This is a genomic window from Aromatoleum sp. (assembly GCF_032027225.1).
Lineage (GTDB): Bacteria > Pseudomonadota > Gammaproteobacteria > Burkholderiales > Rhodocyclaceae > Aromatoleum.
Window position 1 is genome coordinate 171,820 of sequence record NZ_JAVSMM010000001.1, and the last position, 56,881, is coordinate 228,700.

Annotated in this window: 49 protein-coding genes, 1 other RNA gene and 1 pseudogene; 31 read left to right on the plus strand and 20 right to left on the minus strand. The window is 67.0% G+C overall.

Translation table 11 applies throughout. The features are described 5' to 3' along the window. Positions 1 to 12: 12 nt before the first annotated feature. Positions 13 to 1,014: a class 1 fructose-bisphosphatase gene (locus tag ROZ37_RS00770; protein ID WP_312656700.1), complete on the minus strand. Its 1,002-nt coding sequence runs from the start codon at positions 1,012 to 1,014 to the stop codon at positions 13 to 15. 436 nt (positions 1,015 to 1,450) lie between these two features. Between ROZ37_RS00770 and ROZ37_RS00775 the strand changes: the two genes are divergently transcribed. Beyond that, on the plus strand, positions 1,451 to 2,716 hold the full coding sequence (locus ROZ37_RS00775; protein ID WP_312656701.1) for a D-amino acid dehydrogenase: 1,266 nt from the start codon (positions 1,451 to 1,453) through the stop codon (positions 2,714 to 2,716). A gap of 70 nt (positions 2,717 to 2,786) precedes the next feature. On the opposite strand, the gene ROZ37_RS00780 is transcribed toward ROZ37_RS00775, so the two are convergent. The 8 genes from ROZ37_RS00780 to dnaX form a co-directional block, all read right to left on the minus strand. Continuing rightward, on the minus strand, positions 2,787 to 3,236 hold the full coding sequence (locus ROZ37_RS00780; RefSeq protein WP_312656702.1) for a ClpXP protease specificity-enhancing factor: 450 nt from the start codon (positions 3,234 to 3,236) through the stop codon (positions 2,787 to 2,789). Positions 3,237 to 3,280: 44 nt separating this feature from the next. Next, on the minus strand, positions 3,281 to 3,877 hold the full coding sequence (locus tag ROZ37_RS00785; RefSeq protein ID WP_312656704.1) for a glutathione S-transferase N-terminal domain-containing protein: 597 nt from the start codon (positions 3,875 to 3,877) through the stop codon (positions 3,281 to 3,283). A 96-nt stretch (positions 3,878 to 3,973) separates the two neighbouring features. After that, positions 3,974 to 4,729 carry a cytochrome c1 gene (locus ROZ37_RS00790; protein WP_312656706.1) on the minus strand — a complete coding sequence of 252 codons (756 nt, stop codon included), beginning with the start codon at positions 4,727 to 4,729 and terminating at the stop codon, positions 3,974 to 3,976. Continuing rightward, positions 4,726 to 5,994, minus strand: a complete 1,269-nt coding sequence (locus ROZ37_RS00795) for a cytochrome bc complex cytochrome b subunit (RefSeq protein WP_312656708.1) — start codon at positions 5,992 to 5,994, stop codon at positions 4,726 to 4,728. Before ROZ37_RS00795 ends, ROZ37_RS00790 begins: the two co-directional genes overlap by 4 nt. A gap of 3 nt (positions 5,995 to 5,997) precedes the next feature. Next, complete coding sequence (petA, locus tag ROZ37_RS00800) at positions 5,998 to 6,591, minus strand: ubiquinol-cytochrome c reductase iron-sulfur subunit (protein WP_312656710.1); 594 nt, start codon at positions 6,589 to 6,591, stop codon at positions 5,998 to 6,000. A gap of 207 nt (positions 6,592 to 6,798) precedes the next feature. Then, a complete protein-coding gene (recR, locus tag ROZ37_RS00805; protein WP_312656712.1) occupies positions 6,799 to 7,392 on the minus strand; it encodes a recombination mediator RecR in 594 nt (197 codons plus the stop codon). Then, complete coding sequence (locus ROZ37_RS00810) at positions 7,393 to 7,716, minus strand: YbaB/EbfC family nucleoid-associated protein (protein ID WP_312656714.1); 324 nt, start codon at positions 7,714 to 7,716, stop codon at positions 7,393 to 7,395. 24 nt (positions 7,717 to 7,740) lie between these two features. After that, positions 7,741 to 9,828 carry a DNA polymerase III subunit gamma/tau gene (gene dnaX / locus ROZ37_RS00815; protein WP_312656716.1) on the minus strand — a complete coding sequence of 696 codons (2,088 nt, stop codon included), beginning with the start codon at positions 9,826 to 9,828 and terminating at the stop codon, positions 7,741 to 7,743. Positions 9,829 to 10,134: 306 nt separating this feature from the next. Between dnaX and cfa the strand changes: the two genes are divergently transcribed. After that, positions 10,135 to 11,316, plus strand: a complete 1,182-nt coding sequence (gene cfa, locus ROZ37_RS00820; protein ID WP_312656718.1) for a cyclopropane fatty acyl phospholipid synthase — start codon at positions 10,135 to 10,137, stop codon at positions 11,314 to 11,316. A gap of 425 nt (positions 11,317 to 11,741) precedes the next feature. Beyond that, positions 11,742 to 12,065: a ZIP family metal transporter gene (locus ROZ37_RS00825; protein ID WP_312656720.1), complete on the plus strand. Its 324-nt coding sequence runs from the start codon at positions 11,742 to 11,744 to the stop codon at positions 12,063 to 12,065. Positions 12,066 to 12,454: 389 nt separating this feature from the next. Here the strand turns inward: ROZ37_RS00825 and ffs are convergent. Next, positions 12,455 to 12,553, minus strand: an RNA gene (gene ffs, locus ROZ37_RS00830) — signal recognition particle sRNA small type. Positions 12,554 to 12,929: 376 nt separating this feature from the next. Continuing rightward, positions 12,930 to 14,621, minus strand: coding sequence for an AMP-binding protein (locus tag ROZ37_RS00835; protein ID WP_312656722.1), 1,692 nt, complete (start codon positions 14,619 to 14,621; stop codon positions 12,930 to 12,932). Positions 14,622 to 15,239: 618 nt separating this feature from the next. Between ROZ37_RS00835 and ROZ37_RS00840 the strand changes: the two genes are divergently transcribed. The 8 genes from ROZ37_RS00840 (at position 15,240) to lpdA (ending at position 26,148) form a co-directional block, all read left to right on the plus strand. Continuing rightward, positions 15,240 to 16,655, plus strand: a complete 1,416-nt coding sequence (locus ROZ37_RS00840; RefSeq protein WP_312656724.1) for an MFS transporter — start codon at positions 15,240 to 15,242, stop codon at positions 16,653 to 16,655. Positions 16,656 to 16,877: 222 nt separating this feature from the next. Beyond that, positions 16,878 to 17,882, plus strand: a complete 1,005-nt coding sequence (eutB, locus tag ROZ37_RS00845; RefSeq protein ID WP_312656726.1) for a hydroxyectoine utilization dehydratase EutB — start codon at positions 16,878 to 16,880, stop codon at positions 17,880 to 17,882. After that, positions 17,882 to 19,348, plus strand: a complete 1,467-nt coding sequence (locus ROZ37_RS00850) for a PLP-dependent aminotransferase family protein (protein WP_312656728.1) — start codon at positions 17,882 to 17,884, stop codon at positions 19,346 to 19,348. The genes eutB and ROZ37_RS00850 overlap by 1 nt, the downstream gene beginning before the upstream one ends. Before the next feature lie 332 nt (positions 19,349 to 19,680). Then, positions 19,681 to 20,673, plus strand: coding sequence for a cyclodeaminase (locus ROZ37_RS00855; protein ID WP_312656730.1), 993 nt, complete (start codon positions 19,681 to 19,683; stop codon positions 20,671 to 20,673). A gap of 24 nt (positions 20,674 to 20,697) precedes the next feature. Then, positions 20,698 to 21,885, plus strand: a complete 1,188-nt coding sequence (gene doeA / locus ROZ37_RS00860) for an ectoine hydrolase DoeA (protein WP_312656732.1) — start codon at positions 20,698 to 20,700, stop codon at positions 21,883 to 21,885. A gap of 4 nt (positions 21,886 to 21,889) precedes the next feature. Then, complete coding sequence (doeB, locus tag ROZ37_RS00865; protein ID WP_312656734.1) at positions 21,890 to 22,891, plus strand: N(2)-acetyl-L-2,4-diaminobutanoate deacetylase DoeB; 1,002 nt, start codon at positions 21,890 to 21,892, stop codon at positions 22,889 to 22,891. Positions 22,892 to 22,935: 44 nt separating this feature from the next. Beyond that, on the plus strand, positions 22,936 to 24,117 hold the full coding sequence (locus ROZ37_RS00870; RefSeq protein WP_312656735.1) for a cystathionine gamma-synthase family protein: 1,182 nt from the start codon (positions 22,936 to 22,938) through the stop codon (positions 24,115 to 24,117). 210 nt (positions 24,118 to 24,327) lie between these two features. Beyond that, positions 24,328 to 26,148, plus strand: coding sequence for a dihydrolipoyl dehydrogenase (gene lpdA, locus ROZ37_RS00875; RefSeq protein WP_312656737.1), 1,821 nt, complete (start codon positions 24,328 to 24,330; stop codon positions 26,146 to 26,148). Between the two features lie 129 nt (positions 26,149 to 26,277). Here the strand turns inward: lpdA and ROZ37_RS00880 are convergent, their stop codons facing one another. Beyond that, complete coding sequence (locus tag ROZ37_RS00880) at positions 26,278 to 26,694, minus strand: CBS domain-containing protein (protein WP_312656739.1); 417 nt, start codon at positions 26,692 to 26,694, stop codon at positions 26,278 to 26,280. A 516-nt stretch (positions 26,695 to 27,210) separates the two neighbouring features. On the opposite strand from ROZ37_RS00880, the gene ROZ37_RS00885 reads away from it, so the two are divergent. Further along, positions 27,211 to 27,375, plus strand: coding sequence for a hypothetical protein (locus tag ROZ37_RS00885; protein WP_312656741.1), 165 nt, complete (start codon positions 27,211 to 27,213; stop codon positions 27,373 to 27,375). A 45-nt stretch (positions 27,376 to 27,420) separates the two neighbouring features. Here ROZ37_RS00885 and ROZ37_RS00890 read toward each other — a convergent pair whose 3' ends face one another. Together ROZ37_RS00890 and ROZ37_RS00895 are read right to left on the minus strand one after the other, a co-directional pair. Continuing rightward, positions 27,421 to 28,806, minus strand: coding sequence for a DUF3482 domain-containing protein (locus tag ROZ37_RS00890; RefSeq protein WP_312656743.1), 1,386 nt, complete (start codon positions 28,804 to 28,806; stop codon positions 27,421 to 27,423). Beyond that, on the minus strand, positions 28,799 to 30,217 hold the full coding sequence (locus tag ROZ37_RS00895) for a DUF2868 domain-containing protein (protein WP_312656745.1): 1,419 nt from the start codon (positions 30,215 to 30,217) through the stop codon (positions 28,799 to 28,801). The genes ROZ37_RS00890 and ROZ37_RS00895 overlap by 8 nt, the downstream gene beginning before the upstream one ends. A gap of 225 nt (positions 30,218 to 30,442) precedes the next feature. Here ROZ37_RS00895 and ROZ37_RS00900 point away from each other — a divergent pair, with 225 nt between their 5' ends. The 9 genes from ROZ37_RS00900 to ROZ37_RS00940 all read left to right on the plus strand — a co-directional run bounded on the left by ROZ37_RS00900 (position 30,443) and on the right by ROZ37_RS00940 (position 38,729). Continuing rightward, positions 30,443 to 32,251, plus strand: coding sequence for a GGDEF domain-containing protein (locus tag ROZ37_RS00900; protein WP_312656747.1), 1,809 nt, complete (start codon positions 30,443 to 30,445; stop codon positions 32,249 to 32,251). A 423-nt stretch (positions 32,252 to 32,674) separates the two neighbouring features. Then, the gene (locus ROZ37_RS00905) at positions 32,675 to 33,529 is read left to right on the plus strand and encodes a flagellin (RefSeq protein ID WP_312656749.1); all 855 of its coding nucleotides are present in this window, start codon (positions 32,675 to 32,677) and stop codon (positions 33,527 to 33,529) included. 77 nt (positions 33,530 to 33,606) lie between these two features. After that, on the plus strand, positions 33,607 to 33,987 hold the full coding sequence (locus ROZ37_RS00910; protein ID WP_312656752.1) for a flagellar protein FlaG: 381 nt from the start codon (positions 33,607 to 33,609) through the stop codon (positions 33,985 to 33,987). A 19-nt stretch (positions 33,988 to 34,006) separates the two neighbouring features. After that, entirely contained in the window at positions 34,007 to 35,395 is a 1,389-nt protein-coding gene (gene fliD / locus ROZ37_RS00915; RefSeq protein WP_312656754.1) for a flagellar filament capping protein FliD, read from the plus strand. Between the two features lie 14 nt (positions 35,396 to 35,409). Beyond that, positions 35,410 to 35,826, plus strand: a complete 417-nt coding sequence (fliS, locus tag ROZ37_RS00920; RefSeq protein ID WP_312656755.1) for a flagellar export chaperone FliS — start codon at positions 35,410 to 35,412, stop codon at positions 35,824 to 35,826. Between the two features lie 9 nt (positions 35,827 to 35,835). Further along, the gene (locus ROZ37_RS00925) at positions 35,836 to 36,162 is read left to right on the plus strand and encodes a flagellar protein FliT (protein WP_312656757.1); all 327 of its coding nucleotides are present in this window, start codon (positions 35,836 to 35,838) and stop codon (positions 36,160 to 36,162) included. Between the two features lie 62 nt (positions 36,163 to 36,224). Continuing rightward, complete coding sequence (locus tag ROZ37_RS00930) at positions 36,225 to 37,403, plus strand: flagellar hook-length control protein FliK (protein WP_312656759.1); 1,179 nt, start codon at positions 36,225 to 36,227, stop codon at positions 37,401 to 37,403. Positions 37,404 to 37,589: 186 nt separating this feature from the next. Then, positions 37,590 to 37,916, plus strand: coding sequence for an EscU/YscU/HrcU family type III secretion system export apparatus switch protein (locus tag ROZ37_RS00935; RefSeq protein WP_312656760.1), 327 nt, complete (start codon positions 37,590 to 37,592; stop codon positions 37,914 to 37,916). A 27-nt stretch (positions 37,917 to 37,943) separates the two neighbouring features. After that, on the plus strand, positions 37,944 to 38,729 hold the full coding sequence (locus ROZ37_RS00940) for a flagellar brake protein (RefSeq protein WP_312656761.1): 786 nt from the start codon (positions 37,944 to 37,946) through the stop codon (positions 38,727 to 38,729). 3 nt (positions 38,730 to 38,732) lie between these two features. On the opposite strand, the gene ROZ37_RS00945 is transcribed toward ROZ37_RS00940, so the two are convergent. Together ROZ37_RS00945 and ROZ37_RS00950 are read right to left on the minus strand one after the other, a co-directional pair. After that, the gene (locus tag ROZ37_RS00945) at positions 38,733 to 40,145 is read right to left on the minus strand and encodes a heavy metal sensor histidine kinase (RefSeq protein ID WP_312656763.1); all 1,413 of its coding nucleotides are present in this window, start codon (positions 40,143 to 40,145) and stop codon (positions 38,733 to 38,735) included. Next, positions 40,142 to 40,822: a heavy metal response regulator transcription factor gene (locus ROZ37_RS00950; protein ID WP_312656765.1), complete on the minus strand. Its 681-nt coding sequence runs from the start codon at positions 40,820 to 40,822 to the stop codon at positions 40,142 to 40,144. Before ROZ37_RS00950 ends, ROZ37_RS00945 begins: the two co-directional genes overlap by 4 nt. A gap of 195 nt (positions 40,823 to 41,017) precedes the next feature. Between ROZ37_RS00950 and ROZ37_RS00955 the strand changes: the two genes are divergently transcribed. The 10 genes and pseudogenes from ROZ37_RS00955 to ROZ37_RS01000 all read left to right on the plus strand — a co-directional run bounded on the left by ROZ37_RS00955 (position 41,018) and on the right by ROZ37_RS01000 (position 53,445). Then, on the plus strand, positions 41,018 to 41,641 hold the full coding sequence (locus ROZ37_RS00955; RefSeq protein WP_312656766.1) for a hypothetical protein: 624 nt from the start codon (positions 41,018 to 41,020) through the stop codon (positions 41,639 to 41,641). A gap of 232 nt (positions 41,642 to 41,873) precedes the next feature. After that, the gene (locus ROZ37_RS00960) at positions 41,874 to 42,380 is read left to right on the plus strand and encodes a cupredoxin family protein (RefSeq protein WP_312656767.1); all 507 of its coding nucleotides are present in this window, start codon (positions 41,874 to 41,876) and stop codon (positions 42,378 to 42,380) included. Between the two features lie 102 nt (positions 42,381 to 42,482). Beyond that, positions 42,483 to 42,848, plus strand: a complete 366-nt coding sequence (locus tag ROZ37_RS00965; RefSeq protein ID WP_312656768.1) for a copper-binding protein — start codon at positions 42,483 to 42,485, stop codon at positions 42,846 to 42,848. Between the two features lie 133 nt (positions 42,849 to 42,981). Next, the gene (locus ROZ37_RS00970) at positions 42,982 to 44,289 is read left to right on the plus strand and encodes a TolC family protein (protein WP_312656769.1); all 1,308 of its coding nucleotides are present in this window, start codon (positions 42,982 to 42,984) and stop codon (positions 44,287 to 44,289) included. Continuing rightward, on the plus strand, positions 44,286 to 45,824 hold the full coding sequence (locus ROZ37_RS00975; protein WP_312656770.1) for an efflux RND transporter periplasmic adaptor subunit: 1,539 nt from the start codon (positions 44,286 to 44,288) through the stop codon (positions 45,822 to 45,824). The genes ROZ37_RS00970 and ROZ37_RS00975 overlap by 4 nt, the downstream gene beginning before the upstream one ends. Position 45,825: 1 nt before the next feature. Further along, entirely contained in the window at positions 45,826 to 48,993 is a 3,168-nt protein-coding gene (locus ROZ37_RS00980) for a CusA/CzcA family heavy metal efflux RND transporter (protein WP_312656772.1), read from the plus strand. A 119-nt stretch (positions 48,994 to 49,112) separates the two neighbouring features. Then, the gene (locus ROZ37_RS00985) at positions 49,113 to 51,608 is read left to right on the plus strand and encodes a heavy metal translocating P-type ATPase (RefSeq protein WP_312656773.1); all 2,496 of its coding nucleotides are present in this window, start codon (positions 49,113 to 49,115) and stop codon (positions 51,606 to 51,608) included. Positions 51,609 to 51,705: 97 nt separating this feature from the next. Then, positions 51,706 to 51,996 (plus strand): DUF2933 domain-containing protein, encoded by a 291-nt coding sequence (locus ROZ37_RS00990; RefSeq protein ID WP_312657480.1) that lies wholly within the window; start codon positions 51,706 to 51,708, stop codon positions 51,994 to 51,996. Then, positions 51,993 to 52,613, plus strand: a pseudogene (locus ROZ37_RS00995) (methyltransferase family protein); the annotation flags it as partial. The gene ROZ37_RS00990 and the pseudogene ROZ37_RS00995, both read left to right, overlap by 4 nt. Further along, positions 52,516 to 53,445, plus strand: coding sequence for an HD domain-containing phosphohydrolase (locus ROZ37_RS01000; protein ID WP_312656774.1), 930 nt, complete (start codon positions 52,516 to 52,518; stop codon positions 53,443 to 53,445). The pseudogene ROZ37_RS00995 and the gene ROZ37_RS01000, both read left to right, overlap by 98 nt. A 173-nt stretch (positions 53,446 to 53,618) precedes the next feature. Here the strand turns inward: ROZ37_RS01000 and ROZ37_RS01005 are convergent, their stop codons facing one another. The 4 genes from ROZ37_RS01005 to fliE all read right to left on the minus strand — a co-directional run bounded on the left by ROZ37_RS01005 (position 53,619) and on the right by fliE (position 56,865). Continuing rightward, positions 53,619 to 53,954, minus strand: a complete 336-nt coding sequence (locus ROZ37_RS01005; RefSeq protein WP_312656775.1) for a four-helix bundle copper-binding protein — start codon at positions 53,952 to 53,954, stop codon at positions 53,619 to 53,621. A 197-nt stretch (positions 53,955 to 54,151) separates the two neighbouring features. Next, the gene (locus ROZ37_RS01010; RefSeq protein WP_312656776.1) at positions 54,152 to 54,460 is read right to left on the minus strand and encodes a CopK family periplasmic copper-binding protein; all 309 of its coding nucleotides are present in this window, start codon (positions 54,458 to 54,460) and stop codon (positions 54,152 to 54,154) included. Between the two features lie 389 nt (positions 54,461 to 54,849). Then, positions 54,850 to 55,821, minus strand: coding sequence for a PEP-CTERM sorting domain-containing protein (locus tag ROZ37_RS01015; RefSeq protein ID WP_312656778.1), 972 nt, complete (start codon positions 55,819 to 55,821; stop codon positions 54,850 to 54,852). A 723-nt stretch (positions 55,822 to 56,544) separates the two neighbouring features. Continuing rightward, complete coding sequence (gene fliE / locus ROZ37_RS01020; protein WP_312656779.1) at positions 56,545 to 56,865, minus strand: flagellar hook-basal body complex protein FliE; 321 nt, start codon at positions 56,863 to 56,865, stop codon at positions 56,545 to 56,547. Positions 56,866 to 56,881 lie beyond the last annotated feature (16 nt).

The window sequence follows — 56,881 nt, forward strand, 5'->3', positions numbered from 1 at the left end:
GGCACTATCGGCTCAGCCTTCCTGGTGATAGCGCGTCACGCGCTCGACTTCGTTCGTCGAGCCGAGGATCACCGGCACGCGCTGGTGCAACTTCTCGGGTTGCACGTCGAGAATACGCTGTCGCCCGGTCGTCGCCGCACCGCCCGCCTGCTCGATGATCATCGCCATCGGGTTCGCCTCGTACATCAGCCGCAGCTTGCCGCCCTTGTCGCGGCACTTCTCGTCCATCGGGTACATGAAAATGCCGCCGCGCGTGAGGATGCGATGCACGTCGGCGACCATCGACGCGACCCAGCGCATGTTGAAGTCCTTCCCGCGCGGGCCGGTCTTGCCTTCCTGCAACTCGGTGACGTAGCGCTGCACCGGCGGTTCCCAGAAGCGCGCGTTCGATGCGTTGATCGCGAATTCCTGCGTGTCGACCGGGACCGTCATGAACGGATGCGTATAGACGAAGCTGCCCATCTCGCGGTCGAGCGTGAAGCCGTGGACGCCGTTGCCGACCGTCAGGACGAGCAGCGTCGACGGACCGTACAGCGCATAGCCGGCCGCGACCTGCTCGGTCCCGGGCTGCAGGAAGCACTCTTCGTCCGGCTCCTTGACACCTTCCGGAAAGCGCAGCACCGAAAAGATCGTCCCGACCGAGATATTGACGTCGATGTTCGACGATCCGTCGAGCGGATCGAACAGCAGCAGGTAGCCGCCCTTCGGGTAGTCGAACGGAATCTGATGCACTTCCTCGACCTCTTCCGACGCCATCGCCGCGAGGTGACCGCCCCATTCGTTGGCCTGCAGCAGGATCTCGTTCGCGATGACGTCGAGCTTCTTCTGGGCCTCGCCCTGGACGTTGTCGGTGCCGGCCTCGCCGAGCACGCCGGCGAGCGCCCCTTTCGACACGTTGACGCCGATCGCCTTGATTGCACGCGCGACGACCTCGATCAGCAGGCGCAAGTCCGGGTTGGTGCGGCCGGCGCGCTGCTGCTCGATCAGGAACTGGGTTAGCGTGACACGTCGCATGTAATGACTCCTTGTTGGTCCGGCTGCGCCGGACTTCTGCGTGATTCGTGATGACTGAAGCGGCTAGCAAAGATCGTTCGAGCCTTCGCCTGCTGCGAAAGACTCGTCGAAGTCCTGCCGCCGCCCTGCGACGGACTGGGGCGAACATTTGTAATCGAATGCCGATTCAATTGCCCGAGCGTAACCGCTCCCGATCACGGTTCAACCGGACCCACCGCAGCGGCCGCGCGTCAGGCGCGCCCGGCAGGACCTTTCGTGTTCGAGAACGGCCTCGGAATACCGTCGCAAGCTTCGATACGGATTATCCCGCGGAAGACCGGATGCTGCACCTGCACTTTCGCTTGAAGCCGGTTATGATCGGCCGACACCGCGTGACTTCTTCCCACGAACATACCGGTCCGCTCGCGTCAGCGACCATCGGACCACTCGACCATCTATGCATGTCATCGTTTTAGGCGCCGGAATCACCGGCGTCACGACGGCCTGGTACCTCACGCAGGCCGGCTTCGACGTCAGCGTCATCGACCGCGAACCCGAAGCGGCGCTCGAAACGAGCTTCGCGAACGGCGGCCAGATTTCGGTCAGCCACCCTGAGCCGTGGGCGAATCCTGCCGCGCCGCTGACCGCGCTGCGCTGGCTCGGTCGCGAAGACGCGCCCTTGCTGTTGCGCCCGCAGCTCGACGCCGCACAATGGCGCTGGGTGCTCGCGTTCCTGCACGAATGCCTGCCGCATCGCAGCCGGCGCAATACCGACGCAATCGCAAGCCTCGCGGTACACAGTGCGGAGCGTCTGCGCGCGCTGCGCGCCGCCACCGGGATCACCTACGACCACCTCGAGCGGGGAATCCTGCATCTGTTCTTCTCGGCGAAGGAATTCGGGCACGCGCGCGAACGCCTCGGAGTGCTCGCATCACATGGCATTCGCGCCGAGACCTGCGGCCCCGCGGATTGCATCCGGATCGAGCCCGCGCTCGCGGGTCTGAGCGCCGCGCTTGTCGGCGGCCTCTACGCGCCCGACGACGAATCGGGCGACGCTCACCGTTTCACCCAGGCGCTCGCCGAGCGAGCGCGGGAAGCGGGCGTCCGCTTCCACTTCCGCACCACGGTCAGCCGGATCGCTCGCCTCGGCGGGCGTGTCGACGGCATCGAAGTCACCGACGAAGCCGGGCGGCCGGGCATCCTCAAGGCGGACGCCTACGTGCTTTGCTTCGGCAGCTACGGCGCGAGGCTCGTCGCACCGCTCGGTGAACGCTTGCCGATCTACCCGGTAAAGGGCTATTCCGTGACCGTCCCGGTCGCCGACCCAAGCCGCGCGCCCTGCGTCAGCCTGACGGACGAATCGCGCCGGATCGTCTGCTCGCGGCTCGGCGACCGACTGCGAGTTGCCGGAACCGCCGAGCTCAGCGGCTTCGACACGGCGCTGCACCCCGAGCGCTGCCGCTCGATCCTCAACTGGCTCGATTCACGTTTTCCCGGCGCGGGCGACACTGAGAAAGCGCAGATGTGGGCGGGGTTGCGCCCTGCGACGCCGAGCAACCTGCCGCTGATCGGCCGCAGCCGCCTGCCCAATCTCTGGTACAACACCGGGCACGGCACGCTCGGCTGGACGCTCGCCTGCGGCTCGGCCGATTCGCTCGCCGATCTGATGTCGGGCCGCCGCCCGAAGGTCGCAGCGTTTCCCTTCCTCGCCAGCGACAACTGAAGGCCCACGACGGCGAAGGACGTGCCGCTGCGCGTTCCGGCGCCACACGAGGACGTGCAGGCCGGGCGTCCTACTTGACGACCTTGAGGTGGCCCCGCCCCCCCGCCGGGCGTGCGCCGCCCGACGACGGGGACTCCGGGCCGGGCTGCTCGGGCTCGTCGTCATCTTCGGCTTCGATCAGCGCCGCATGCTCGCCCTCCGCCGTCGCCGCGTCGGGCTCGAACGCCATGCCGTGGCCATTCTCGCGCGCGTACACGGCGAGAACGTTCGACACCGGAATCGACAGCGCATGGGCCGCGCCGCCGAAACGCGCCTGGAAGGTGATCAGTTCGTTGCCCATCAGCAGCTGATTCGTCGCGTCGGGGCCGAGGTTCAGCACGATCTGGCCGTCGCGGGCGTAACCGGGCGGCACGACGGTGCGTTCATCGACGAGCACCGCGATGTGCGGCGTGAACCCCTGGTCGACGCACCATTCGTAGATCGCGCGGATCAGGTAGGGTTTGGTGGATACGTGGGTCATCGGAAACGGTCAGTAGCGCCCCCTGCGCGAGGGGGCTTCCGGCATCAGCGCCGCATCACCTTCTCGGACGGCGTCAGCGCGTCGATGAAGCCCTGGCGGCTGAAAATCCGTTCAGCGTACTTCATGAGGTTCGCCGCGGCCTTCGGCAGTTCGATGCCGTAATGCTCCAGGCGCCACAGCAGCGGCGCGATCGCGACGTCGAGCATCGAGAACTCGTCGCCGAGCATGAATTTCTGCTTGACGAAGATCGGTGCGAGCTGCACGAGCTGGTCGCGCACGTGAGCGCGGTCCTTCTCGGCGCCCTTCTGGTTCTTCTCGAGCGCGTCGATGTGCGAGAACAGCTCCTGCTCGAACGTGTGCAGCAGTTGCCGCGCGCGCGCACGCAGGATCGGGTCCGGCGGCATCAGCTGCGGGTGCGGAAAGCGCTCGTCGATGTATTCGTTGATGATGTTCGCTTCGTACAGGACGAGGTCGCGATCGACCAGCACCGGGACGCGGTTATACGGATTGATGACGGCGATGTCTTCAGGCTTGTTGTAGAGATCGACATCGATGACCTCGAAGTCCATCCCCTTTTCGAACAGCACGATCCGGCAACGATGACTGAACGGATCGGTTGTGCCGGAATACAGGTTCATCATGGTCTTGCAGCTCCAGATACAAAAGCAAAGCGCACCACGCGAAGATCGCGTGGTGCGTCAGGTTCATTGAAGGCGCGGATCAGGTTCCGCAGCGGTTCAATGAATGTCCTTCCAGTAGTTCTTCTTCAGAGCATAGGAAAGCACGAACAGGCCCGCCAGGAAGATCAGCACGAAGATTCCGATCGTCTTGCGCTTTTCGGCCACCGGTTCGCCCATCCAGACGAGGAAGGACACGAGGTCGGCGACCGTCTTGTCGTACTCCTCGACGCTCATCTTGCCGGGCTTGGCCAGTTCGAGCGCGATGCTCTTCGTGCCGTCCTCGTGCTCGGTTACCTTCGCGATCTGTTCGCCCTGCATTTCCCACAGCGCGTGCGGCATGCCGACGTTTGCGAAGATCACGTTGTTCCAGCCGGTCGGACGGGCCGGATCGCGGTAGAACTGGCGCAGGTAGGTGTAAAGCCAATCCGCGCCGCTGCCGAACTCCGACGCGCGCTGACGCGCGATCAGCGTCAGGTCCGGCGGCGTCACACCGAACCAGGCCTTCGATTCGGCCGGCCGCATCGCCACCTTCATCAGATCGCCGACGCGTTCGCCGGTGAACATCAGGTTATCGCGAATCTGCTGCTCGTCGAGACCGATCTGCTGCAGCGTGTTGTAGCGGGCAAAGCTCGCGCTGTGGCAGTTCAGGCAGTAATTGACGAACGTCTTCGCGCCATTCTGCAGCGCGGCCTGTTCGGTGCTGACCGGAGCCTTATCGAGGTGCAGCGCCGCGCCCGCGGCCAGCGCAACCGCCGGTGCGAACAGGGCCGCCGCAGCAAGGCGCTTGAGAGTCTTGATCACACTAATGCTCATTTGAACGTCACCCTTTCCGGTTCCGGTTTGCACTTGTCGATTTTGCTGTACCACGGCATCAGCAGGAAGAACGCGAAGTACAGCACCGAGCAGATCTGCGCGACCAGCGTCCGGCCCGGGGTCGGCGGCAGCACGCCGAGGTAGCCGAGGATGAAGAACGCGACCAGGAAGACCGCCAGGATCGCCTTGAACAGGCCACCCTTGTAACGGACCGACTTCACCGGGCTGCGGTCGAGCCACGGCAGGAACGCGATGATCACGACCGATGCGCCCATCGCGACGACGCCCCAGAACTTCGCATCGACACCGAACAGCGGATAGGTCACCGCGCGCAGGATCGAATAGAACGGCGTGAAGTACCATACCGGCGCGATGTGCAGCGGCGTCTTCAACGGGTCGGCCGGGATGAAGTTGTTGTACTCGAGGAAGTACCCGCCGCCCTCCGGCGCGAAGAACACGATCGCCGAGAAGAAGATCAGGAAGCCGACGACGCCGACGATGTCCTTCACCGTGTAGTACGGATGGAACGGGATGCCGTCGAGCGGAATGCCGTTCGCGTCCTTCTTCTTCTTGATCTCGACGCCGTCCGGGTTGTTCGACCCGACCTCGTGCAGCGCGACGATGTGCGCCGCAACCAGACCGATCAGCACCAGCGGCACGGCGATGACGTGGAACGAGAAGAAGCGGTTCAGCGTGGCGTCCGAGACGACGTAGTCACCGCGGATCACGAGCGACAGGTCGGGACCGATGAGCGGGATCGCCGAGAACAGGTTCACGATGACCTGAGCGCCCCAGAACGACATCTGGCCCCACGGCAGCAGGTAACCCATGAACGCTTCGGCCATCAGCGCGAGGAAGATCAGCGTGCCGAAGATCCAGATCAGTTCGCGCGGTTTGCGGTACGAACCGTAGATCAGCCCGCGGAACATGTGCAGGTAGACGACGATGAAGAACGCCGACGCGCCGGTCGAATGCAGGTAGCGGATCAGCCAGCCGCCCGGCACTTCGCGCATGATGTACTCGACGCTCGCGAATGCGACCGGGATGCCGGAGGCATTGACGGAGGCGTCCGGCTTGTAGTGCATGACCAGGAAGATGCCGGTCAGGATCTGGATCACCAGCACGAGCAGCGCCAGCGAACCGAAGAAGTACCAGAAGTTGAAGTTTTTCGGCGCGTAGTACTCGGACAGGTGCGCCTTCCAGGTCGACGTCAGCGGGAATCGCGCGTCGATCCAGTTGACCAGTGCTTGGGATTTGGTTGTCATCGCTTAGGCCTTTCCGTCGTCACCGATGAGGAGCTTCGTATCCGCGAGGAACTTGTACGGCGGGATCTCGAGGTTGTCCGGCGCCGGCATGCTGCGATAGACGCGCCCGGCGAGGTCGAACAGGGAGCCGTGACAGGGACACAGGAAACCGCCGGCCCAGTCGGGCCTCACACCGCTCTCGGCGCCGACCTTGAACTTCTCGCTCGGCGAGCAACCGAGGTGCGTGCAGATGCCGACCGCGACGAGGTATTCCGGCTTGACCGATCGGTACTTGTTTTGCGCATACTCGGGCTGCATCGGCTTTTCGGAACCCGGATCGCTGACCAGCGACTCGGTCTTGTCGAGCGAGGCGAGCATTTCCGGCGTCCGCCGCAAAATCCACACCGGCTTGCCGCGCCACTCGACCGTCATCATCTCGCCCGGTGCGAGCTTGCTGATGTCCGCCTCGACCGGGGCGCCAGCAGCCTTCGCACGTTCCGACGGCGTCAAGCTGGCGACGAACGGCACTGCGGTCGCGACCGCGGCGACGCCACCGGCGGCCGACGTTGCGACAAGCAGTTGCCGACGGCCACTGTCCATCTTCTGATCCACGCTCATGACATCATCCCTGAAAGGAAACCTGTTTCCGGATACAAAAAACCGCCGGATTCTACCAAACTGCCCGCAACATAAAAAGCATATCCGTGAAAGGTGTTTGCGGATCATGGCCTTAGCATTGGGCGCGCGATCGAAAATCCTTGCGGAACAAGGTCTTTTTTGTGCGGGACAGCAGCGGCGCGGCGCGCGGGGCCGCGGAAACGGAATTCAGAGACGCCGACGTTCGATCAGCGCCTGGGCGATGGTGCCGGTATCGGTGTGTTCGAGCTCCCCGCCCACCGGCACGCCGCGGGACAAGCGACTGACCCTGACCCCGCGCGCCGCGAGCAGTTCGGCGATCATGTGGGCCGTCGCCTCACCCTCGTTCGTGAAGTTCGTCGCGAGGATGACCTCTTCGACCACGCCATCGGCCACGCGCGCGAGCAGCTTTTCAAGCCCGAGCTCACGCGGCCCGATGCCATCGAGCGGCGACAGCCGGCCCATCAGCACGTAATACATCCCGTTGTACGCGTGGGTCTGCTCCATCATCGCGAGGTCGGCGGGCATTTCGACCACGCACAGCAGCGACGCGTCGCGCTGGGGATTCGCACAACGCTGGCAGATTTCGCTTTCGGTGAACGTGTTGCAGCGCTCGCAGTGACGCAGCACCGCGAGCGCATTGCCGAGCGCGCGGGCAAGCCGTCCGGCCCCGCGCTGGTCCCGTTGCAGCAGGTGATAAGCCATGCGCTGCGCGGATTTCGGGCCGACGCCGGGCAGCCCGCGCAACGCTTCGATCAGCTCATCCAGACTCGAAGGCGACATTCAGAACGGCAGCTTCATCCCGGGCGGCAGGTTCAGCCCGGACGTGAAGCCGGCCATCTTCTCCTGCGTCGTCGTCTCGACCCGGCGGACTGCGTCATTGACGGCTGCGGCGAGGAGGTCTTCGAGCATTTCCTTGTCGTCCATCACCGAGTCGTCGATCGTGACGCGGCGGACGTCGTACTTGCACGTCATCAGGACCTTGACCATGCCAGCGCCCGACTGCCCCTCGACTTCGACCGAGGCCAGCTGCTCCTGCATTTTCTTCATGTTTTCCTGCATTTGCTGGGCCTGTTTCATCAGCCCGGCGATTCCGCCTTTCATCATTGCTTGATTCTCCGGAAGAGGGATTCAAAGAGGTTTTACCGATGCTTCCACGAGGGACGCATCGAATCGTTCGATTAGTTCGCGCACGAACGGGTCGCGTTCGAGCGCCGCGACGGCCTCGACGTGACGCGCGCGCTTTTCCATCTGGTCGCGCTGGGCCGGCGTCTCGCCCGCGATCGCGCCGGTCTCGATCCTGAGCCGCAACGGCCTCTCATAAAAGGCGCTGAGCGCGTCCTGGAGGCGGTCGGCGAGCGTGGGGTTCATGCCGAGGAGGTGGCGATGGGTTTCGGACAGCCGCAGGCCGACGACGTCATCGGCAAGCCCGATCCATTCGCAGTGCTGTGCGAGTTCCCGCACCATGCCGCCGAGGCCGAGCGAGCGGACGGTCGCGTGCCAGTCCGCGGCACCGGAAGCGGCCGACGGCTCCGGCAGCAGGTCGCTCGATTCCGGGGAAGTCTCGGCCACGGCTCGCAAGGAATTCGCGGACTCGGTCGCTCCCGCGTCGATCGCGTGCGCGGTCGCAACGGTCTCGTGCCGAAGCTCCGATTGCCCCGCAGCGGTCGCCGCAGCGACTGGCGTTGCGGAATCCGTGCGCGCCGCAGTGGTCGCCTCCCGCCCTCCCGCGCGGCTCTCACCGAGCAGGCCCTCGGGCGGCAGATCCTCCCATGGCGGGACCGAATTCGACGGCCCGCTTGTGTCATCGAGGGCCGAAGCCGCACCCGCTGAGCGTCCGGTGTTGCGCGGACTTGCCGTGCCCTCGTCGCGGCCGTGCAGTGTCTCCGGCCGATGGGTCGGGCTGGCAGTGTTCGCCGCGCGCGGCCCATCGTCGCTTACAGACGGAACCGCCGGTCGCGCCCGCTCTGCAATCGGCTTCACGCCATCGACAGAACCCGCTGGCGTGTTGCGCTCTCGCTCGCTCGTCCCTGCGTCCTGCGGAACGGTGCGCGGCGAGCGAGCCGACGGCCCGCTGCGAGCGCCTCCCGCGCCCCCCCCTCCCTCGGCAGCGCCGGGGCTTCCGAGGGGTGCCGGAGACTCGGGACGGAAGGCGTGCAGACGCAGCAGGCTCATCGTGAAGCCGGCGTAGTCGTCCGGGGCGAGCGAGAGCTCGTCGCGGCCGTGGATCGCGATCTGGTAGGCGAGTTGCAGGAACTCGGCATCGAAGGCCTGCGTATAAGGCAGGAGGCGTTGGCGCTCTGATTCGTCGGCAATCGCCGCCTGCGCGAACTGCGCGAGCGCGATACGGTGGAGCAGCGATGCGAGGGCCTGCAGTGCGGCATCGAACGACAGGCTGCGTGCCTCCATGCGATCGGCCACCGCGAGCATCGCCGAGACATCGCCCGCCGCGAGCGCATCCAGCACTGCGTACAGATGGTCGTCGCCAACCGTGCCGAGCATGTGCGTAACCTGCTCTTCCTCGACCTTGCCGGAGCCATGCGCGATCGCCTGATCGAGCAGCGACAGCGCGTCGCGCATCGAGCCGCCCGCCGCCTTCGCGAGATGGCGCAGCGCCGGCGCCTCGAACGGCACGTCCTCGGCGGCGAGAATGCCGGCGAGATGATCGACGATATGGCCCGGCGGCATCTGCTTGAGGTTGAACTGCAGGCAGCGGGAGAGCACCGTGACCGGAATCTTCTGCGGGTCGGTCGTCGCGAGGATGAACTTGACGTGCTCCGGCGGCTCCTCGAGCGTCTTCAGCATCGCGTTGAACGCATGCCCGGTCAGCATGTGGACTTCGTCGATCATGTAGACCTTGTACCGCCCCTGCACCGGCGCGTAGACCGCCTTGTCGAGCAGCGCTGCCATGTCTTCGACGCCGCGGTTCGAGGCCGCATCCATCTCGACGTAATCGGGGAAGCGGTCGGCGTCGATCGCCTGACACGCGGCGCATTTCCCGCAGGGTTCGGCGGTGACGCCGGTTTCGCAGTTCAGCGCTTTCGCGAGGATGCGCGAAATCGTCGTCTTGCCGACGCCGCGCGTACCGGTGAACAGCCACGCATGGTGCAGTCGGCCGGTCGCGAGCGCGTGACTGAGCGCCCGGACGACGTGCTCCTGACCGATCAGCGTGGCAAAACTCTTCGGCCGCCACTTGCGCGCGAGAACCTGATAACTCATGGCGGAATTCTAGCAGAGCGCGCCGGTCGCTCCGTCGCGCAGATCGCGCGCCCTCCCAGCTAGTCACCCGGTGCGTCGGCGCACGAACGGATCGGAAGTTTTCGCTGTGCGGAAAGTTGTCCTACCCTTCCAACGTGAATTTCGCGGTGAAGCCGCGCGCCCGCGATTCGCGCCCGGCGCGCCGCCAGATGGGAACGACAGCCGGGATCGTCGATCAGATAACGGCGAAGGCGCGAAGCACGGCACGGCGCTTGCCCAGACCAAGGCCGTATGCCGACGCGCGGCGGAGATTGGAGGGGGAACGGCATGAATAGAGATATTCCGAGCCCGACCGGCTGGATGGATTCGGGTCCGGCGTCCGCCGGCTTCGCCGGCCATGCGAACGGGGTTCAGCTCCTGGCCGGCCTTCTGGGCCAAGCCGACGTGCGCATCGGCGGCGATCGGCCGTGGGACATGCAGCTCCACCGCGCCGAAGCCGCCGACCGGATCCTCGCCGGCGCGAGCCTCGGGCTCGGCGAGACCTACATGGACGGCGACTGGGATGCGCCGGCCCTCGACGAATTCATGCACCGCATCCTGCGCGCACGGCTCGACGAGAAGGTCCACGCCCCGGGCCTCATGTGGCACGTGCTCCGCACCCGCCTGCTGAACCTCCAGAACCCCCGCCGCGCACGACAGGTCGGCGAAGTCCATTACGACCTCGGCAACGATTTCTTCGAGGCGATGCTCGACGCGCGCATGGCCTATACCTGCGGTTACTGGGCGGCAGCCGAAGACCTGGACGCCGCGCAGGAGGCGAAGCTCGATCTCGTCTGCCGCAAGCTCGGCCTCGACGCGGGCATGCGCCTGCTCGACATCGGCTGCGGCTGGGGCAGCCTGATGAAGTTTGCGGCCGAACGCTACGGCGTCGAATGCGTCGGCGTGACGATCTCGAAGGAGCAGGCGGAGTACGGGCAGGCGCGCTGCAACGGCCTGCCGATCGAGTTCCGGCTGATGGATTACCGCGAGATCGACGAGCGCTTCGACCGGATCGCGAGCCTCGGGATGTTCGAGCACGTCGGGCGCCGGAACCTGCGAACCTATTTCGAAGTCGCGCGCCGCTGCCTCGCTCCCGACGGACTCTTCCTGTTGCATACGATCGGCAACAACTTCCGCAACTTCCCGCCCGATCCTTGGATCGACCGCTACATCTTTCCCAACGGCGACCTGCCGTCGCTGGGGCAGATCGCCGACGCGAGCGAGCGCCTGTTCATGATCGAGGACGTACATAACTTCGGCGCCGATTACGACCGCACCTTGATGGCGTGGCACGAGCGCTTCGAAAACGCGTGGCCGCGATTCGCCGAACGCTACGGCGAGCGGTTCCGCCGCATGTGGTCGTATTACCTGCGTGCGTGCGCGGGTACGTTCCGCGCAAGGACGACGCAGTTGTGGCAGATCGTCCTGTCGCCGGAGGGCGTCGCCGGCGGATACAGACGGCCGGCCTGATAGTAGATCGATCACCCGGCAGCCGCTGGCCGCAGATCGAGCGCCACTCGCTCTTTGTCGGGCGACACGCGTACGCCCTCCCGCACGTTCGCACGCGTACATGCGCGCCCGCCTCGCCCTTCGCCCTTCGCCCTTCGCCCTTCGTCATGTGCCGCCTTCCGCCTGCCGCAGCTACCTGCCGTCTGCGGCTGCCGCTTGCCGCCTCCGCCAGTGGCGTGCAAGGCGCGGACACTGGTCTGATAAGGCGAGTACGGCTTTGGCGAACCGGACGAGCCAGGCCGGGGGCGGGCCGTTTCAGGAACGGCGGCGCAAGAAGAACTGGCGCGGGTAATCAGCGGAGCGCACGACAGTTGGCTCACGGACCGTCCTTAGCCGCTCGACCGACGTAGCGGGCGACGATCGGCGTATTCTATGGCGAAAAACTATTGACCTATTCTTTACATTCAATTGGAGCTATTACACCCCGAATCCCATACTTCGACAGAGGCTATGGACGGGTTGCGGCGTTCGTCGTTGCGACGCTGTCCGGCCTCGTCGAGCCGCTCGCGGCGCTGGCTGGGTCGCTGATGGTCGCGCAGGCCGAAGCGCTTTTGCCGTGGGGCCTTGCCGCGGCGGCCGGCGCGATGCTCTTCGTCGTGTGCCACGAGATCATCCCCGAGTCGCGCCGCCGCGGGAACGAGATCCTGGGAATGACGGGAGTGGTCGTCGGCTTCGTGGGGATGGCGGTAGTGGGGCGCATGCTGTCGTGACCCGTCATCTGCCGATCGAAAGCGTTTGCGGATGAGGACGGACGACACGGGGATTTCCGGTCACGCCGGCAGCGGCCACCAAATCTGAGGACGGGAAACCGCGGCCGTCGAACTGCAGTGCTTCACAGACGCCAACGCCGAAAATCGCTGCGAGACGGTTCGCCCCGAAATCGCGACACCGGAAATCGCGGCATCGGTGTCTCGACATCGGTGTCTCGACATCGGTATCTCGACATCGGTATCTCGACATCGGGATCTCGATGTCGAAATCTCAACACCGGAATTTCGGCATCGGGAATCGCGGCGTCGCAAATCGCGCCCCCCGAAAACCGCTCATCGAAACGACGAAGGGCGCCTCGTTAGCAAGGCGCCCTTCGCATCGTTGTTGGGGTGGCGAGCCCGACCCCCGGCACTTGCAGGGAACGGCTGTGGCTGCTGCCTTCCGGCCCTGACCAGGTTCACCGCGCTGCAATGCGGGGAGACCCGCCACGGCCGTGATTGTACCAGTTGTTCCGGTCCGTCCGGTAGAAACGGCCCCGAAAGTTTCGGGACGCACAAAGCCGCGAATCGCGGATGCGGAAAAGCCGGTGTTGCGCGGCGAACGGGGCAAGCCCTGCGCGCACGGAGTCGATCGGATCTCGGCGGCACGGTCAGGCCCGGGACACGAAGCGGGCGCGCCGATCTTTCCGCGCTGCCGAGCCGAACGGCCCGTCGCATTGCTTGTTCTTCTGCCACCCAGCAAAACCGTCTTCAGCACGGGCACTCTCGTCCCATACCTCGCCGGCCTCACCAAATCCCATGAACCGACGGCGGACATGAAAACGGCGGGTTTCCCCGCCGTCGCAATCCGTCACGTCAGAGCGCTCAGCCCTTCAGTTCCGGGAAATCCTCTTCGAAGAACTCCAGCGCGCCGCGCTCGGACGAGGCGTCCTTGCCCTGCTCGCTCTTACGCAGGTCGACGCGGCGGATCTTGCCGGAAATCGTCTTCGGCAGATCGGAGAACTCGATGCGGCGGATGCGCTTGTACGGCGCCAGCTTGTCGCGCGTGAAGGCGAAGATGTCCTTCGCGAGCTCCTTGGTCGGCTCGAAGCCGGGAGTGAGGATCAGGTAGGCCTTCGGCACCGAGAGGCGCACCGGGTCCGGGCTCGGCACGACCGCGGCTTCGGCGACCGCCGGGTGTTCGATCAGCACGGATTCCAGTTCGAAGGGGCTGATGCGATAGTCCGACGCCTTGAACACATCGTCGGCGCGTCCGACGTAGGTGATGTAGCCGTCCGCGTCGATGCTCGCGACGTCACCCGTATGGTAATGACCGTTGCGCATGACTTCCGCCGTTTTATCGGCATCTCCGGAATAACCGAGCATCAGGCCTACCGGGCGCTTGGCGAGCACCAGCGACACTTCGCCCTCTTCGGCGGGTTGGTCCTCGGCGTCGAGCAACGCGATCGTGTAGCCGGGCAGCGGACGCCCCATCGAGCCCAGCTTCAGCTTCTGCCCCGGGGTGTTGCCGATCTGGCACGTCGTCTCGGTCTGGCCGAAACCGTCGCGGATCGTGATGCCCCACGCCTTCTTCACCTGGTCGATGACTTCGGGGTTCAGCGGCTCGCCGGCGCCGATCAGCTCGCGCAGGTTCGTCTTCACCGCCGCGAGGTCCTGCTGGATCAGCATCCGCCACACGGTCGGAGGCGCGCACATCGTCGTGATCTCGTACTTCACGAGCACGTCGAGCAGCGCTTTCGCGTTGAAGCGGTTGTAGTTGTACAGGAACACGCAGGCACCGGCGTTCCACGGTGCGAAGAAGCAGCTCCAGGCGTGCTTCGCCCAGCCCGGCGAGCTGATGTTCATGTGACGATCGCCCGGCTGCAGGCCGATCCAGTACATCGTCGACAGGTGGCCGATCGGGTAGGACTGGTGGCTGTGCTCGACGAGCTTCGGCTTCGACGTCGTGCCGGAGGTGAAATACAGCAGCAGCGGGTCGGTGACGCGCGTCACGCCCTCGGCCTTGAATTCCTGCGACGCGTCGTACGCGTCCTCGAACGACAGCCAGCCTTCGGTGGCGCCGCCGACGCTGACGCGCGTGTAGCTGCCGGCGAGCGTCGTGAACTTGTCGGTGTGCGCCTTGCCGATGACGACGTGCTTGACCTGGCCGCGTTCGAGGCGGTCGGAGAGGTCGTCCGGCGTCAGCAGCGTCGTCGCCGGGATCACGACCGCACCCAGCTTGATCGCGGCGAGCATCGTTTCCCACAGCGGGACTTCGTTGCCGAGCATGATCAGCACCCGGTCGCCGCGCGCGACGCCCTGGCTGCGCAGCCAGTTCGCGACGCGGTTCGAGCGGGCCGACATCTCGGCGAACGACAGCTTCGCCTCGCAGCCGTCTTCCTCGACGATCCACAGCGCAGGCTTGTCGTTGCCTTGCGCCATCGCGTCGAAGTAATCCAGCGCCCAGTTGAACTCGGTGAGCTGCGGCCACTGGAAACCGTCGTATGCGGTCTGGTAGTCCGTGCGATGGGCGAGCAGGAAGTCACGCGCCTTCAGGAATTCGGCTACTGCGGTCATGGGTTCTCCTTTCCCGTCGAATTTCCGCGCCGCGCTCCTGCGACCGTCGCCTCTCGCGAGAACGGCCGCCTCCACTCTCGCGGCGTGGGGCTAGTAATTGGAATGATCTGCTGCCGGTGCAGCAGCGGGCGCTATTGTGACGTTGACGTCAACGTCACGCAATAACAACGCACGCCGCCCGACTCCGTCCCGTCGCCTCTGCCGCCCCGACTCGCGGCATCGCCCGACCATCAAGGTCGCCACCTTCCTACGGCGGCGGAAATCCCCGCATCGGTCATTGTCCTAGGATCCTGAGCACTCCCTCCGAGCGTGATTACTCTTCGGGCGTCGGCGATACAGCAGGGCTCACCGACTCACCAAACAAGCGGGGCAGCGAAGACTGCCTTCATCTGGAGCGAGACATGAAACCGCATTCCCTCACGGAAGGCCATCCCGTCGCGTCGTCCGCGATCCGGCCTTCGGCCGGCAGAGCCCGGCTTCGCCCCGGGACCACACCCGAAACGTCCGGCGCACCTTCGCAACCACGCACTTCCCGGCCCGCCTGAGCGGTACCGCGATCGTTCGTCCGCAGAGACGGCATTTCAAGACAAGAAACGGAATCACCTGGAGGAAGACACCATGCAGCATGCAGCCACGACCCAGGACGTACAGGACGTGCAGCACGAAACGTCGCCCGCGACGCTGAAGCGGGCGGTCGCCGCGTCGGCGCTCGGCAACGCGACCGAGTGGTTCGATTACGGCATCTACGCGTACGGCCTCACGTACATCTCGGCCGCGCTGTTTCCGGGCAGCACTACGGAAGCGACGCTCTTCGCGCTCGCGACCTTCGCGATCTCGTTTCTCGTCCGCCCGCTCGGCGGCCTGTTCTGGGGGCCGCTCGGTGACCGGCTTGGGCGCAAGCATGTGCTCGCACTGACGATCCTGCTGATGTCGGGCGCGACGCTCGCGGTGGGCCTGCTGCCGTCGTTCGAATCGATCGGCTGGTGGGCACCGGCGCTGTTGATCGTGCTGCGGATGATCCAGGGCTTCTCGACCGGCGGCGAATACGGCGGCGCCGCGACCTTCATGGCCGAATACGCGCCCGACAAGAAGCGCGGTTTCTACGGCAGTTTCCTCGAATTCGGCACGCTCGCCGGTTTCTCGCTCGGCGCGTTCCTGATGCTCGGCTTCTCGCTCGCGCTCGGCGATCAGGCGATGCACGAGTGGGGCTGGCGCCTGCCCTTCCTCGTCGCCGCGCCGCTCGGCCTGATCGGTCTGTACCTGCGCTCGAAGATCGAGGACACGCCGGTATTCAAGGAGCTCGCAGAAGCCGAGACGAGCGAGGAGACGAACTGCGTCGTGCTGAAGGACCTCCTCGGCGGCTTCTGGAAGCAGCTGCTGCAGCTCGGCGGCCTCGTCGTCGCGCTCAACGTCGTCAATTACGTGCTGCTCGCGTACATGCCGACCTTCATGAAGACGCAGCTCGGCATGAGCGACAACCTGTCGCTGCTCGTCCCGCTAGTCGGCATGCTGATCATGATGGTGTTCCTGCCGTTCGCCGGCTCGCTGTCGGATCGCGTCGGGCGCAAGAAGGTGTGGTGGTTCTCGCTCATCGGCCTGTTCGTCGCCGCGATCCCGATGTTCCAGCTGATGGAGCAGAGCGCGGCTGGCGCGCTGCTCGGCTTCGCGGTGCTCGGCGTGCTGTACGTGCCGCAGCTCGCGACGATCTCGGCGATGTTCCCGGCGATGTTCCCGACCCACGTCCGCTACGCCGGCATGGCGATCGCGTACAACGTATCGACGTCGCTGTTCGGTGGCACTGCGCCGATGGCGAACGACTGGCTGATCGGCGTGACCGGCAACCACCTCGTCCCGGCGTATTACATGATGGCCTCCTGCGTCGTCGGCGCGATCGCGCTGCTCTTCGTCGTCGAGACCCGCGGCTGCTCGCTGCGCGGTCGCGGCATCCCCGGCGCGGCGACGCGGCGTGATGGGCGCCTCGCCAGCGATGTCGCCGGCGTGCAGCTGCACGAGGCGCTCGCCGCGACGAAGTAAGCGCGGCGGACCGCCACCTCAGTCCCCCCTCGCTTCGGCTCGTCGACTCCGGTCGGCGGGCCGAAGTTTTTTTCGTTTTCCGCGTCCCGGGCGTCGCGCACTTTGTAATAGGACATTCGGCGCGACACCTCTCACGACTAGACTGGATTGTGTCGCGACAAGCCGCGACCCCGATGCAGCGCCACCTCGCACTGCCCCGTCCCCAGCCCAGGACCGAGAGACATGGACCAGGACATTCGTCCGATCGATCTTTTCCGTGCGCGAGCGCGCCTGCGCGGCCACGTGCTGCACACGCCGCTCGTGCCTTCGCCGAGCCTGTCGCGCGTCGCCGGCAGCCCGGTGCATCTGAAGCTCGAATGCCGGCAGACGACCGGCAGCTTCAAGCTGCGCGGCGCGACCAACGCGCTGCTGAAGCTCGACGACGCCGCGCGCGCGCGCGGTGTCGCCGGCGTCTCGACCGGCAACCACGGCCGCGCGCTCGCCTACGCCGCGAAGCGCCTCGGCACGCGCGCGGTGATCTGCATGTCGCGCCTCGTGCCGGCGAACAAGGTCGAGGCGATCCGCGCGCTCGGCGCCGACGTGCGCATCGTCGGCGCGAGCCAGGACGAGGCCGACCTCGAAGTGGCGCGCCTCGTGCGCGAAGAAGGTCTGACGCTCGTGCCGCCGTTCGAGCACCCGGACGTGATCGCCGGTCAGGGCACGGTCGGGCTCGAACTGCTCGACGACCTGCCCGACGTCGACACCGTGCTCGTGCCGCTGTCGGGCGGCGGCCTCCTCGCCGGCGTCGCGCTCGCCCTGAAGACCGCATCGCCGCAGATCCGCGTCATTGGCGTGACGATGGAGCGCGGCTGTGCGATGCACACCAGCCTCGCCGCCGGCCGTCCGGTGCAGGTCGAGGAGGTCGAGACGCTCGCCGACTCGCTCGGCGGCGGTATCGGCCTCGACAACCGCTACACCTTCCGCATGGTCCAATCCCTCGTCGACGACACCGTGCTCGTCTCGGAGGACGAGATCGCCGACGCGCTGCGGCACGCGTACCGCGAGGAGCAGGTCGTCGTCGAGGGCGCCGGCGCGGTGGGCATCGCCGCGATCCTCGCCGGCCGCGTGCGCGCGACCGGGACGACCGCGATGATCCTCAGCGGCGCGAACATCGACATGGATCTGCACCGCCGGCTCGTCTGCGCCGGCGAACGCAGCGACGACCGGCCGGCCGGGAGCGCCGGCTGATGTCCGCACCCGTTGTCGCGCGGGGCGCAATTCCGTTCGGCAACCCAGCTCCCCGCGAGGCGAGTCCGATGATGGAACAGTGGCGCAAGGCGCTCGACGCGGTCCGCGGCGGCGAGTCGAAGTACAAGATCCTCGTCCAGGCGATCGCCGCCGACATCGAGAACGGCACGCTGAAGGAAGGCACGCGCCTGCCGCCGCAGCGCGAAGTCAGCCAGCAGCTCGGCATCAGCGTGCAGACGGTCACGAACGCGTACAAGGAACTCGAACAGCACGGCGCCATCCGCTGCGAAGTCGGGCGCGGCAGCTTCGTCGCGAAGCGCGTCACCGAGAAGGTCGCGACCTATATGCTCGACCGCGCGGAAGGAGCGGTCGTCGACTTCTCGATCGCGCGCATCGTCTACACGCCCGAGCACGACCGCATCTGGCGCGAGACCTGCTCCGAGCTCGCGCTCGAGCCCGACCAGCCGTGGATGCGCGCGTGCCGTCCGATCGCCGGCTTCGAGCATCACCGTGCGGCCGGCGTCGAATGGCTCGCCGGACTCGGCGCGAAGGCGGCGGTCGACACGCTGCTGATCACGAACGGCGCCTCGCACGCGATCTTCCTCGCGCTCGCGTCGCTCGTGAGCCCCGGCGACGTCGTGCTGTGCGAGAACTTCACCGACCACGGCGTGATCGGCTCGGCGCAGGTGCTCGGCTTCACGCTGAAAGGCCTCGACACCGACGAGCACGGCATCCAGCCGGACCATTTCGAGGACATGTGCGCGAACGAGCGCATCGCCGCACTCGTCTGCACGCCGACGCTCAACAACCCGACCGCGACGATCATGCCGGACTCGCGCCGCCGCGCGATCGCGCGCATCGCCGAGCGCTACGGCGTCTACGTGATCGAGGACGACGTGTTCGGCCCGCTCGTCGCGCAGCATCCGCCGCCGATCACGACGCACCTGCCCGAACTCGGCTTCTACTGCACGAGCTTCACGAAGTCGGTGATGACCGGGCTGCGGATCGGCTACCTCAACATGCCGAAGCGGCTCGCGCTGCGCGTAGAGAGCATATTGCGCGTCAATAGCTGGATGGCCGCGCCGCTGCTCGCCGAAGTCGCGACGCGCTGGGTCGTCGATGGCAGCGCCGCGTATCTCGCCGAGCTGCAGCGCGAAAAGCTCGCGGTTCGCCACGCGATGGCGAAGGCGCATCTCGGCGAATTCATCCTCGGCGACCACCCGTCGTCGCTGTCGACATGGATCGGCATTCCGAAGCACTGGCAGCTCGACAGTCTCGTGCAGCAGCTGCGCAACCGCCTCGTCGCGGTGACTTCGCCGGATCCGTTCCTCGTGTTCGGCACGCCGCGGCCGAACGCATTGCGGCTGTGCCTCGGTGCCGAGGACAGCGACGCGCGGGTCGACGGTGCGCTGTCGACGATCGCGACGGTGTTCCGCCAATACCCGCAGGTGCACGACTACCTGTGATGCCCTAGGACGTTTCTCGGCCCGGCGATCAAATGCGGTTCGGGCTGAGCTTGTCGAAGCGTCTGGCTCCCCTCTTCGACGGTCTGAAGGCGAACGCCTGTAATTGCTTGCCGGTTTGACGGCCCGATGTCCTGTTCGCCTGCTCGCGGCGTCGGGACCGTAAGCGTTCCCGTCCCGCCTCCGCGACGCCTGCGCGTCGTCCTCCGCACCACGCCCCGACATTGTCCTTCCCATTGCACTAGGACACCAGGACGGATCATTTCCCGCCCCTACACTCGTTTCCACTGCCCCGAGGCACGGGGTGCGAACCCAATCCGAGTGAAGAGGCGTCAATGTCCAAAGTCATTCTGTTGAGCGAAGCGGATCTGCGCGCCTGCGTCGCGCTCGATCTCGCCGCGGTCGATTGCGTCGAGGACGCGTTCCGCCGCCTCGCGACCGAGCCGGTCGTGATGCCGCCGATCCTGCGGCTCGACATCGTCCAGAACAACGGAGAGGTCGACGTCAAGACCGCCTACCTGCCGGGGCTCGACAGCTTCGCGATCAAGGTCAGCCCGGGCTTCTTCGACAACCCGAAGCTCGGCCTGCCCAGCCTCAACGGCATGATGATGCTGCTGTCAGCGCGCACCGGGATCCTCGAGGCGCTGCTCCTCGACAACGGCTACCTGACGAGCGTGCGCACCGCCGCCGCAGGCGCGGTCGCGGCCCGCTGGCTCGCGCGCGAGGATGCACGGCGCGCAGCGGTAATCGGCGCCGGCGCGCAGGCCCGGCTGCAGCTCGCAGCGCTGAAGCTGGTGCGCCCGATCGAAGCGGCGAGCGTGTGGTCGCCGAACGCGAGCGAGGCGCGCCGCTACGCCGACGAGATGAGCAAGACGCTCGGCATCGCGATCACTGCATGCGCCGACATCGACACCGCGCTCGCCGGCGCCGACGTCGCGATCACGACGACCCCGTCGCGCGAACCGCTGATCGAAGCCCGCCACCTGCGCCCCGGCCTGCACATCACCGCGATGGGCTCGGACGCCGAGCACAAGAACGAGATCGCCCCGGCCGCGATCGCCGGCGCCACCCGCTACGTCTGCGACCGCCTCGCGCAGGTGCGCGTGCTCGGCGAGCTGCACCACGCGATCGACGCCGGCGCGGTTAGCGCCGACGCGAGCTTCCCCGAGCTCGGCCAGGTGATCGCCGGTCAGGTCGCCGGCCGCACGAGCGCCGACGACGTGACGATCTGCGACCTGACCGGCACCGGCGCGCAGGACACCGCGATCGCGACCTTCGCGTTCGAACGGGCCCGCACGAGCGGCCGCGGCACCCCCTTCGAAGCCTGAATTTCCCACGGAGCAACATCGACCATGCCCCAGAACATCCCCCTGCCCTTCGAGCGCGCCGAGTACGCCGAGCGCCTCGCGAAGACGCGCGCCGCGATGGACGCGCGCGGCATCGACGTACTCGTCGTCACCGATCCGACCAACATGGCGTGGCTGACCGGCTACGACGGCTGGTCGTTCTATGTGCACCAGTGCGTGCTCGTCGGCCCCGAAGGCGAGCCGGTGTGGTACGGCCGCGGCCAGGACGCGAACGGCGCGAAGCGCACCGCGTACGTCGCGCTCGAGAACATCATCGGCTACCCCGACCACTACGTGCAGTCGACCGAGCGCCACCCGATGGACTACCTCGCGACCGAGGTCATCGCGGCGCGCGGCTGGCAGGCGAAGCGCATCGGCGTCGAGATGGACAACTACTACTTCTCGGCGGCCGCGTACGCGGCGCTGCAGAGGCATCTGCCGCAGGCGCGCTGGGTCGATGCGACCGCGCTGGTGAACTGGCAGCGCGCGATCAAGTCGCCGCAGGAGATCGCGTACATGCGCAACGCCGCGAGGATCGTCGAGCGGATGCAGGCGATGATCGTCGACACGATCGAGCCGGGCATGCGCAAGAACGAGCTCGTCGCCCGCATCTACGCGACCGGCATCGAAGGCGCGGACGGCCACGGCGGCGACTATCCGGCGATCGTGCCGCTGCTGCCGACCGGCTCGGACGCCGCCGCGCCGCACCTGACCTGGGACGACAGCCCGATCCCGGCCGGCGCCGGCACCTTCTTCGAGATCGCCGGCTGCTACCGCCGCTACCACTGCCCGCTGTCGCGCACGGTCTATCTCGGCCGCCCGCCGCAGCACTTCATCGAAGGCGAGAAGGCCGTCGTCGAAGGCATCAACGCCGGCCTCGACGCCGCGCGTCCCGGCAACACCTGCGAGGACATCGCGAACGCGTTCTTCAAGGTGCTGAAGAGCTACGGCATCGAGAAGAACAGCCGCTGCGGCTACCCGATCGGCGCGAGCTACCCGCCGGACTGGGGCGAGCGGACGATGAGCCTGCGCCCCGGCGACCGCAATGTGCTGCAGCCGGGCATGACCTTCCACTTCATGCCGGGGCTGTGGCAGGACGACTGGGGCCTCGAAATCACCGAGAGCATCCTGATCACCGAGACCGGCGTCGAGACCTTCTGCAACACGCCGCGGAAACTGTTCGTCAAGGACTGATGCGATGAGCGCGGTAAAACCTTCCCCGATCAGCGCGAGCGTCGACTTCGAGCGCGACGGCGTGCAGCACGGCTTCCTGAAGCTGCCGTACTCGCGCGACGAGGCCGCGTGGGGCGCGGTGATGATCCCGATCACCGTAATCCGCAACGGCCACGGGCCGACGGCGCTCTTGACGGGCGGCAACCACGGCGACGAATACGAGGGCCCGGTCGCGCTGACCAAGCTCGCGGCGACGCTCGCTGCCGAGGACGTGCGCGGCCGCGTGATCGTGCTGCCGTTCATGAACTACCCGGCGTTCCGCGCCGGCACGCGCACCTCGCCGATCGACCGCGGCAACCTCAATCGCAGCTTCCCCGGCAAGCCGGACGGCACGGTCACCGAGAAGATCGCGGACTACGTCGAACGCCACCTGCTGCCGCTCGCCGATTTCGTGCTCGACATCCACTCGGGCGGCAAGACGCTCGACTTCCTGCCGTTCGCGGCGATCCACGTGCTCGACGACAAGGACCAGGAATCGCGCTGCGAGGCCGCGATGCAGGCCTTCAACGCGCCGTACTCGATGCGTCTCCTGGAGCTCGACAGCGTCGGCATGTTCGACACCGCCGCGGAGTCGGCGGGCAAGGTCTTCGTCTCGACCGAGCTCGGCGGGGGCGGCAGCGCGACCGCGAAGAGCATCGCGATCGCCGACCGCGGCGTGCGCCAGTTCCTGGTCCACGCCGGCATCTGCGACGGCCGCATCGAGCGGCGCGAGACGGTCGTGCTCGACATGCCCGACAGCGACTGCTACGTGACGAGCCTGCACGACGGCCTGCTCGAGATGTGCCACGACCTCGGCGCGCGCGTCGACAAGGACGAGGTGATCGCCCGCGTGCATGACGTCACGCGCAGCGGCGAAGCCCCGATCGAATACCGCGCGCGTCGCAGCGGCATCCTCGCCGCGCGCCATTTTCCCGGCCTGATCGGCCGCGGCGACACCCTTGCGGTCGTCGCCGAAATCGTCGGCTGATCGACCAGCCGCCCCCTGAACACCTTCCAAAGGAGAAACCAGAAATGAGCGAAATCCACAACAACGGCACCGCCGCCGTATGGGCCGGCGAGGAGCACCTCTTCGCCGAAGGCGCGATCTGCCTGCCGGTCTTCAACTCGGTGACCTTCGGCTACGACGACATGAGCGAGTGGTTCGACGTCGCGCTCGGCAAGAAGAAGGGCCACATCTACTCGCGCAACACGAACCCGACGGTGCGCCCGCTCGAGGAGAAGATCCGCATCCTCGACGGCGGCGAAGAGGCCACGAGCTTCTCGACCGGCATGGCGGCGATCAGCAACACACTGTTCACGCTGCTCTCCCCGGGCGACCGCGTCGTCGCGATCAAGGACACCTACGGCGGCTCGAACAAGATCTTCATCGAGTTCCTGCCGAAGATGAAGGTCGACGTATGCCTGTGCGACACGAGCGACTTCGAGATGATCGAAGCCGAGGTGAAGAAGGGCTGCAAGGTGCTCTACCTCGAGACGCCGACGAACCCGACGCTGAAGATCGTCGATATCGAGCGCCTGTCGAAAGTCGCGCACGCGAATGGCGCGGTCGTCGTCGTCGATAACACCTTCGCGACGCCGATCAACCAGCGTCCGCTCGACCTCGGCGCCGACCTCGTCGTCTACAGCGCGACGAAGTTCCTCAACGGCCACTCGGACGTCATGGGCGGGCTGGTCGTCGGCAAGAAGGCGCTGGTCGACCGGATCTTCCATTACCGCGAGATCACCGGCGCGACGCTGCACCCGCACTCGGCCTACATGATCCTGCGTGGCATGAAGACGCTGGAGCTGCGCATCGAGCGCCACAACCAGAACGCGATGCGGGTCGCGACCTATCTGTCGCAACACCCGAAGGTCGAGCAGGTGTTCTACCCGGGCCTCGAGACGCACCGCAACCACGCGATCGCGAAGAAGCAGATGCGCGGCTTCGGCGGCATGCTGAGCTTCTCCCTGAAGGGCGGCTTCGACAAGGTCGTGACGGTGCTCGAGAACATCAAATACGCGCACAAGGCCGCGAGCCTGGGATCGGTCGGCACGCTGATCGGACCGCCGCGCACGACCAGCCACGTCGAGCTGACCGAGCAGGAACGCGCGAACGCCGGCATCCCCGAGAGCCTCATCCGCTACTCCGCCGGCATCGAAAACGGCGACGACCTGATCGCCGACCTCGAACAGGCGCTCGCCCGCATCGAGTAAGCCCGCAATCAAATACAACCGTTCGCCCTGAGCCTGTCGAAGGGCGGCGCCAAGGCTTCGACAGGCCTGTCCTGAGCGCAGTCGAAGGGCTCAGCCCGAACGGTAGTTGGTTTCCACCCGGCAGCGCCGCGGTCTTCGCGCCGCGCGCCCTTTCGCCGCCCGGCGGTCCACGCGCCCGGCGGCGTTTTCTTTAGTCGAGGAGGTCCGGCGATGAGCCAGATCGTTGAAGTGAAAGTGCCCGACATCGGCGATTTCACCGATGTCCCGGTGATCGAGCTGTTCGTCAAGCCGGGCGATTCGATCAAGGTCGACGAGTCGATCTGCGCGCTCGAATCCGACAAGGCGACGATGGACGTGCCGTCGTCGGCAGCGGGCGTCGTCCGCGAAGTGCTGATCAAGGTCGGCGACCGCGTCGGCGAAGGCGCGGTGCTGCTGAAGGTCGAGGCCGAAGGCGCCGGGGCCGCGCCGGCGGGCGCGGGCGAAGCGAAGGCGGTCCCGGCCGCTGCCGCACCGGCTCCCGCGTCCGCGGCGGCGGCCCCCGCTCCGACCGCCGCGAAGCATGCCGGCGGCGCGGACATCGAGTGCGACATGCTCGTGCTCGGCGCCGGCCCCGGCGGCTACTCGGCGGCGTTCCGCTCGGCCGACCTCGGCCTGAAGACCGTCATCGTCGAGCGCTATGCGACGCTCGGCGGCGTGTGCCTCAACGTCGGCTGCATCCCGTCGAAGGCGCTGCTGCACGTCGCCGCGGTCATCGACGAAGCCGAGCACCTGGCCTCGGCCGGCATCAAGTTCGCGAAGCCGGAAGTCGACATCGACGCGCTGCGCGCGCACAAGGACAAGGTCGTCGGCAAGCTCACCGGCGGCCTCGCGGGGATGGCGAAGGGCCGCAAGGTCGAAGTCGTGCGCGGCTTCGGCACCTTCCTCGACCCGAACCACGTCGAAGTCGAACTGACAACAGGCGCGGGACAAGACAAGACCGGCGAGAAGAAGGTCGTCAAGTTCCGCCAGTGCATCATCGCCGCCGGTTCGTCGGCGGTGCGTCTGCCGTTCATCCCGCAGGACCCGCGCATCGTCGATTCGACCGGCGCGCTGGAACTGCGCTTCGTCCCTTCGAGGATGCTCGTCATCGGCGGCGGCATCATCGGCCTCGAGATGGCGACGGTGTACTCGACGCTCGGCACCCGCGTCGACGTCGTCGAGATGCTCGACCGGCTGATGCAAGGCCCCGACGCGGACGCGGTCAAGGTGTGGGAGAAGCAGAACGCGCACCGCTTCGACAACGTGATGCTGAAGACGAAGACCGTCGCAGTCGAGGCGAAGGACGACGGCTTGTGGGTGAAGTTCGAAGGCGAGAAAGCACCCGCCGAGCCGCAACGCTATGACATGATCCTGCAGGCGGCCGGTCGCAGCCCGAACGGCAAGAAGATCGGCGCCAACCGCGCAGGCGTCGTCGTCACCGACCGAGGCTTCATCGAAGTCGATGCGCAGCTGCGCACGAACGTGCCGCACATCTTCGCGATCGGCGACGTCAATGGGAATCCGATGCTCGCGCACAAGGCGGTGCACGAGGCGCACGTCGCGGCCGAAGTCGCCGCCGGCGAGACGCAAGGCAAGTCGGAGCTTGCCCGGTCCGCGTTCGACGCGACGGTGATCCCGAGCGTCGCCTATACGCATCCGGAAGTCGCGTGGGTCGGTTACACGGAAGACCAGGCGAAGCAGGAAGGCCGCAAGGTCGAGACCGCGAAGTTCCCGTGGGCGGCTTCCGGCCGCGCGATCGCGAACGGCGCCGACTACGGCTTCACGAAGCTCGTCTTCGACGCCGAGACGCATCGCGTGATCGGCGGCGCGATCGTCGGCCCGTCGGCCGGCGACATGATCGGCGAAGTGTGCCTGGCGATCGAGATGGGCGCCGACGCGGTCGACATCGGCAAGACGATCCACCCGCACCCGACGCTCGGCGAGACGATCGGCATGGCCGCCGAAGTCGCGCACGGCAGCTGCACCGACATTCCGCCGGTGCGGAAGAAGTAAGCAGCTTGCAGCAATGAGAACGGGGGCGCCTTGGCGCCCCCGTTTCGTTTCGGTCCGGCGGTCACCGGGCCGACCGACTCGCTGCGGCTCGGCATCGCCGTCCGATTCAGCGCGACGCTCCGGCGCCCGTCAGCAGATCCGTTCCCACAGGCTCGTTTCCTCTTCGAGCCGGTCGAGTTCGAGCCCCTTGAAATCGCCCCGCGACACGATGCCGACGAGTTTGCCGTCGCGGACGATCGGCAGATGCCGATATCCACCGTCGCTCATCATCCGCAGCGCGTCGATCGCCGTGCGCTCGCACGCGATGACGTCCGGGTCCGGTGTCATCACTTCGGTGACGGGCGTCGTCGTGTCGCAGCCGTCCGCGATCGCGCGAACGACATCGCGTCCCGTGACGATGCCGACAAGCCGTCCGCCGTCGAGCACCAGCACGGCGCCGATGCGGCGTTTCGCCATTTCGTCGCAGGCGAGCCGGACAGTGTCGGCGGGCCCGACGACGACCGGGTCGTGATCCTTCGCAATCAGGTTCAAGCATCGGTTTGTCATGATTTCCTCCCGCGGTCGACTGGTTCACCTCAAGACTAGCCCAATCCGCCGTCCGGGGGGCGTCACAACGCCCCAACCCTGACATTTATCAATTTGAAAACATGTAGTTACAGTCTGCAAGGCGATTATCGCGCCGCCTGGTGGCAGATCCGCCGAATTGGACGGGAGTGGCCGGCCGACCGACTCGCTGGCCGCTCGGGTCGCGACGCTTGTACTTAAGCTTGTCGCCTTCGCGCGGAAGTCTTCAGAGTTGAAAAGTCCGCTCGCGCCGGACGTCTCGCACGCCTCACACTCGCCTGACCGAACTGACGTCGCCACTGCCCTTGTTCTCGACTCGCGGCCCCTCCACGGTTTACGCGGCGATCATTGCGCGGTCCGACGTACGGCCCGTCCCCGTCCCGTCTCGCGCCGGATTCCCCAACCCGGTTTCACGTCGGGCTCGCCTTTGCGTCGATACCTGTATATATTTACACCTACACAGAGATGCTGCTGAATGAGCGCGACAAGGAGACCACGATGGACCGCTGGATCAACCACTTGCTGATGGGATGCGGGAGCTGCGCCGGCCTGCTGCTCGGAACAGGACGTATCGTCGAGGGGGTCAGTCTCGCCCTCGTCGCGATCGGCGCGGTGTGGCAGCTGCGCCGTCAGGCGAAGCTCGCCGCGTCGGAGGAGTGCTGAGGCCTGACTCCCGGCCGCGCTCGCCGCACCACCTCGGGCCGGCAGTCAGGCGTGGGCGGGGTCGGTCAGCAACGCGGCGAGCGTCGTGACCGCCTCGTCCCGTGCGGCGTCGCTGCGGCACGGGACTGACAGGCTCGACCATTCCGGGTGCGCCCGTGCCCGCAGCATAGGCTCGGGAATCTCGCCCTCACGCCAGCGGCTCACGTGTGGATCGACGAGTCGAATCGGGTCGTTCGCCGCATGCCCCCGCGCTTCGAGCGCTTCGAGCAGGGGGAGCTGGCGCAGCGCGAGCAGGCGCAGGATCGCGTCGTCGACGGTGAGCTCACGCTGCCCGCGCAGCGTTTCGAAGACCCTTTCGCCAAGCTGGCGTACCGCCTGCCAGCCGCCGCCTGCTAGCGCGCCGAGCGCAGCAGCCGCGCCGAGCGTCAGGCCGCCGAACATCAGATCGATGCTCACGCCGGCCGCTGCCCCGGCTGCCGCCCCGGTGCCCAGCTTCACACCCAAGGCTCGAAACGTTTCGGGGTGGAAGAGGTCGTTTTCCCAGCGACCGTCGAGCAGCGGCAGACCCGCCGCGTCGACATCGTCGGGACGGAACCGGTACAGCGCGAGCAGCGCGTCGACGCAGCGTTGTTCGCGCTGCCGCACTTGTTCGTGCAGCTCGCCGATCGCCGTCCGCATCGCCGCTTCCGGTTCGGTTGCGACGCGGATGCGCGCCGAAGCGACATCGACGAGCAGTTCGGCGATCAGCCGCAGCCCCGCCACGCGCCGCGCCTGCGCCTCGCGCTCACGGCATGCGACGAGCCGCTCCAAGGTCGGGCGATACGCATCGAGGAGGGTCGCGAGCTTTTCGTAGAGACGGCGCTCCCCGTCGCGCTCCGGCGCGACGGTATCGAAACGCACGATCGCGTGCAGCCCCAGTCGCGCGAGTGCTTCCCGCCACGACGCCTCATTGGCGCTCGCGTCGCGCACGAAGTTCAGTACCGGCAGCAGCGGAATCGCGCAGGCCGCGAGCAGCGCGAGTTCGTCTCGATGCTTCGCGAGCACCGGGTCGCGCACATCGATGACGTAGAGCGCCGCGTCGCTCGCGAGCATCTGACGCAGCACCTTCGTTTCCTGCTCGAAGCGACCGCGTGCGGCCGGCGTGTCGAGAAAGCGTTCGACGCGCGCCGTCGGGTCGGGGCGCTCGTCTTCGTCGGCGCCGATCGCGTCGAGTCGCTCGAGCAGCGCGATCGGGTCTTCGAGGCCCGGGGTGTCGTACAACTCGATGAGCGGCTCACCGTCCGCAAACAACCGCGCGCCCTCGACGTGTCGCGTCGTGCTCGGCCGGCTCGACACTTCGCCGAAGCCGGTATCGCGGATCAGCGTACGCATCAGTGACGTCTTGCCGGTGTTCGTGTGGCCGACGACCGCGATCCGCAGCACCCTAGCCATCTTCGCGCTCCCCTGCGCCGAGCCACTCGAGCGCGTGCGCCGAGTTTTCGTCGATCCGCCCGGGCGCCATGCCGATTCCACGCAGACCGTCATGCCAGTGCTGCCGCCGCTCGCCCGCGCCCGTCTGCGCCGCGCCGACGAGCAGAACGCGGCTGTCGTTCGCATGGCGCGACAGTTCGGCGACCACTTCGAGACTGCCGCGATCCGGCGACTGCCGCGCGTCGCAGGCAACGAGCAGGCGCGCCGGCGGATCGACGCGCAGCGCAGCGACGACCTTTTTCCGATCCTCGCGGCTGTCGATGACGCCGGCATCAATCGCGCCGGGCGGCAGCGGCGGCGGCCAGCCGGGCTGTCCCGCGAGTTCGAGCGCGACCAGCACCGACCGTCCCGTCGCAGCGCCGCGCCGGCCCCCGACATGCGGGCCGGGTATCCGGCCCCGGTCCGCATCGGTCACGCCGATCCGTTCGCTCGCGGGCATCAGGCGCGGCACGAGCACGGCGTAACCCGGGAGCGCAACGTCGAGACGCAGCCGCGAACGGCCGAAACGCCACAGGCCGAAGCAGACACCCGCCAGCAACAGCCGGGGAACGACGCCGTATGCGACGACACAGCCGACCAGCCACGATGACCACGCGATCCGCGCCGCCTCACCCGAAAGTGCGGCGTCCCCACTCGCGCGCACCGCATCCGCATCCGGCATCGCGAACCCGAACTGCGCGGGCAGCCAGCCGACGATCCGCACGGCCCGCACGAACACGTCCGCCGGCAAAATCGTCGTCTCCCACGCAAAGCCGTAGCGCCGCGTCGCGAGGGTCACGACCAAGCCGACCACCGCGCCCACGAGGGCCGCGAGCCACACCCCGTGGGTCACCGCACCCAGCCACCAGCGGAGCAGCCGCCGCGGACCGAGCAGGCCAACGAGCGCCTGCGTGACATCCACCGTTTCACTCGCACGCGACAAGCGCGACGACAAGGCCAGCCAGGCCCGACCGAGCAGGCCCCCCGCGTCCCGCCCGCCGACCGCGAGGCCGGCGAGCCACAACAGCAGGCTCAGCAGATGCACACCGAGCAAGCCGCCGAGCGCCCAGACGACATTCACCGCCCGCGCGCCGTCGCCGAGCACCGCCTCCGCCGCGCCAAAGCCGCTTGCCAGCGCCAGCGCGACCAGCAGCAGCGTCGCGAGCCGCGCGCGGGACGTCCACGATGCGATCGCCCCGACCAGCCCTTCGCGTTCGCCCACAAGCTGCGCGCGGCGAAGGATGCGCGACTCGGCGTCGCCACCGCCCGCCCGCGCTGCGGCGACTGCGTGGCCGTCTTCGAACGGACCGGACCGCTCCTCGCGCCGGCGCACCGCCTCGGCGAGCCAATGCGACTCGAAGGATGAAAGTCGAAGGGAATCCGGGCTATGCAAGTTCACTCCGTGGAGAAGGCAGGGCCACAGGATAGCCGGATTGGCCACGACGGCGTCCACGCGACGGCTGATGCATAATCGTGGCAGTACAAGGCGTCACAGAAAGATCACAGGTGCGCCGACGGGAGGCGGAATCCCTTGTGGTGCGCTCGGCTGTAGCGCTCCGCCGACTCGCGCCCCGACCGACTTATCGATCACCGCGAGACACCGCCGAATCTCCCCCCGATGCCCGCCCCGACCCAGCCTTCGGCAATCGCCCGTGAAGTCCTTCACCTGCTCGCTACGCGCCGCATGCCGCCGACGCCGGCGAACTTCCGCACGCTGTACCACGAAGTCGCGGAAATTCCGGACGACGAGGCCAGATTCCCCGAAAACCTCGTCCGCTCGCTCGCCGGCGAGTTGCCGCGCGACACCGTGGAGCGCATCCGTCTCGCGCGCAAGATCGATCAGGCGATCGCCGAGCGCAATCCCGACGCTGCGCAGCAGGCCCTGACGCAATACGCGAAGCAACGCCGCCTCGACGAGCCACCGGCATGGAGCGACCTCATCGCGAACCTGCTGCGCCAGTGGGAAGCGCGCCAGCTCGGCTGGACGGTCGCACGCAAGCGCGAATCACTCGAACGCGTGCTCGCGTCCGGTGACGCCGCAACGCTCCACTCCCGCCTGCAGGCAATCGTCCGCTCGTGGTCGCAGGCGCCGGCCGACCCGGAAGCCGGGACTGCGCGCGCCCCAATCCCGCCCGTCGTGCCGGCGCCCACCACACCGGCCGCCGCCGCTCCCGAAGTCCGTATCGTCGCCCCCGCCGAAGCCAGCGAGACGATCCGCGCGCTGCGCGACCTCCTGCTGCTCGCCCTCGAGTCGGTCGTCCCCGCGCTCCTTGCCGACCAGCCCGACCTCCTCGCCGACGTCGGCGCGTTCGCCTCGTCAGTCCGCCGCGCGGCCGACCCCGACGACCTCGACATCATCGGCCAGCAGTTGCGCAAGTTCGCGTACCGCCTCGAAATGCTCGCCGGCGACCGTGCCGAAGTGCACGGCGGACTGCTGTCGCTGCTGCGTCTGCTGCTCGAGAACATCGACCAGATCGTCATCGACGACCGTTGGCTGCATGGTCAGGTCGAAGTGCTGCGCGACGTCGTCGAGAAACCCGCCGACGTGCGCCGGATCGACGACGCCGAGCGCCGCCTGAAGGAAGTCATCTACAAGCAGAGCCAGCTCAAGCACAACCACTCCGAAGCTCAGCGCTCGCTGAAGGAAATGCTCGCCGGCCTCATCGACCACCTCGCTGGCTTCGCCGAAACGACGAGCACTTATCACGACCGCATCGGCGAATGCGCCGGCCGGATCGCACAGGCGCGTGACATCGGCGAAATCGGCGACGTGCTGAACGAAGTCATGCGCGAAACACTCGCACTGCGCGACGAGGCGCGCCGCTCCCGCGACGAGCTGCACACCACTCGCGAACGCGCGCGCGAAGCCGAAGCGCGGATGGCGCAACTGCAGCAGGAACTCGACGAAAGCAGCCGCCTCGTGCGTCACGACCAGCTCACCGCCGTGCTGAACCGCCGCGGGTTCGAAGAAATCTTCGACAAGGAAGCCGCGTGGGCACGCCGCCACCGCAGTCCGCTGAGCGTCGCGCTGCTCGACGTCGACAATTTCAAGCAGATCAACGACGCCTGGGGGCATCGGACGGGCGACGGCGCGCTGGTTCATCTCTCCGGCATCGTGCGCAAGAACCTCCGCCCGCAGGACACCCTCGCGCGTTACGGCGGCGAGGAATTCGTGCTCCTATACCCCGAAACAAACCTCGACGGCGCAGCCCAGGCGCTGATTCGGCTGCAGCGGGAACTCACGCGAGAGTTGTTCCTGTTCAACGAGAACCGCATCCTCATCACCTTCAGCGCAGGCGTCACCGAATGGGGCGAGGACGAATCGGTTGACCAGGTTCTCGAACGGGCCGACCGGGCGATGTACGACGCGAAGCAGTCGGGCAAGAACAAGGTGGTGACGGCGCGGCCTGGGAACGCCGCCAGCTGACTTCGCCCCAGTATCGAAGCGTGCCGACGGGCTCCGGCGAGAGCGGCTTTTTTTGGCGGTGCAATCGACACTGAGGCATATCCCCCCGCAAGTGCGATTTGTTCGCCATCGACGACTTTCCCATGAGCGCCCACAGCCGAGCGGCGCCCACAGCCCCAACAACCCGTCGTCACAACTTCCAAAAAATCCGACCTCGCCGGCGCCGGTGAGTACGTCGAACGGTGTCGATACTGTCTCCGTCCAGTCCGTCGGCAGCATGCTCGGCGCCCCAAAGCCCAGCGAAAAAGCCGCGCACTAATTTGCTTAAAGTTTGGCGGAGGCTCTCCGTTAATGGATTCAACGGCACAGAAATCGCCCCGACGGAAATGCAATCAGGGCACGACGCCGGGATAACGGAAGTCCATTCTCTCTAGGAGAACCATCATGGCAATGACCATCAACACCAACGCCGCCTCCCTTAATGCTCAGCGGAATCTGACCACCTCCCAGGGCTCGCTCGCAACGACGCTGCAGCGCCTGTCCTCCGGCCTTCGTGTCAACAGCGCAAAGGACGACGCCGCCGGCCTCGCGATCGCCGAACGCATGAACGCACAGGTCAAGGGCATGAACGTCGCGATCCGTAATGCCAATGACGGCATTTCGCTGGCTCAGACGGCTGAGGGCGCGCTCGGCAAGATCGGAGAGAATCTCCAGCGTATGCGCGAACTGGGCGTCCAAGCCGCGAACGACACCAACAGTCCTGATGACCGTCTGGCTTTGGATGCAGAATACAAGCAGCTCGCAGAAGAAAATGCTCGTGTTATCGCTAACACTAAGTTCAATAATCAAGCGTTGCTTAAAGCAGGCTCCTTCCAGTTCCAAGTTGGAGCCAACACCACCGCCGACAACCAAATTACGATCGCGACCTCAGACGTAGCAACAGCGATAGGAGTTAACACTCAAGACGTCGACGCGACCACCGACGCGGCCACCACCGCCACCTTGGGCGCGGACGCTACGAGTGCCCTTGCCATCGTTGATGACATTGACGCTGCCCTGACTAAAATCAATTCCCTCCGATCCGACTTCGGTGCCGTTCAAAACCGCTTCGATGCTGTGATCGGCAACCTGCAAGTGTCCGTCGAGAACCAGTCCGCCGCCCGCGGTCGCATCATGGACGCGGACTTCGCCGCGGAAACCGCGAACCTGTCGCGCACCCAGATCCTGCAGCAGGCCGGCACCGCGATGCTCGCCCAGGCCAACTCGCTGCCGCAAAACGTGCTCTCGTTGCTCCGCTAAGCTTAAGTCGATCTGACCCGCAACACCGGCGCGGCGCATGAAAATGCCCCGCGCCGTTAGTCCACCAGGGGGATATTATGTCGATCCAGTCCGTGCCCTTGTCACCGCCCGTCGTTGCGTCGTCCGCGGCACGGACGACCGACCACGTCACACCTCAAACCGCCGGACCGATCGCCGCCACTGGCAGACTGCGCAACGTCCCGGCAGAAACATCAGCGGCCGCCGGGGCACCGTCCAGCGAAGATGTCCTCAAGGCGCTCGATGAGGTGCGTGAGGCAGTCAAACCGGTGGCCCAAAGTCTGCACTTCTCGCTCGACCAAGATACCGGACGCACCGTGGTCAAGGTCATCGATACGGAAACGAACGAGATGATCCGGCAGATTCCGTCGGAAGACATACTTAAGATCGCGCACGCGATCGACAAGTTGCAGGGGCTGCTGATCAAGCAGCACGCCTGAGCGCCTCAGGAAATCCATCATGGCGATCAGCGCACCCGGAGTCGGTTCCGGCCTGGATATCAAGAGCATCATCAGTCAGTTGATGGCCGCCGAGCGCGAGCCGCTCAATCGGCTGCAAACCCAGCAGACGAGTTTCCAGGCGCGGCTGTCAGCTTACGGTCAAATCAAGAGCGCGCTGTCGAAGCTCCAGGACGCAGCAACAGCGCTGACTACCTCATCGACCTTCTCGGCAACTACCGCCAAGGTTTCGGACGCTGCCGCGTTTATGGCGACGTCCTCCGCATCGGCCGTTCCGGGCATCTACGCGGTGCAGGTGGATACGCTCGCGCGCACACAGCGGGTCGCGACAAGCGCGACGACGACACCGTCCGTGTCTCCCGGCAGCCTGACAATCACGTTCGGGAGCTACGATGGCAGTGGCAACTTCACCTCCGACGGCGCATCGCCCAAGACCGTCACGCTTACCGCGGGGAGCACGCTCGCCGAACTGAGCGATGCGATCAACGCCGCGAAAACCGGAGTCACGGCGCGAGTCATCAACAACGGCACCACGGACCAACTCGTTCTCACGGGAGACCAGACCGGCGCGGCAAAGGCCTTCCAAGTCTCAGGCACTGGCGGCCTCACCGGTTTCAGCTTCGACGCCGGCAATCCCGGCGGCAGTTCACTCACCTCGATTCAGGCCGCAAAAGATGCAAGGTTGACCATCGACGGCATTGCGGTGACGCGCAGCACCAACACGGTAACCGATGTAATCGAAGGGGTGGCGCTGGCGCTTACGAAGGAGGCGTCGTCTACCGAGCTCACCGTCGCTCGCAACGACGACGTGGCCGACAAGGCGATCAACGACTTCGCCACGGCGTACAACGAACTCAACAAGCTCTTGCGCGATCAATCGGCGTTCAATGCCGAGACGAAAAAGGCGGGTACGCTGAACGGCGACTCGGTGGTGCGATCGATCCAGAACCAATTGCGGAGCGTCTTTCAGAAACCGCTGTCCGACCTGACGGGAGCGAAGGCGCTGTCCGATATCGGTCTGTCGTTCAAGACCGATGGCAGCCTGTCGATTGACAAGACGAAGCTCACCGCCGCGCTCGCGGATCCGACGACGAACGTTGCCGAGCTTTTCGCCGGCAACGGTACGGTCAAGGGCTACGCGAAGCTGCTCGGCGATACGGTCACGGACATGCTCGACGCCGACGGACTGGTGGACTCTCGCACCGACGGCATCAACCGCTCGATAAAGGCGCTGGATGCGAGACGGGATGCGATCGAGTTCCGGCTGGAGCGCATCGAGGCGCGCTACGTCGCGCAGTTCACCGCTCTCGATTCGATGATGGCCAGCATGAACCAGACGAGCAGTTTTCTAACCCAGCAGCTCGCCAACCTGCCGACGATCGGACAGTAATCAGGAGAACGACCATGTTCGGCTCATTTTCGACCAACCGCGCGTCCGCGTATTCGCAGGTCGGCGTGGAAACCGGCGTGACGACAGCAGATCCGCACAAATTAATCCTGATGCTGTTCGACGGCGCGATTCTGTCGATCGCGACGGCGACGGCGGCGATGGACAGGAGGGACATTCCCACGAAAGGTTGGGCGATCTCGAAGGCGATCGAGATCATCATGAACGGCCTGAAGGCGAGCCTCGACGAGAACGCAGGCGGCGAACTCGCAGCGCGGCTTTCGGCGCTGTACGACTACATGAGCGAGCGGCTGCTGTACGCGAATCTGCACAACAGCCGGCCGGCGCTCGACGAGGTGAGCGGTCTGCTGCATGGATTGCGGGAAGCCTGGGAAGGCATCGCGCCGGCAGCTCGTGCGACCGCAGTGGCGTAAGGGACCGGCATGAACGCACTTTCGCTGTTCGAGTCGATGGCGACAACCTCGGCAAACATGCTCGGCGCCGCCCGCGCGAACGACTGGGACCGGTTGGCGACGCTGGAGCGCGAGGTGGCGGCTTTGCGCGACGAGCTGATGCGCATCGAACCGAACGGCCGGCAATCCGAAGCGCTCGGCGAGGGCGAGCAGTTGCGGAAGGCGGCGCTCGTCGCGCAGATGCTCGACAACGACCGCGAGATCCGCCGCCATGTCGAGCCGTGGCTCGCGAGCACGCGCAAGCTGCTTTCGGGATCGTCCCGCGAGCGCGCGGTTCGCGCCGCCTACGGTCCCTGATTCAAAAAAAACGGCGACACGCGGTCGCCCTTCGGGGGACACGAGACGGAGCACGCTGACCGATGATCCCGTCCGATCTCGCCGCCCGCCTGCGGATGCTGACCGAGGCGAGCTTCTTCGACAGCGAACCGCCGGTCAGCGGCACGGCGCGTGTCCGCGAGATCCAGGCACGCCTTCCGCAACTCCTGCCCGGCGAGCGTTTCACCGCGACGCTGACCCGCCCGCTGCCGGACGGCACGTTTCAGGCGATTGTCGCCGGCAAGTCCTATACCCTCGCGCTGAACACGTCTGCGAAGGCCGGCGACACGCTCGAACTCGTCGTCGTGCGCAACACGGCAAAGGCGATCGTTGCGCAGCGCGCGGCGGTGGCGCCGGGCTCGACTGGCGATTCCGACGCAAGCGACGCTGGCGTCAAACCGAATCTCAGCGCGACCGGGCGTTTGATCGGCTACCTGCTCACCGGGCAGCCGCCATCGCGCCCGGCCTCGCTCGCCGGCGGCGTGCCGCTGCTCCATGTGGCGCCGACGCCAGGTGCCGCGGCAACGCTCGCGCCGGCGCTGCGACAGGCGCTCGCACGCAGCGGCCTGTTCTACGAATCGCACCAGTTGCAATGGCTCGCGGGGAAACGGGATGCAGCCTCGCTGAGGCTCGAACCGCAGGGGCAGCTGCAGATGCCCGCCGTCTCGCCGGGCGCGACCAGCGGCACTCCCGCTTCGGGCACTCCCTTCGCAGGCGCCGCGACACCCGGTTCCGCGCCCGGGCTTTCCGGCACGTCTGCCCATACCGCCGCCGACCCGTCATCGCCCTCACCCGGCAACGAAGCCCGCGGCGCCGCTATCGACAACCTTCCCCGTCCGTTCGCGATTCCCGAGCGACTGATGCCGATCGTGCAGCAGCAACTCGACGCAATGGGGACGCAGCACTACGTCTGGCAGGGCCAAGCGTGGCCCGGTCAGGACATCGAGTGGGAGATCGACGACCCGGGCGGTCGCGAACAGTCGCCGGGCGACGAGAGCACGTCACGCTGGACCACCCGGCTGCGCCTCACGCTGCCGCAACTCGGCGCGGTCGAAGCGCAGCTCGTGCTGTCGCCCGCGGGCGTCGCGATGCGGCTCGTCACGGACGACGCTTCGTCCGCGACGCAACTGCGAACCGCACGCGAGCGGCTCGACGGCGCGCTCGCAGCGGCAAACGTCCCGCTGATCGGCTTCACGGTCGAGCACGGTCATGACGACAACTGACTTGTGCAACGATGCGCTGCGACCCGATCGGATCGCGACCGCACTTCGCCGCACGGCTTCAGGAGACGTCCCGGTGAGGGAATTCATGGCGGCTTGCACGGCAAAAGACGTGCGAAACGGCGTGCGAACGCTCGGCTCATGCTGCGGTAAAAATGCCCCCGATCGACGCCGCGGCGGAACACGACCATGACAACGAATGACACGTCGAACGGCGCTCGCGGCGAAGCGGTTGCGTTGACCTACGCGAGCGGCGACGGGGCGCCCCGCGTCGTCGCGAAGGGCCGCGGCCTCGTCGCGCGCGAAATCGTCGAACGAGCGCGCGAAGCCGGAGTTTTCGTCCACGAGTCACCCGAACTCGTCGCGCTGCTGATGCAGGTGGACCTCGACGACCGCATTCCGCCTGAACTCTACGTCGCGATCGCCGAACTTCTCGCGTGGCTCTACAGCGTCGAAACCCGCGGCGGCAGCGAGCGCAAACCCGCACTGCCGCCGCCCCCGCCGACCATGCTATAACCCGCGTTTCGAATTATTTCAGTCAACATGACCGACGATCACGCAGAAAGCGGCAACGGCGCGCCGCTCGACCCGGAGACGTTCGCCCGCTTCGCGGTGCGCGACGCGAGGGAAATCGTTCAACTGATGCACGCGCTCATCGAGAAGCGCCCGTTGCTCGACGCGCAAGTTGCCGCGGGTCCGTCGTTCCTGACCGTGGTGCTGGGCGTGACGCCGCCGAGCGCTTCAGCGGGCGGCAGCGTCCTGATCGACGCGCCGTCCGATGAGGCCGTCACCGCGCAACTCGGCGGTGCGACCGATGTGGCGTGCATGACGCGCCTCGACAACGTCCGCGTGCAGTTCTCACTCGGCGCGCTCAGCCACGCGGAGCATGAAGGCCGCGCCGCGCTGCAGGCGCCGCTGCCCGACAGCGTGCTGCGACTGCAGCGGCGCGAATTCTTCCGGCTGCAGACGCCGCACAGCGGTGCACCGGTGTGCGCGATCACGGTCGACGGACCGGGCGGAAAGAAGACGGTGTCGGTGCGCATTCTCGACATCAGCGGTGGCGGCCTCGCAATCCTGGTGCCGCCGAAAGAACTCGACTTCGCGCCGGGCCGCGAGTTTGCGGACTGCCTGCTGATGCTCGCGGACGGCTCGCCGCTGCCGGTCCGGCTGATCGTGCGCAACCTGTTCGAAGTCGAACGGCCGAACGGCGTCAAGGTCCTCCGCGCCGGCTGCGAGTTTGCTGGCCAGACGACGGCGGGCAGCGCCCGCATCCAGCGCTACATCTTCAAGATCGAGCGCGATCGCAAGGCGCGCGAGTCCGGCTACTGACGCTCAGGCCGCTTCGGCGCTCGCTCCGCGAACGGGAAGGCGGATCGTGAAGGTCGTGACGCCGTCGCGCGATGTCACGGCGATGGCGCCGCCGTGCGTCTCGACGATCGAGCGGACGATCGCGAGCCCGAGCCCCGCGCCCTCCCCGCGCCGCTGACGGTCCGCCCCGACGCGGTGAAAGCGCTCAAAGATCCGCTCGGTCTGATCCGGCGGCAAGGTTTCACCGCAGTTCGTGACGGCGAGCAGCGCTTGGTCACCGTCGGTCGAAATTCCGACCTCGATGGCGCTCGCGGGCACTGCGTGGCGAAGCGCGTTCGACAGCAGGTTCGCGAGCGCGCGCCGTAGCATCAGCCGGTCGCCCACCACCGTCGCTTCGCCGGCCACCGTGATCCGCAGCCTGCGCTCGTCGGCGAGCGCCTCGTAGAACTCCGCTAGCGCACGCGCCTCGTCGGCGAGCACGACCGGTTCCCCGTCGCGCGGCAATCGGCCCTTCTCGGCCTTCGCGAGGAACAGCATGTCGCCGACCATGCGTGCGATCCGTTCGTATTCCTCGAGGTTCGACGCGAGCACGTCGCGGTATTCGTCCACGGAGCGCGAGCGCGACAGGGCGACTTCGGTCTGCGTCATCAGGTTCGAGATCGGCGTGCGCAACTCGTGCGCGAGGTCGGCCGAGAAATCCGACAGTCGGGCGAACGCCGACTCCAGCCGGTCGAACATGCCATTGAGCGCGTCGACGAGTTCGCGCACTTCCGCCGGCGCCGCTTCGTCGGCGAGCCGCTCGCCGAGGCGGTCCGCCGACAGCCTGCGAGCGGTCGCCGTCACGTGTCGCAGCGGTGCCAGCCCCTTGTGGGCGACGCCCCATCCGAGCAGCGCGGCCACCAGCGCCGCGAACGAAATGCCGATCCACAGCCGCGCCCGCATCTTGTCGAGAAAATGCGCGTGGTGCGAGATGTCGAGCGCGACGAGCGCGCTCACTTCCCGTTGCGTGCCGTCGGATCCGGTGACCCGAAAATCCGCTTCACGGCCGACGAAGTGCCGGCCGTCCTGCACCCACGTCGCCGGCGCGCCGACCAGCGGGGCGCCGGCGAGCAGGCGAGCGTCGAACGACTGCGGCCGGATCGCGTGGAACACGACGCCGTCGGCATCGCGCAACAGCAGCGCGACGCCGTCGTGGCCGACGAAGGCATCGTCGAGCCGCTGCGGCAGCGCGGCCCGCGCCGATGGAGAGTCGGCGCGCTGCAGCAGGTTGCCGACGAGCGCGAGCTTGCCGGCGAGTTCATGCGCGTCGAGCTCGCCGAAATGCGCCTCGACCGCCCGACTCATGACGACGCCGACGACGACGAGCAGGCTCGCGGTCATCAGCGCGAAGAGCAGCGCGAGCCGCGCGGTCAGCGACAGTGATGCGGGAAGCTTCACGTCGGCTCCGGCAGTTCAAGCACGTAGCCCATGCCGCGCACGGTGCGGATCAGCTTCGGCTCAAACGCGTCGTCGACCTTCGCCCGCAGTCGCCGCACCGCGACTTCGATGACGTTCGTGTCGCTGTCGAAATTCATGTCCCACACCTGCGACGCGATCAACGAACGCGGCAGCACCTCACCCTGTCGGCGCAACAGCAGTTCGAGCAGCGCGAATTCCTTCGCCGTCAGGTCGACCTTCACTCCCGCACGCACCACGCGCCGCCGCAGCAGATCGAGCTCGAGGTCGGCCGCCTTCAGCGTCTCGGGCTCCTTCGCCTTGCCCCGGCGCAGGAGCGTGCGCACCCGCGCGAGCAGTTCCGAGAACGCGAACGGCTTCACGAGGTAGTCATCGGCGCCGAGTTCGAGCCCGCGGACGCGGTCCTCGACCTGGTCGCGCGCAGTCAGAAACAGCACCGGCATCTCGCGCCCGCTGCGGCGCACGGTCTGCAGCACGCCCCAGCCGTCGAGCGACGGCAGCATCACGTCGAGCACGATGAGTTCGTACTCGCCGTTGAGCGCGAGATGCAGCCCGTCGAGCCCGTCGCGAGCGAGGTCGACGACGAAGCCCGCCTCGGCGAGCCCCTGGCGCAGGTAGTCTCCGGTTTTCGGTTCGTCCTCGACGATCAGGATCTTCATCGCTTGCCACCTCCTTGCACGGCGACTGGATCGCCCCGTGCCGCGAACATTTTCGCGCGGGATGTCGTCGCCGGTCGCGAGATTACAAAGATGTAATCGTCTCGTCAGCTTGCTGACGGGCTGACAGTCGCACGATCCCGGCTGACGCCGCACCCGCCGGCGCTTTCGCATGGCCTTTCGCTGAAGGAGACGACGATGAAACCAATCCGCGCTTCACGCCTCATGCTCGCCCTCGCTTTTGCGGGCGCGTCGTTCGCCGCGTCCGCGCAAACCGGTGACCAGGACCACGGCGCGCATCATCCGGACGCCACCACCGCAGCACCGGCGACACAGGCGCCCCCGTCCCGACCCAACACCGCCGCACCGGTCCCGCCCGCGCGCGCGACGTCCAGACCGAGCCCGAACATGGCGCCCGGGGCGATGCCTCCCGCGTACAGCGTCCCTGCACTGCAGCAGCGCATGAAGTCGATCCGCGACGAGAAGGACCCTGCGCACCGGCTCGCGCTGATCGAAGAGCAGATCCGTGCGCTCGAGGCGGCGACTCAGGCCGCCTCGGCGGAGTGCCCGATGCGCGGAGGCATGATGCAGGGCGGAATGATGCACGGGGGAATGATGCCGGGGAGCGGGCAGGCGGGCGCACCGATGGACGGTGCCCGGCCGATGCCGCCCTCCAAGCCGGGGACCGCCACCGCCCCGATGACGCCTCCGGGGCCCGAAATGATGCGCGAGCACATGCGGATGATGGAACGCCACATGAACATGATGGAGCAGATGATGCGGATGCACGGGCAGATGCATCCCGAGCCGGCAGCGCGCTGACCCCCGCGCGATCCGACGGCGCTGCCCGGCTCGCTGGCCCTACAGCGCAATCTCCGGGGCGAGGCGGAGCCGGCGGGGACGCCGTCGCTCCGACGATTCGCCTGAGCGGGCGACGATGCATAGGCTGGCCGCGCTCCAGTCGGCGCCGCTGCAGAAGAATCAGCCGGGGCACGGACGGCCCGGCACGCCGTCAAGCTCGCGTACAACCTTCCCTTCAAACTCGTAACCACAGATGAACTCTCGAAGACGATTTCTCTCCGGCCTTCTGCTCTCGGCCGGTTCGCTGCTCTCCGGCGCGGTGCGCGCCCACAATGGGGAAAAACATCCCGGCCCGAAGGCGGCAACGGTCGAGCGCATCCAGCAGCCGTGGGGCATCGCAGGCGATCCGGCGCAGGCCACGCGCACGATCCCGATCACGATGAGCGACGACATGCGCTTCACGCCGGACCGCATCGACGTGCGCGTCGGCGAGACGGTGCGGTTCGTCTATCGCAACGTGGGGAAAGTCCTGCACGAGATGGTGCTCGGCACGAAAGCGACGCTCGACGAACACGCCGATCTGATGAAGAAGTTTCCCGGCATGGAGCACGACGAGCCCTGGATGGCGCACGTCGCGCCCGGCGGCCGCGGCGAGATCGTCTGGACCTTCAACCGGCCGGGCGAATTCGATTTCGCGTGCCTGATTCCGGGTCATTACGACGCCGGGATGGTCGGGCGCATCGTCGTTGCCGAAAGCTGACACCCGCGGGCGAAGTTGACGAAAATGTAATCGTTCGGTCAGCTTGCGGTCGGGAGACTTTCCCCATACTTCGTTGCAAACCATTTCCACCGAGGATCGAACATGCCCCTTCTCCGCTCCCTCGCTGCGCTGGTCGCAGCTGGCACTCTCGCCCACGCACCCGCGTTCGCGGCCGATCCGCATTCGAACGAACACGGCGGACACACGATGCCGATGGCCGCGACGGCTGCCACGGGTGCTCCCGCAACGCCGGCCGACGGCACCGTGAAGAAAGTCGACAAGACCGCCGGCAAGATCACGATCAGCCACGGTCCGCTCGAAAGCCTCGGGATGCCGGCTATGACCATGGCGTTCCGCGTCGCCGACGCGGCGATGCTCGATCAGGTCCAGGCGGGCGACAAGATCCGCTTCGTCGCGGAGCGGGTTGACGGCGTCTTCACCGTCACGAAGCTCGAGGTCGCGAAGTAACCGCGCGGGCGGGCTCGCGCCAAAGCGCGGCCCGCCCCTCGCGACGCGAACCGAACCGGCACGGCGTCGTCCCTCCGATCTCACCTCGACCTCCCCTCCACCTCACTTCCACCTCACCCGGGCGCTCTCTCCGATGAAAACGCTCCTCGCCGGTCTGCGTTCCCTGCGTGCGGCCGCCCGCCTCGTCGTGCTCGCAGCGAGCCTTGCGCCCGTGTTCGGACACGCCCAATCGTCCGTCCCCGTCGAGCCGCCGACGCTCGGGGCCGACGTCGTCGGCCTGCTCGCCCACGCTCGCACGAACAACCCTTCATTCGCCGCCGACCGCGCGGAAGCCGCAGCCGCGCGCGAACGCGTCGGCTCGGCCGGCGCCCTGCCCGACCCGAACTTCCAGGTCGAGCTGATGGACTTCACGAACAGGATGCGCGGCGGCGGCACCTCGGTAATCCCGGGCGAAGTCGGCGAAACGCGCTACCGCGTCATCCAGCCGCTACCCGGCTGGGGTAAGCGCGAACTCGACGAACGTGCGGCCGGCGCCCGGGCCGACCAGGCCGGCGCGACGCGCGACGCGGCATGGCTGTCACTGGCAGCGGACATCAAGGCCGCGTGGCTGCGCTACTACGCCGCCGATCGCGAAGCGGTGCTGAACCGCGACGCGCTCACGCTCCTGCAAGGCCTCGAAGAGATCACGCTGTCGCGCTACCGGCTCGGATTGCTGCCGCAGCAGGCGGTGCTGCGCGCGCAGCGCGAGATCACGTCACAGCGCCTCGCGCTCGTCGCGGTCGAGCAGCGCCGGCGCAGCACTGTGGCCGCACTCAACGGCATCCTCGCCCGCTCGCCCGACGCGCCGCTCGCCGCGCCGCAAGACCCTCTGCCGTTGCCGCCTGGCCTCGTCCTCGCCGACCTCGCGGATCGGGCGCGCGGCGCGAACCCGGCGATCGCCGCCGAGACGCACGGCCTCGCCGCCGCGCAAATCGAGCGCGATCGCACCTGGCGCGACCGCTACCCCGATTTCAGCGTCGGCCTGACGAACAACCGCCCGCGCGGCGAAGATCAGTCCTGGGACCTGATGTTCGAAGTGACGATCCCGCTGCAGCAGTCGGCGCGTCGCGCCCGCGAGCGTGAGGCCGTACTGATGGTGTCGGCAGCCGACGCCAAGCGCGCAGCGGCCGAGTCGCGGCTGCTCGGCGAACTCGGCACTGCCTACGCGGCGTTCACAAGCGGGCGCGAGACGCTGCAGCTGCTGCAGGGAACGCTGCGCCCGCAAGCCGAAGCGACGCGCGATGCGACGCGCGCCGCGTTCTCGACCGGCCGCGTCGACTTCGACGCCGTTCTCGAAGCCGAGCGTCAGCTCGTCGATACCCGCATGGCGACACTGACTGCCGAAGTCGAAACGCGCCTCGCACTCGCCGAAATCGAAAAACTTGCTGGAGAAATGCAGTGAAGCCCGCGGCTCAACTATCCCTCGCGGCGGTGGCCGTCGCGCTCGCGCTCGGCGCCGGTTACTGGGCCGGAAGCCGTGGCGGCGCAGCCGACGCCACGGATTCCGCTCCTGCTCCCGCCGCCACGGCCGACACCGGCAGCGAACGTCAGATCCTCTATTACCGCAACCCGATGGGCCTGCCCGACACGTCGCCGGTGCCCAAGAAGGACTCGATGGGGATGGACTACATCCCGGTCTACGCGGACGACAAACCGGACGACGCGGGCGCCGTCGCCGTGAGCCCGGCGCGCGTGCAGACGCTCGGCGTGCGCACGGCCGCCGCCGAACTGCGCGTCATCGACACCACGGTGCGCGCCGCCGGCCGCATCGAGCTCAACGAGCGCGCGGTCGTCGATGTCGCGCCCCGCTTCGAGGGCTGGATCGAGCGGCTACACGTCAACGCGGTCGGCGACCCGGTGCGGCGCGGCCAGCCGCTCTTCACGGTCTACAGTCCCGAGCTGCAGTCGGCGGGCGAGGAGCTGCGCATCGCCGAGCGGCTCGCGCGCAGCGCGGCCGGCAGCGACCCGGCTGCGGCGGAAGCGGCGACGCGCCTCGCGGACGCAACCCGCGCGCGGCTGCAGAACTGGCAGGTCGGCGCACCGCGCAACGGCGAAATCCGCGAACGGCAAACCTTCCATTCGCCGACGAACGGCATCGTGCTCGAGAAGAACGCGGTCCAGGGCGCGCGCTTCGAGCCGGGCATGGCGGTGTACCGTATCGCCGACCTGTCGAAAGTGTGGGTGATCGCAGACATCTTCGAACGCGATCTCGCGCGCGTGCGCGTCGGCCAGCCGGCGAGCGTGACGCTGGATGCATTCCCGGATCGACACTTCGAAGCGAAGGTCGCTTACGTCTATCCCACGCTGAACGTCGAGACGCGCAGCACGCAGATCCGGCTCGAACTCGACAACCGCGACGGCGTGCTACGCCCCGGGATGTTCGCGCACGTCGAACTCGCGCCTGCGTCCGCGAAGCCGGCCGTCGCAGTGCCAGCATCCGCGATCATCGACGACGGCGTGCGGCAGGTCGTGCTGATCGCACTAGACGAAGGCCGTTTCAAGCCGCAGCCGGTGCGCATCGGGCAGCGCGGCACGGAATACGTCGAAATCACCGAAGGCATCGCCGCGGGCGACCGCGTCGTCGTCTCGGCGAACTTCCTGATCGACTCGGAAAGCCAGCTGAAGGCGGCGCTGTCAAACCTCACCGATGCCGGCTCGGCTGCGGGCGACGCCGCCGGAGCGACGATCTACGAAGCCGAAGGCACTTTCGACGCACACGACCCCGCGACGCAGACCGTCACGCTGACGCACGGCGACGTCCCCGCGCTGCAGTGGCCGGCAATGACGATGGATTTCGGCTTGGCGTCGAACGACGTCGTCGCCGGGCTCGCTCCGGGCGCGAAGGTGCGCTTCGAATTCCGTGCCGGCGAGCCGGGAGAATTCGTCGTGACGCGCATCGAGCGCGCTACGGGCGCGGCCGGCCACGGAGGCCACTGACATGCTCGATCGTCTGATCGACTGGTCCGCGAAGAACGTCTTCATCGTCCTGCTCGCGACGCTGTTTCTCGTCGGCGGCGGGCTGTACGCGATCAAGCACACGCCGCTCGACGCGCTGCCGGACCTCTCCGACGTACAGGTGATCGTATTCACCGATTTCCCCGGCCAGGCGCCGCAGGTCGTCGAGGACCAGGTCACCTACCCGCTGACGACCTCGATGCTCGCGGTGCCGCGCGCGAAGGTCGTGCGCGGCTTCTCGATGTTCGGAGCGTCCTACGTCTACGTGATCTTCGAGGACGGCACCGACATCTACTGGGCGCGCTCGCGCGTGCTCGAATACCTGTCGTCGGCCGCCGGGCGGCTGCCGGCGGGCGTCGCACCGCAGATCGGGCCGGATGCGACCGGTGTCGGCTGGGTGTATCAGTACGCGGTCACCGGCAAGAACCTTTCGCTTGCCGAGACGCGGAGCCTGCAGGACTGGTACATCCGCTACCAGCTGACGAAAGCCAGCGGCGTCTCCGAGGTCGCGAGTGTCGGCGGCTTCGTGCGCGAGTACCAGGTCACGGTCGATCCGCATCGGCTCGCGACCTTCGGCATCGCGCTCGACGACGTCACGCGCGTGATCCGCGAATCGAACCGCGACGTCGGCGGCCGCGTCGTCGAGATGGCCGAGAAGGAATACATGGTGCGCGGCCGCGGCTACCTCCGCGGCGTCGACGACATCGCGAATCTGGTGCTGAAGAGCGAAGGCGGCACGCCGGTGCGCGTCGCCGACATCGGCCGCGTCGAGCTTGTGCCGGCCGAGCGGCGCGGCATCGCGGAGCTGAATGGCGAAGGCGAAGTCGCCTCCGGCATCGTGATGGCGCGTTTCGGCCAGAACGCGCTCGACGTCATCGCGAACGTCAAGGCGAAGATCGCCGAGATCGCCCCCGGCCTGCCCGAAGGCGCCGAGATCGTGCCGGTCTACGACCGCTCGACCCTGATCGAGCGCGCGATCGCGAACCTCAAATGGACGCTGTTCGAAGAGAGCCTGATCGTCGCGGTGGTCTGCGTCGTCTTCCTGCTGCACGTCCGCAGCGCGCTGGTCGCGATCATCACGCTGCCGCTGGGCATCATGATCGCGTTCATTGCGATGCGCTCACTCGGGCTCGGCTCGAACATCATGAGCCTCGGGGGCATCGCAATCGCGATCGGCGCGATGGTCGACGCGGCGATCGTGATGATCGAGAACGCGCACAAACGCCTCGAACATCTGCCCGACAACGCGACGCAGGCCGAGCGCGGGGCGACGATCATCCACGCGTGCAAGGAAGTGGGGCCGGCGCTGTTCTTCTCGCTCTTGATCATCACGGTGTCGTTCCTCCCCGTCTTCACGCTCGAAGGGCAGGAAGGCCGGATGTTCTCGCCGCTCGCGTTCACGAAAACCTTTGCGATGGCCGGCGCCGCACTGCTGTCGGTGACGCTCGTGCCGGTGCTGATGCTGTTCTTCGTGCGCGGCCGCATCATGCCGGAGGCAAAGAATCCGGTTAACTGCTTCCTGATCTGGATCTACCGGCCGATCATCCGCGGCGTGATGCGCCACAAGGGACTGACGCTCGCGGCTGCGGCCGTCGCGATGGCGGTGACGATCATCCCAGCGCGCCAGCTCGGCTCGGAGTTCATGCCGACGCTGAACGAAGGCACACTGTTCTACATGCCGGCGGCGCTGCCCGGGATGTCGGTCACCGAAGCCGGGCGCCTGCTCGCGACGACGAACCGCATCATCAAAACCTTCCCCGAGGTCGAGTCGGTGTATGGCAAGGCCGGACGCGCGCTGTCCGCAACCGACCCTGCGCCGCTCGAAATGTTCGAGACGGTCATCAACCTGAAGCCGCAATCCGAATGGCGTGCGGGCATGACGACCGACGCACTGATCGCCGAGATGGACGCGGCGCTGAAATTCCCGGGCGTCGCGAACTCGTGGACGATGCCGATCAAGGCCCGCCTCGACATGCTGTCGACCGGCATCCGCACGCCGATCGGCGTGAAGGTGTTCGGCAAGGACCTGGACACGATCGAGCAGGTCGCGAAACAGGTCGAGGCCGCCGTGCGCAACCTGCCTGGCGCGACGAGCGCGTACGCCGAGCGCGTCAACGGCGGCTATTACGTCGACATCGTGCCGCGCCGCGACCAGCTCGCGCGCTACGGCCTGACCGTCAACGCGCTGCAGGAAGTCGTCGCGACCGCCCTCGGCGGCGACATGGTGACGACGGCGATCGAAGGACTGGAACGCTACAACGTCACCGTGCGTTACCCGCGCGGGCTGCGCGGGGATCCACATCGCATCGCGGCCGAAGTCTACGTGCCGACGACGAGCGGCCCGATCCCGCTCGGCCAGCTCGCGGATGTGCGCCTCGCGCGCGGCTCGCCCGGCATCCGCACCGAGAATGCGCTGCTCGCCGCGTACGTGTATGTCGACACGCGCGAGGCCGACCTCGGCGCCTTCGTGCGGCGCGCGCAGCAGGCGGTCGCCGAGCAGGTCGAGTTTCCGCCGGGCTACTACGCGACGTGGAGCGGCCAGTTCGAATACATGGAGCGCGCGAAGGAGAAGATGAAGATCGTGCTGCCGCTGACGCTCGGGCTGATCTTCGTGCTGCTGTACCTCAACTTCCGGCGCATCACCGAGACGCTGATCGTGATGCTGTCGGTGCCATTCGCGCTCGTCGGCGGCGTGTGGCTGATGTGGTGGCTCGGCTACCAGATGAGCGTCGCGGTCGCGGTCGGCTTCATCGCCCTCGCGGGCGTCGCCGCCGAGACCGGCGTCGTCATGCTGATCTACCTCGACCACGCGTGGCAGGCGATCCGCGCGAAGCGACTCGCGGAAGGCCGCGAGGCGACGGTTGCCGATCTCTATGAAGCGATCATGGAAGGTGCGGTCGAGCGGGTGCGGCCGAAGATGATGACGGTCGTCGCGATCATGGCGGGCCTGTTGCCGATCATGTGGGGAACCGGCACCGGCTCGGAAGTCATGAGCCGCATCGCCGCGCCGATGGTCGGCGGAATGATCTCGTCGACGGTGCTGACCCTCGGCGTCATTCCGGCGATCTACGCGCTCGCAAAGCAGTGGGAGATGCGCCGCGCGAGCCGCGCCCCGGTGCCCGAACCTGTCGCGGCGGTGACGGAAATGTAATCTCGCGGTCAGGATACCGTCGAGCGTCACGGACTATGCTTGAGTCGTAGCCCGATTCCCACCTGCGGGCTCCGGCGACCGGGGCCGCAGGGGGAACGAACCGATTTCGGAGGTCCCGGATGCTCGACACCAATCACCGTCACGGCGCGCACGGCGCATACCACCACGCGCCCGACTCGGCCTCGACCGACCGCGACCCTGTTTGCGGCATGGCCGTCGCGGCCGATTCGCCGCACGCCGTCGAACACGACGGGCGGAGTTATCGCTTCTGCAGCGTAAAGTGCCTCGACAAGTTCGCGGCCGATCCCGCACGCTACCTGCCGGCGAGGGCCGACGACGTGTTGAAGGACCCGGTCTGCGGCATAACGGTGGAAGCCGACTCGCCGCACGTCGCGACACATGAGGGGCGCAAATTCCGCTTCTGTAGCGCAAAGTGCCACGACAAATTCGTCGCCGACCCGGCCCGCTACCTGCAGCCGCCCCCGCCGGCCCCGACGGAAGCGACCGCCGCACCCGACACCGAATACACCTGCCCGATGCACCCCGAAGTCCGACAGATCGGGCCGGGAACGTGCCCGAAATGCGGCATGGCACTCGAGCCGGTCATGCCCGGCGCCGAAGAGGGCGAAAACCCTGAGCTCGCCGATTTCCGCCGGCGCTTCTGGTGGACGCTGCCGCTCACGATCATCGTCACCGTCATCGCGATGTCGGGCGGCGCGTTCGACCGGCTCCTCGGGCCGGCGCGCGCGTGGGTGGAACTGGTGCTCGCGACGCCGGTCGTGCTGTGGGCCGGCTGGCCGTTCTTCGTCCGCGGCGTGCAGTCGATCATCAACCGCAGCCCCAACATGTGGACCTTGATCGGTACGGGCACCGGGGCGGCTTACGTGTACAGCGTGGCCGCGACGGTCGCGCCCGAGCTCTTCCCGGAGTCGTTCCGCATGGGCGGGCAGGTCGGCGTGTACTTCGAGGCGGCGGCGGTGATCATCTCGCTGACGCTGCTCGGGCAGGTCCTCGAACTGAAGGCGCGGTCCGAGACCGGCGCCGCGATCCGCGCGCTGCTCGGCCTCGCGCCGAAGACGGCGCGGCGCATCCGCGACGACGGAACCGAGGAGGACATTCCGCTGACGCACGTCCATCCCGGCGACCGGCTGCGCGTGCGGCCCGGCGAGAAGGTGCCGGTCGATGGCGCGGTCGTCGACGGCGAGAGCGCGGTCGATGAATCGATGCTGACCGGCGAGCCGATGCCGGTGACGAAACGCTCCGGCGACAAGCTGATCGGCGCGACGCTGAACACGAGCGGCGCGCTCGTAATGGTTGCCGAGAAGATCGGTTCGCAGACGGTGCTGTCGCAGATCGTGCAGATGGTCGCGCAGGCGCAGCGCTCGCGCGCACCGATGCAGCGGATGGCCGACCACGTCGCGGGGTACTTCGTCGTCGGCGTCGTCTCGATCGCGCTCGTGACGCTCTTCGCGTGGGGCTTCTTCGGCCCGCAACCGAGCTGGGCCCACGGCCTCATCAACGCCGTCGCGGTGCTGATCATCGCTTGCCCGTGCGCGCTCGGGCTCGCAACACCGATGTCGGTGATGGTTGCGACCGGCAAGGCGGCGACGAGCGGCGTGCTGTTCCGCGACGCGGCCGCGATCGAAATGATGCGCCAAGTCGACACGCTGATCGTCGACAAGACCGGCACGCTCACCGAAGGCAGGCCGGCGTTCCACAGCGTGGTGGCCGCCCCGGGATGGACCGAGGCCGAAGTGCTGCGCGCCGCCGCGAGCCTCGACCAGGGCAGCGAACACCCGCTCGCGCACGCGATCGTCGCGGAGGCGAAGAAGCAGAATCTGGCGCTTTCGGCCGCCGACACTTTCGAATCCTCTTCGGGGATCGGGGTGCGCGGACGCGTCGAGGGACACAGCCTCGCGCTCGGGAACACCGCGCTTATGGACGACGAAGGCGTCGACTGGCGATCGCTCGAAGCGGACGCGGAATCGTTGCGCGCAGAAGGCGCGAGCGTGATGTTGCTCGCCGTCAATGGCCGCATCGCCGGGCTGCTCGCGGTGTCCGATCCGATCAAGGCGTCGACGCCTGACGCCCTCGAGGCGCTGCGCGCGAGCGGCATGCGCATCGTGATGGCGACCGGCGACGGACACACGACCGCACGCGCGGTCGGCCGTCGGCTCGGCATCGACGAAGTGCACGGCGAGGTGAAGCCGAAGGACAAGGACGATCTCGTCGCGAAGCTGCAGGCCGAAGGCCACGTCGTCGCAATGGCCGGCGACGGCATCAATGACGCCCCGGCGCTCGCCCGGGCCAACGTCGGCGTCGCGATGGGCACCGGCACCGACGTCGCGATGAGCAGCGCCCATCTGACCCTCGTCAAGGGCGACCTGCGCGGCATCGCGACGGCGCGCGCGCTGTCGGTCGCGACCGTGCGCAACATGCGCCAGAACCTGATGTTCGCGTTCCTCTACAACGCGCTCGGCGTCCCGATCGCCGCCGGGGTGCTGTACCCCGCGTTCGGCCTGCTGCTGTCGCCGATGATCGCGGCGCTCGCGATGAGCTTCAGCTCGGCGTCGGTGGTCGGCAATGCGCTGCGGCTGCGCCGGGTGCAAATCTGAGCCTCGAAGGGAGAACGGCATGACACACCGACTCGAACATGGACTGAACGAGCGGGCGCGAAGCGAGCCGGGACGACATGACGCCCCGCGCGAGAGCATGCGTGGGGCTCCCTTGCCGAAGATCGCGACGAGCGAGCACTCGGGCATTCCGACGGGCGGGGCCGACCCGCGGCGCTCCCCGTTGCGCGGGAAATGGGTCTTCGCCGGCTTTCTCGTGCTTGCGCTGCTGCTGCTCACCACCGAGCACCGCGCGCACCTCCTTGGCGTCCTCCCGTGGCTGCTGCTGCTCGCGTGCCCGCTGATGCATCTGGTCATGCACGGTGGCCACGGCCATCACCACGGACACGGATCCAGCGCGAGCAAGGACACGACAGGAGACGAGAATTGAACGACGCGCCCGCCTACGGCCTGTGGTCGCTGGTGATCCTCAACTCGCTGTTCTTCATCGTGTTCGCATTCAGCTTCGCGAAACCGCAAAGCAAGCGCGACTGGCGGTCGCTCGGCGCTTATTCGGCCTTCATCGTCGCGCTATTTACCGAGATGTACGGCTTTCCGCTGACGATCTATCTGCTGTCCGGATGGTTGTCATCGCGCTTTCCGGAGGTCGATTTCCTTTCGCACGACGCCGGGCATCTGCTCGAAATGATCTTCGGATGGCGCTCGAACCCGCATTTCGGCCCGTTCCACCTGCTCAGCACCGCGCTCATCGTCGCGGGCTTCTGGCTCCTCGCGCGAGCGTGGCCGGTGCTGTATGTCGCACAGCGCGAACATCGCCTTGCGCAGACCGGCCCTTACGCGTCGGTCCGTCACCCGCAATACATCGCGTTCGTGCTCGTGATGTTCGGCTTCCTGCTGCAATGGCCGACGCTGATCACGCTCGCGATGTTTCCGGTGCTGCTCGTCGTCTATGCACGGCTCGCGCGGCAGGAAGAGCGCGACGCCCTCGCGGTCTTCGGCGACGAGTACCGCCGCTATTCGGAGCGGACGCCGCGGTTCCTGCCGCGATTCGGCGGCGGGAAATGCGCCGGCTCTAGCTGCAGCGCTGCGGGAGGAAAGAACAGTGGGCGATACGAATGTTGCAGGACCGCATTGCAGCTGCTGCGATGCGCCGCTCGGAGGGCCGCTTCGGTCGCGGGAGGATCCGCTGTGCGAACGGTGCTTCCTGAGGCGGACGCCGGGAATCGAGACCCTCGCTGGCGAACCGGACGAATCGTTCGTCGAGCTGCTCGCCGAGACACTGGACCTGCGTGAACACGAGGTCGGCCTGCACTCGCGGCGTGTCGCTTGCCACACGCTCGTCCTCGCGCGCCGCTTCTCGGGCGACGAGCGTCGGCTGCGTCAGATCTACTGGGGCGCGTTGCTGCACGACCTCGGCAAGATCGGGGTCCCGGACCGCGTGCTGCTCAAGCAGGGCCCGCTCGATGACTCCGAGTGGGCGGTGATGCGCCGTCATCCTGACGACGGCTACGCGCTCGTCCGCAGGCTGCCGGGCATGAGCGAGGCGGCCGAGATCGTCCGTAGCCACGAGGAATGCTTCGACGGCAGCGGCTATCCGCGAGGTCTCGCCGGCGAGCAGATCCCGTTCGGCGCGCGGCTTTTCGCGGTCATCGACACCCTGGACGCCATGACGTCCGACCGTCCGTATCGCTCCGCGCTGCCGTTCGACGACGCGCGCGCCGAGATTGTCCGCGCAGCGGGCACGCAGTTCGACCCTGTCGCCGTCGACGCCCTCCTCGCCGAGGAAGCCACGCTGCGACGGATGGTGGAGATCAAATGCAATGAAGGGGAACTCATCGCTACCCCCGCGCACTTTCGTGCCTTCCCGGCGGGCGCATAAGCACTGCCCGGGACGATGAACTCCCCGGACAGCGGGCCGGGGCGACCGCGCTGGAGACGAGTTCGAAATGCCTGCGTGCCCCGTCCCCCGGGGCGCATCCGGGGGACGACCGGAACGGACGGCCGGGCGCCCTCGGGTCGACCGGGGCATTGAACCGCCGCTGCGGCGACCGCTTACGCGGTGCCCGACATCCGGCGGCACTCCTCGGCGCAGCGGCGGCACGCCTGCGCGCATTCCTGGCAATGCGCGTGCTGGTGCTTCGCGCACTCCGCGCCGCACGCCTCGCAGACGTCGGCGCACAAGCCGCAGACCTGCTTCGCAAACGCGCTTCCGCGCGCCATGTATCCGGCAGCGAGCCGGCAAATCGCCGCGCAGTCGATGTCGAGCGCGATGCAGCGCCCCATCATCTTGACGTCGGCCTCCTGCAGACACGCGGTCGAGCAGTGGTCGCATGCGTCCGCGCACGCATTGCAGGCGTCGACGCAGGATTTGAATTGTTGATGAGCCATGATCCACCTCCAGGTGTTCGGCGGCTGCCGCGTCCGCGGCAGCCCGAATACGAAAGACGGCTAGGACGCCGTCGGCAGAATGGGGACGGATTCGGCTTTAGGGCGCGAGAGTTCTTCACGCCACCGCTTCCGGGTGATGCGCCGCTCGTCCGCGATGCCGGGAAGCCCCGGTGCCGATCGTACGAGCGGGAAACGACTCAACCGCCGCGGTGCAGAGCGTGCGAGCGCTCGCGCCACACCTCGTTGCCTTTCATGACGATCGTCTCGCCGTCGACCGTTTCCATCGGCTGACCGGCGCGCATCGACACGGAGTTGCCGCGGCTGTCCTCCATTGCCATCCTGCCGTCCTTGAATACGTACAGCGTCGTGCCATCCTTGAGCGCGTAAGTCTTCTCGACATTTGCGCTGACACCAACGGGCGTGGCGACGCCGCCGGCGAAGGCGCCCGAAATCGCGACGCCGAAGGCGGCGGAAACAATGACTGCGCGAAGGACGGTAGTTTTCATGATCGGACCTCTCTCCTGTTGCCTTTTGGAGCCCCTGTGCGGGACACCATGAGGGCCATCTTAAGGAGGGGTCCCTGACGCAGCCGTGACTGCGCCGTTACCTTCCGGTCATACGTTTGTCACATTGACGTCAGGTTTCTCACGTCGTCGTTGCCGATCGCCCGACGACCGCCCGCAGCGTCGCTGTTCCAAGCGCGATTGCGCTCACCATCGCTGAGGCAGTTGCGCTTCTCTTTGTTTGCTTGCTGCGATCAGCAGACGGCGGAGCTTCCATCCCCGCCAGGCGCCCGCACGGGCGCTGTACACGCAAAAACGGCATGACCACAAAGCCATGCCGTTCGATGGAGCCAGGCGCAGCGGGATACGTCGCGCACATCCCGCCCGTCAGATCAACGCGCCGGTTTGCGCCGCCGGTTCAGCCATCCGAGACCGCCGAGACCGAGACCGAGCAGCGCGAGCGTCGTCGGCTCGGGCACGCCATTCGGCGGCGGCGGCGTCACAGCGATGGCGCCGGACAGGAAGATCTCTTCGAAGCCGTCGTTGATTCCGTCCATGTGGAACTCGACGACGAAGAGCAGGTTCTGGTCGAACAGGCTGAGATCCATCGTCGGCGCATACGCGATGAAGTCCGCTTTGCCGCTGCCGAGGTTGTGGTTCACCGGGCCGTAAGTCGCGCCGGAGTCGCCGGTTACCGCGGGGGTCAGGCCTGCGGCCAGCGCCTGACTCCCTTCGTCGAAGGCACCGTCGCCCGGCTGCAACGTCGTATCCAGCGCCCATTCGTGGACCAGCGCGCCCGTCACCGGGTCAATCAACGCAACCCGCGCGGAGAACAGCAGCGACGCGTTCGAACCGATCTGGTTCATGTCCATGTAGAAGACCGGAATGCTGTTCAACGGATTGACGAAGTGCAGATAGTTGAGGATGTTACCGACGCTCACCGGGCCGTTTACCCCATCGGCTATGCCGTCGTTGTTCTGGTCGTTCTTACCCCACCAACCGTCGAACGTGCTCGCACCGCCGGCCGGCGCGCTGGCCGGATCTTCGAAGTCGAGCGCCGCGTTCCCGCCCACGTTCTGATTACGGTTTTTCGTGCCGGCGCCGGTGTAAAGGAGCAGGTCGAGCCCGCCCGTCCCAGTCGCGAACGAATAGTCGCCATAGGTCGATTTGGGCAGGATCGTCGGGCTGGTGTTCTGGATTTCGCGCAACAGCGCGTTCGAGTACGACAGGAAATCGTCGTACCGGATCGCGACCTGCACCCCATCGACTTCCGTGCCGGGCAAGGTCAGCTGGACGGCGGCGGATGCCGAACCCGCCGCTGCCGTCGCCGCCCCGACCGCCGCAGTCGCAATTGCCGCCCGCATCCGGCGGCCGATTCCCGCGCTCCGATGTGTTCCGTCCGCTGCCTTTTTCATGATCGCCCCCCGGTCTGATTGATTGATCGCGCACATCCCCGGAACACAAAGAGCATAAAGCAGGCCTGAATTTAAAATTCTTTATATTCAATAGCTTTCGACGCGTCCGCGCAGCAAGGGCATCTTTTTGTAAATAATTCCGACACAGCCCAAATTGGGCTACCCACTCTGGGCGTATCACGTTCGGATCGTCGCGGGACCGTCGTCATCGGGCGCGACGCGGCAGGGCGTTTTCCTCCAGCCTCTGCAAGCGCTCGTCGCGCAGATGGGTGAGCAGCGCCTTGCCGTGGGCATCGACCCGAACTCCCCCCGTTGGGCTCCGGTGAAGGACTCCGCCATTCCCTCCTCGAAGAAGACGGCGTTGGGGCCGATGCTGCTCCCGCCGCCCCGCTAGCGAATCCGCATCGCGACGAGAAATGGCGCTGCTTTTTCGAAAGCATTTGGTCTGCTCCCGCCCCCCGACACCGCGGGAAGCCCACACCAGGGTCGAGTGCGGACCATAGATCGCGCCACGAAGACTCACGCGGCGTGGGTCCGGACCACCCGTTCCTTACCGCAACGGGAAGCAAGGCGCGAACTGGGAACACCTTGGGCGACGCCCAGGGTTAAGTTGGTCGAAACTCGGTGAGTGATAGGCGACGCAGGAAGATCGGTGAACTTCTACGAATGCCGTCAGACCGGCATGTTCATGATGTCCTGATACGCGGTGACGAGCTTGTTGCGTACCTGGACCATTTGCTGGAACGACAGGCTGGCCTTTTGCAGGTTCACCATGACGTCCTGGAGATTGACGTTCGGGTCACCGGTCGAGAATTCCTGGGCCATGCCGCGGGCTTCCTGCTGCGCGGCGCTGACGTCCTTCAGCGCGCCCTGGAGCACTTCGGCGAAGTCAACGCCGCTGGCAGCCTGCGCTCCCTGGGCCGGCTTGTTCGCGGCGGTCTGCGCCGTCGAGCGCAGTTCGCCGATCATCTGTTCGATTCCGCGCGTGTCCATGATCCCGTCTCCGAGA

What these genes read in the sequence shown, in the direction of transcription:
- ROZ37_RS00770 (WP_312656700.1), bottom strand. Translation starts at nt 1,014, where the DNA reads ATGCGACGTGTCACGCTAACCCAGTTCCTGATCGAGCAGCAGCGCGCC.
- ROZ37_RS00775 (WP_312656701.1), top strand. Translation starts at nt 1,451, where the DNA reads ATGCATGTCATCGTTTTAGGCGCCGGAATCACCGGCGTCACGACGGCC.
- ROZ37_RS00780 (WP_312656702.1), bottom strand. Translation starts at nt 3,236, where the DNA reads ATGACCCACGTATCCACCAAACCCTACCTGATCCGCGCGATCTACGAA.
- ROZ37_RS00785 (WP_312656704.1), bottom strand. Translation starts at nt 3,877, where the DNA reads ATGATGAACCTGTATTCCGGCACAACCGATCCGTTCAGTCATCGTTGC.
- ROZ37_RS00790 (WP_312656706.1), bottom strand. Translation starts at nt 4,729, where the DNA reads ATGAGCATTAGTGTGATCAAGACTCTCAAGCGCCTTGCTGCGGCGGCC.
- ROZ37_RS00795 (WP_312656708.1), bottom strand. Translation starts at nt 5,994, where the DNA reads ATGACAACCAAATCCCAAGCACTGGTCAACTGGATCGACGCGCGATTC.
- petA (WP_312656710.1), bottom strand. Translation starts at nt 6,591, where the DNA reads ATGAGCGTGGATCAGAAGATGGACAGTGGCCGTCGGCAACTGCTTGTC.
- recR (WP_312656712.1), bottom strand. Translation starts at nt 7,392, where the DNA reads ATGTCGCCTTCGAGTCTGGATGAGCTGATCGAAGCGTTGCGCGGGCTG.
- ROZ37_RS00810 (WP_312656714.1), bottom strand. Translation starts at nt 7,716, where the DNA reads ATGATGAAAGGCGGAATCGCCGGGCTGATGAAACAGGCCCAGCAAATG.
- dnaX (WP_312656716.1), bottom strand. Translation starts at nt 9,828, where the DNA reads ATGAGTTATCAGGTTCTCGCGCGCAAGTGGCGGCCGAAGAGTTTTGCC.
- cfa (WP_312656718.1), top strand. Translation starts at nt 10,135, where the DNA reads ATGAATAGAGATATTCCGAGCCCGACCGGCTGGATGGATTCGGGTCCG.
- ROZ37_RS00835 (WP_312656722.1), bottom strand. Translation starts at nt 14,621, where the DNA reads ATGACCGCAGTAGCCGAATTCCTGAAGGCGCGTGACTTCCTGCTCGCC.
- ROZ37_RS00840 (WP_312656724.1), top strand. Translation starts at nt 15,240, where the DNA reads ATGCAGCATGCAGCCACGACCCAGGACGTACAGGACGTGCAGCACGAA.
- eutB (WP_312656726.1), top strand. Translation starts at nt 16,878, where the DNA reads ATGGACCAGGACATTCGTCCGATCGATCTTTTCCGTGCGCGAGCGCGC.
- ROZ37_RS00850 (WP_312656728.1), top strand. Translation starts at nt 17,882, where the DNA reads ATGTCCGCACCCGTTGTCGCGCGGGGCGCAATTCCGTTCGGCAACCCA.
- ROZ37_RS00855 (WP_312656730.1), top strand. Translation starts at nt 19,681, where the DNA reads ATGTCCAAAGTCATTCTGTTGAGCGAAGCGGATCTGCGCGCCTGCGTC.
- doeA (WP_312656732.1), top strand. Translation starts at nt 20,698, where the DNA reads ATGCCCCAGAACATCCCCCTGCCCTTCGAGCGCGCCGAGTACGCCGAG.
- doeB (WP_312656734.1), top strand. Translation starts at nt 21,890, where the DNA reads ATGAGCGCGGTAAAACCTTCCCCGATCAGCGCGAGCGTCGACTTCGAG.
- ROZ37_RS00870 (WP_312656735.1), top strand. Translation starts at nt 22,936, where the DNA reads ATGAGCGAAATCCACAACAACGGCACCGCCGCCGTATGGGCCGGCGAG.
- lpdA (WP_312656737.1), top strand. Translation starts at nt 24,328, where the DNA reads ATGAGCCAGATCGTTGAAGTGAAAGTGCCCGACATCGGCGATTTCACC.
- ROZ37_RS00880 (WP_312656739.1), bottom strand. Translation starts at nt 26,694, where the DNA reads ATGACAAACCGATGCTTGAACCTGATTGCGAAGGATCACGACCCGGTC.
- ROZ37_RS00885 (WP_312656741.1), top strand. Translation starts at nt 27,211, where the DNA reads ATGGACCGCTGGATCAACCACTTGCTGATGGGATGCGGGAGCTGCGCC.
- ROZ37_RS00890 (WP_312656743.1), bottom strand. Translation starts at nt 28,806, where the DNA reads ATGGCTAGGGTGCTGCGGATCGCGGTCGTCGGCCACACGAACACCGGC.
- ROZ37_RS00900 (WP_312656747.1), top strand. Translation starts at nt 30,443, where the DNA reads ATGCCCGCCCCGACCCAGCCTTCGGCAATCGCCCGTGAAGTCCTTCAC.
- ROZ37_RS00905 (WP_312656749.1), top strand. Translation starts at nt 32,675, where the DNA reads ATGGCAATGACCATCAACACCAACGCCGCCTCCCTTAATGCTCAGCGG.
- ROZ37_RS00910 (WP_312656752.1), top strand. Translation starts at nt 33,607, where the DNA reads ATGTCGATCCAGTCCGTGCCCTTGTCACCGCCCGTCGTTGCGTCGTCC.
- fliD (WP_312656754.1), top strand. Translation starts at nt 34,007, where the DNA reads ATGGCGATCAGCGCACCCGGAGTCGGTTCCGGCCTGGATATCAAGAGC.
- fliS (WP_312656755.1), top strand. Translation starts at nt 35,410, where the DNA reads ATGTTCGGCTCATTTTCGACCAACCGCGCGTCCGCGTATTCGCAGGTC.
- ROZ37_RS00925 (WP_312656757.1), top strand. Translation starts at nt 35,836, where the DNA reads ATGAACGCACTTTCGCTGTTCGAGTCGATGGCGACAACCTCGGCAAAC.
- ROZ37_RS00930 (WP_312656759.1), top strand. Translation starts at nt 36,225, where the DNA reads ATGATCCCGTCCGATCTCGCCGCCCGCCTGCGGATGCTGACCGAGGCG.
- ROZ37_RS00935 (WP_312656760.1), top strand. Translation starts at nt 37,590, where the DNA reads ATGACAACGAATGACACGTCGAACGGCGCTCGCGGCGAAGCGGTTGCG.
- ROZ37_RS00940 (WP_312656761.1), top strand. Translation starts at nt 37,944, where the DNA reads ATGACCGACGATCACGCAGAAAGCGGCAACGGCGCGCCGCTCGACCCG.
- ROZ37_RS00950 (WP_312656765.1), bottom strand. Translation starts at nt 40,822, where the DNA reads ATGAAGATCCTGATCGTCGAGGACGAACCGAAAACCGGAGACTACCTG.
- ROZ37_RS00955 (WP_312656766.1), top strand. Translation starts at nt 41,018, where the DNA reads ATGAAACCAATCCGCGCTTCACGCCTCATGCTCGCCCTCGCTTTTGCG.
- ROZ37_RS00960 (WP_312656767.1), top strand. Translation starts at nt 41,874, where the DNA reads ATGAACTCTCGAAGACGATTTCTCTCCGGCCTTCTGCTCTCGGCCGGT.
- ROZ37_RS00965 (WP_312656768.1), top strand. Translation starts at nt 42,483, where the DNA reads ATGCCCCTTCTCCGCTCCCTCGCTGCGCTGGTCGCAGCTGGCACTCTC.
- ROZ37_RS00970 (WP_312656769.1), top strand. Translation starts at nt 42,982, where the DNA reads ATGAAAACGCTCCTCGCCGGTCTGCGTTCCCTGCGTGCGGCCGCCCGC.
- ROZ37_RS00980 (WP_312656772.1), top strand. Translation starts at nt 45,826, where the DNA reads ATGCTCGATCGTCTGATCGACTGGTCCGCGAAGAACGTCTTCATCGTC.
- ROZ37_RS00985 (WP_312656773.1), top strand. Translation starts at nt 49,113, where the DNA reads ATGCTCGACACCAATCACCGTCACGGCGCGCACGGCGCATACCACCAC.
- ROZ37_RS00990 (WP_312657480.1), top strand. Translation starts at nt 51,706, where the DNA reads ATGCGTGGGGCTCCCTTGCCGAAGATCGCGACGAGCGAGCACTCGGGC.
- ROZ37_RS01000 (WP_312656774.1), top strand. Translation starts at nt 52,516, where the DNA reads ATGCACGGCTCGCGCGGCAGGAAGAGCGCGACGCCCTCGCGGTCTTCG.
- ROZ37_RS01005 (WP_312656775.1), bottom strand. Translation starts at nt 53,954, where the DNA reads ATGGCTCATCAACAATTCAAATCCTGCGTCGACGCCTGCAATGCGTGC.
- ROZ37_RS01010 (WP_312656776.1), bottom strand. Translation starts at nt 54,460, where the DNA reads ATGAAAACTACCGTCCTTCGCGCAGTCATTGTTTCCGCCGCCTTCGGC.
- ROZ37_RS01015 (WP_312656778.1), bottom strand. Translation starts at nt 55,821, where the DNA reads ATGCGGGCGGCAATTGCGACTGCGGCGGTCGGGGCGGCGACGGCAGCG.
- fliE (WP_312656779.1), bottom strand. Translation starts at nt 56,865, where the DNA reads ATGGACACGCGCGGAATCGAACAGATGATCGGCGAACTGCGCTCGACG.